This window comes from Pseudomonas sp. UBA1879, assembly GCF_002338065.1.
Lineage (GTDB): Bacteria > Pseudomonadota > Gammaproteobacteria > Pseudomonadales > Pseudomonadaceae > Aquipseudomonas.
This window is the reverse complement of the sequence record NZ_DDHJ01000017.1, coordinates 156,227-200,943: the sequence shown is the minus strand read 5'-3', so window position 1 is coordinate 200,943 and position 44,717 is coordinate 156,227. Positions and strand designations below refer to the sequence as shown.

Sequence of the window (44,717 nt, the reverse complement as noted above, 5' to 3'; positions counted from 1 at the left end):
CCTCACTTGAAGACACAAGCTGGCTCACGAAGGGCCAGTACACTCGTCCCTGTTTCAGGGTCTGGAAGTCAGCTTGTGTGAGCAAGCTCACTCCCACCGTTGAGTCGGCGGCAGGCCCATCGATTTGTGCCCCCCCGCCGAGATCGCAGGGAATCAATCGACCAGCGCTTCTTCCTTCACACGCTCAGCCTTGGCCGCAGGCTTGGCATCGACAGCCTTCAGATCCTTGCTGAACGTGCCGTCCACTTCGCCCTTGAAGAAGTTCTTGCCGTAGATCAGCAGGCACAGCACCACGCCGATCGCGAACGCCCAGCTCGCGCCTTTGATCGCCAGCACCGCGCCGATCACCCCGGCGATGCCCAGGTCACGCTGGCTGCGCGCTTCGAGGATGCCCAAGCGCACGCTCACGTAGCCCTGGATCAACAGCGTCAGCGATAGCGCCACGCCCAGAATCGGCTGAACCAGGGTCACCACCGGCAGCAGCAACAGGCCGCTGTTGGTGCCCCAACGGAACGAGCCCACGCCGCCGATGATCGACTGCATCGCTTTCGGGCCGCCCTTGAAGCGCTCGATCACCACCACCAGCATCGCTGCCCATTTCGGGCCGCACATAGCCACGTCCGGGCCGAAGATGCTCATGAACGCATTGCGTGCGCCGAAGATCAGGTGAGCGCGATCGGGGTTGTAGTCGACGACTTCATCGCTGCGCACGGTTTGCGCCTCATCGAGCAGCGATTTCGCACTCAATACGTCGCCAAAGACGATGATGTACACCGCCAGCATGGTCGGCAGGGCCGAGATGAACATCGACAGCGGCGGCATGCCCAGCCCGAATACGGTGTAGTGTTCCCAAAGCCCGGCGAAGTCCGGTTTGCTGATACCCCACTGAATGGTCGGCCATGGTGCTTCACCGAACAGCGGCGCGATCACCACCGCCAGCAGAATGATCGGCAGGATTCCCAATTTCGCGAAGTTCCACCAGAAACGGTTGCGCTGTTTCAGTTCATTGAAGTGCTGCGAGAAGATCAGGTAGAACGCGATCCCGACCGCGATGGAAATCGTCCACGGCAACACGTTGAATTTGCCGCCCACCTGGAACACTGCGATTACCGCACTCAAGCCGGCGCCGACGATGATCCCCGACTTGATGGCCGAGGGCACGTATTCGACCACCTTCTTCGCCATCCCGGTTGCCCCGAGGGCTATCGAGAACACCCCGAGCATCAACTGGAAGGCAATCAAGGCATGGACTCGCTCCGGGCCCATGGGGAATTGCGCGCAGTAGGCCATCAGCAGTGGAACCGCCGGGGTAATCCAGCCGGGAACGGTCGGGTCGCCGAGCAGATGGTGCGTCAGATACAGCAGGCCGTTGAGCATCACCACCGCCAGCGCGACCTCGAACGGCATGCCGAGCAATTCGGTCATCAGCGGAATGGCGGCCAGATCGACAGCGCACATCAGCAGACCTTGCAGGTAATCCGGCATCTCGAATTTGTAGTGAATGAACGGTAAGCGCACCTTGAAAGGGCCGAGCGGGATGTAGGGGCTTTCGCTCCGCGATGGAGGGGTGTTGGACATTGGGGGCACCTGTTTTATTGGTCTTATTTGTGGGTCTAGTGGCGTCAAGCGCCCGTACCGCCTGGCCGGGCGCTGCGGCTTTTCGGGATCAGTAAGCTGCGCGGTAGATTTTCTCGATATCGGCGGCGGTCAATTTGCGCGGGTTGTTGCGCATCAGGCGGTCGATCTTGCTGGCCTCTTCAGCCATGGCAGCAATGGCGTCTTCCGGCACGTTGAAGCTGCGCATGCCCGACGGGATGTCGACGGCGGCGCACAGCTCGGCCATGGCCTTGACGGCCTGATCGGCGGCGTCCTTGTCGCTCAGGTTGGCAACGCGCACCCCCATGGCTTCGGCGATGTCGCGCAAGCGCTCGACGCAGGCCATCTTGTTCCATTCCATCACGTACGGCAGCAACAAGGCATTGCTGACGCCGTGGGCGATGTTGAAACGCCCGCCCAATGGATAAGCCAGCGCATGCACCGCGCCCACACCGGCGTTGCCGAACGCCATGCCGGCCATCAGGCTGGCGGTGGCCATGTCTTCGCGGGCTTGCAGGTTGGCCGGGTTGGCGTAGGCCTTGGGCAGCGCCTTGGCGATCAGTTTGATCGCACCCAGGGCAATGGCGTCGGTAATCGGCGAGGCGTTGACCGACAGGTACGACTCCACCGCATGCACCAGCGCGTCGACGCCACTGGCGGCAGTCACGCTGCGCGGGCAGGTCAGGGTCATCGCCGGGCTGACCAGCGCGACGTCCGGCAGCAGGTAATCGCTGACAATGCCTTTTTTCAGCTGGGCCTCTTTATCGGAGAAGATGGCGACGTTAGTCACTTCCGAACCGGTGCCTGCGGTGGTTGGAATCGCGATCAGCGGAGGGCCTTTGCGTTTCACCAGGTCCACCCCGAACAGCTCGGCCAGCGGCCCATCGTGACCGGCGAATGCTGCGACGCCCTTGGCAATGTCGATGGCGCTGCCGCCACCCAGACCGATCAGGCCGTCGTGCTCACCTTCGCGGTAGGCGCGGGTGCAGTCTTCGACGATGGCGATTTCCGGCTCGGGTTTGACCTGATCGAAAATCCCGTAACGACGACCACCCAAATGCGCCAGCGCGAGGTCGACAGTGCCGGACTTGACCAGAATGGCGTCGGTGACGATCAGAGGATTGTTGACGTTGAGGCGAGTCAATTCAGCGGCAAGCTGTTCAATGGCCGCAAGGCCGGTGATCAGTTTGTTGGCGATCTTGAAGGCACTGATGTTGGAAGTGGAAAGGCTCATCGGGCTCGTCCTGTGTACATTGTTTTATTGGAAGACGTGACAGACGAGGTAGCGAAAGCTGTGCCAATCCGCACAAAGCCCCGCCCCAGAGGGCTTTGCGCGAATAGCGCGAGGTTTGCAGGGGGTGTGACCGGCCAGTTCCGATCAGTTTTTTGATCGCTTTAGTGGGTGTTGATTGAAATGCTAATCAGAGCGCTGCTAACTCGTACGTTCCCAGCGTTTCATCTTCTGCACCACCGTGGCCTGGCTCACACCCAGGGCCTTGGCAGCGAGCCGCGTAGTCTTGTGCACCTGCAACGCCGCGCGAATCGCCGAGCGTTCGGCGTTCTCCAGCACCTTGCGCAGCGGCAGGCGGCTGTCGTCGGTGTTCTGCGGATTGAGGTTGAGGATTTCCTCGGGCAGGTCCAGCGTCTCAATGGTGCCGCTCTGGTTGGTCACCACCAGCCGCTCAACGATATTGATAAGCTCGCGGATATTGCCGGGCCAGGCGTATTCGCACATCAGGTCGAGCGCTTCGAGGCTCCATTGCAGCTGCTTGTCGTAACGGGCGTTGAAGCTATCGAGGTAGTAATGCAGCAGCGGCGGGATTTCTTCGCTACGCTCGCGCAAGGCCGGAATGCTGATGGGCACCACATTGAGCCGGTAGAACAAGTCGGCGCGGAATTTTCCTTCCGCCACCCTGTGTTTGAGGTCGTGATGGGTGGCGCTGATGATGCGCACGTCGACCTCTTTCAACTCCAGACCGCCCACGGGAATGAAGCGGTTTTCTTCGATGACCTTGAGCAGCTTCACTTGAACCGGCAACGGCAGGTCGCCGATTTCATCGAGAAACAGGGTGCCGTGGTGAGCCAGTTCCAGCAGCCCGCGCTTGCCTTTCGGGCCCGCGCCAGTGAACGCGCCGGGGGCATAACCGAACAGCTCGGCCTCGATCAGATTCTCGGGCAGCGCGCCGCAGTTGAGTGCCAGAAACGGCTCACCCGCCCGAGGGCTAGCGTTGTGAATGAACTGCGCGACGAGGGTTTTGCCCACACCGGTTTCCCCTTGCAGCAGGACTTTCACCGAGCTACCGGCAACCTGCCGCGCCAATGCAAAGACCCGACCGGACACCTCCTGATCGGCCATCAGTGGCGAATGCAGCAGATTATCGCGCTGCCCGGCGTGAAGCTTGGCAGTGCTGTTGCGCAGTTGCTTGAGCTGCTGAAGCTCGTCGCGCTCGTGCTTCATGCGCAGCAGTTCAGTCATGTCGCGCACAGTGCTGACGACGTAGGAAATCCGGTGCTCCGCATCGAGAATCGGCGTCGCGCTGACGAGGAGCTTTTTCCCCTGACTCAGGCTCTGCATCACAGAAACCGGACGGCCTTCCTGTAACACACGCAGCGAGGCTGATTGGGAGATGACGCCCTCCTTGACCAGCTCCTGCATCGAACGGCCCACCAACTCGGTGCCGCTCAGGCCGGTCAGTCGCTCATAGGCGTGATTGACCTTGAGGGTCTTGCCGTTGCCGTCGGTGATGTAGACGCCGTCGTGCAGAGCGTTGAGCAGTTCTTCGAAACTGGCATCGTTGACGTTCACCGAGGAGCTCCGTAGCGGGGTAAGGAGCGGTGAAGTTTAAACGCTGCGCCGATGATAAGTGAGGCGACGTTGGTCTTGAGAACGCTTACCTGTGGGAGCCGGCTTGCTGGCTCTCACAGGGGAAGCACTTCAACTCAAACTGATCACTCCACCGCCGTACGCAATTTCTCACTGCGCCCACGCAGCCATTCCAGCACCAGCAGCAGGATCACCGAGAAGCCGATCAGCAAGGTCGCAGCCGCCGCAATCGTCGGGCTGAGGTTTTCGCGGATGCCGCTGAACATCTGACGGGGCAATGTCGCTTGTTCAGGGCCGGCAAGGAACAGCGTGACCACCACTTCATCGAACGAGGTGGCAAAGGCGAACAACGCCCCCGAGATCACCCCCGGCGCAATCAATGGCAACGTGACGCGACGGAATGCAGTGACGGGCGATGCGCCCAGGCTTGCTGCCGCCCGCACCAAGTTGTAGTTGAAGCCTTGCAAGGTGGCGGACACGGTAATGATCACGAACGGCACGCCCAGCACAGCGTGTACCAGGATCAGCGAGGTGTAGGTGTTGCCCAGACCCAGCGGCGCGAAGAACAGGTAGCTCGCAACGCCGACGATCACCACCGGCACCACCATCGGCGAGATGACGAGCGCCATCACCAGCGACTTGCCGGGGAAATTGCTGCGGGTCAGACCGATCGCTGCCAAGGTGCCAAAGCCCATGGCCAGCAACGTAGCCGCCGGAGCGACAATCAGGCTGTTCTTCAGCGCCCGCATCCACTCGGCCGAATTGAAGAAGTCCTGATACCAATGCAGTGAGAAACCTTGCAGCGGGTACACCAGGAAACTCCCGGCGTTGAACGACAGAGGCACGATGACCAGGACCGGCAGCACCAGAAACAGCAGAATCAATCCGCACAGGATGCGCAGCGTGTAAAACCAGACCCGTTCTGCGGGCGAGGAATAAGGGCTCAACATGGTCATTCTCCTCAGCTCAGGCGCAGACGGCTGGCGCCGACCAGCCAGCTATAAATCAGGTAAAGCACCACCGTCGCCAACAACAGCAGACCACCCAGCGCTGTCGCCATGCCCCAGTTGATGCTGGTGTTTGTGTAGAACGCCACGAAGTAGCTGACCATCTGATCGTTCGGGCTACCGAGCAGCGCCGGGGTGATGTAGTAGCCGATGGACAGGATGAACACCAGCAGACAGCCCGCGCCGATACCGGCGTAGGTCTGCGGGAAATACACCCGCCAGAAGCTGGCGAACGGGTTGCAGCCCAGCGAAATGGCCGCGCGCATGTAGGTCGGCGAGATGCCTTTCATCACGCTGTAGATCGGCAGAATCATGAACGGCAGCATGATGTGAACCATCGAGATGTACACGCCGACCCGGTTGAATACCAGCTCCAGCGGCTTGTCGATGATGCCCAGCGCCATCAGCGCGCCGTTGATCAGGCCGCTCGATTGCAGCAGCACGATCCATGCGGCCACACGCACCAGAATCGAGGTCCAGAACGGCAGCAGCACCAGAATCATCAGCAGGTTGCTTTGGCGGGCGGGCAAGTTGGCCAGCAGGTATGCCAAGGGGTACGCGAGCGCCAGGCAGATCAGGGTGATCACCAGACCCATCCAGAACGTACGGGCAAAGATGTCGAGGTAGATCGCTTGATCGGGGGTCGCGGGCGCCACTTCACCGAGGTCGTCGATGCGGTGGTCGAGCGCGGCCAACAGGTAATAAGGGGTGAAGTTCGACGTGTTGCGGCGGATGGCCTGCCAATACGCAGGATCGCCCCAACGCTCGTCGACAGCTTCCAGTGCCTCTTTATAGGAGGCAGGCTCTTCCTTGAACGGGACAGCGCGAGCGGTTTTCGCGAGCAGGCTGCGGTAACCGGCGAGTTCCTGGTTCAAACGCTTGGACAGGTCGCCCAGGGTCTGATTCTTGCGCGCGTCGGCCAAATCCAGGCTTAGCGCTTTGTACACCAACTCTGCGGGCAGGCCCTTACCGTCCCACTTGGCAACTTCGCTGACCGTGAGCGGCATGCCGCCGACCACCTCAGGGTTGTTCACGCTCTTGTAGAGCAGCGCCGCAATCGGCACGAGAAACACGAGCAGCAGGAAAATCGCCAATGGCGCGATCAGCGCCTGAGCCTTCCAGCGATTGACGCGCTCGGCACGGGCCAGGCGTTGCTTCAAGGTCGGGCTGGCGCCTTCAGTCAGGGGCACGGCGGTGGCCATAGCGAACTCCGAAATCTTTCAACAGAGGGTGCGGCTGTTCATTCGACGAGAATGAGCAGACGCATCCGGGTGTGACGCAAAAATGGCATGGACGTGAATTGGTCTGTGGGAGCCGGCTTGCTGGCGAAAGCGTCAGGCCAGACACCGCGAGGTTGAATGATCCCCCGCATTCGCCAGCAAGCCAGCTCCCATACGCTCTGTCCAAGCGGTTTACGACAGATAACTTACTTGGCGGCCCAGGAGTTGAAACGCTGCTCCAGGTTTTCGCCATAGTCCGCCCAGAATTTCACGTCGATCTGCACCTGATCCTTGATGTTCTCAGGGGTGGTCGGCATGTTTTTCAGGGTGTCGGCGCTCAGCAACGAAACCGCTTGGGTGTTGGCCGGGCCGTAGGCGATGTTTTCGGAGTAGGTCTTCTGTTGCTCAGGCTTGAGGGTGTACGCGAGGAATTTCTTCGCTTCCTCGGCATTCTTCGCGCCCTTCGGAATGGCCCATGCGTCGAAGTCATACACGCCGCCGGTCCAGACCACTTTCAGGTTGCTCTCTTTCTGCACGGCAGCGATGCGGCCGTTGTAGGCCGAGCTCATCACGACGTCGCCAGACTGAAGGTACTGCGGCGGTTGTGCGCCTGCTTCCCACCACTGGATGCTGGGCTTGAGCTTGTCGAGCATCTTGAAGGCGCGGTCCTGACCGTCTTTGGTGGCCAGCACTTTGTAGACGTCTTTCGGCGCGACACCGTCGGCCATCAGCGCGAATTCCAGGGTGTATTTGGCGCCTTTGCGCAGGCCGCGTTTGCCCGGGAATTTCTCGGTGTTCCAGAAATCGGCCCAGCCGGTCGGTGCGGTTTTCAGCTTGTCGGCGTTGTAGGCCAGCACGGTCGACCACACGAAAAAGCCTACGCCGCAGGTCTGGATTGCGCCCGGCACGTAGTCTTCTTTCTTGCCCAGGATGGCCGGGTCGATTTCTTCGAACATGTCTTCATCACAGCCACGAGACAGTTCCGGGGATTCAACCTCCACCAAGTCCCAGGTCACGCTCTTGGTGTCGACCATGGCTTTGACCTTCGCCATCTCACCGTTGTATTCGCCGGCAATGATCTTGCCGCTGCCGGTTTTTTCCCACGGCGCGTAGAAGGCTTTTTCCTGAGCCGCCTTGTTCGCGCCACCGAAGGAAATGACCGTCAGGTCGGCTGCCATGGCGTGCGCCGCGCACATCATGCCGACCGATAAGGCGGTGAGCTTCAATGTTTTGAGCCTGGATATCTTGCGCATCAGCTTTTTCTCTCCACGAACACATGTTGGTTAAGCAGTGGGGGCGATTGATTCGCCTCTGGGTGCCTCGGGTGACGCGTACTTCGGGTGAATCAATGGGCTTCGTGCAAGGGGTCCAGCGCACGGGCATGCTCGACCTGCCATCCAATCGGCACAACGTCGCCAACGCGCATGGCCGGGTCCAGCTCGGCAATGGGCTGTTTAACGAAGAAATCGGTTTTGCCTGCCACTTCCAGACGCACACGCACGTGGTCGCCCAAGTAAATGAATTCTGCGACGCGGCCCGAGAAACGGTTCACGCAACTTTCGCTGCGCCCGTTGAGGTTCACGCGTTCGGGACGAATCGACAACGTGACCGGGCTGCCCGGCGCGCCAACGTTGACCGCCAGTGCCTCGACTTTTTCACCACGGGTCAGCGCGACCAGGCAACGGTCGCCGGTCTGGCTGAGCAAGGTGCCGTTGATGCGGTTGTTCTCACCGATGAAGTTGGCGACGAAGGTGTTCTTCGGCTCTTCATACAGCGAACGCGGCGGGGCGATCTGCTGGATTTCGCCTTGATGGAACACGGCCACGCGGTCCGACATGGTCAGCGCTTCGCCCTGGTCGTGGGTCACATACACCACGGTCACACCGAGACGCTGGTGAATGTGCTTGATCTCCATTTGCATGTGTTCGCGCAGCTGTTTGTCGAGCGCGCCGAGGGGCTCGTCCATCAGCACCAGTTGCGGCTCGAACACCAGTGCGCGCGCCAACGCCACACGCTGTTGCTGGCCACCGGACATCTGCGCCGGATAACGGTGGGACAGCGAACCGAGCTGAACCATGTCCAGCGCCTTCTTCACTTTCTCGGCAACGTCGGTCTTGCTCATGCCGCGCACTGACAGCGGGAACGCGAGGTTCTCGGCGACCGTCATGTGCGGGAACAGCGCGTAGTTCTGAAACACCATGCCAATGTCGCGCTTGTGCGGCGGCACGTTATTGATCGAGCGACCCGCCAGCAGGATCTCGCCTGCGGTCGGTGTTTCGAAACCGGCGAGCATCATCAGGCTGGTGGTCTTGCCGGACCCCGAAGGCCCGAGCAGGGTGAGGAACTCGCCTTTGCGAATGTCCAGGTTGAGGTCTTTGACGATCAGGGCTTCGCCGTCGTAGCTCTTTTGCACACCACGAAAGCTGACCAGAACATCACTCGCCCCAGCGCTTGAATCGACGTTGCTCATTACCCACACCTTTGTTTAATCAAACGTGGCACCAGCCTAGATGAGCCTGGAGGCCGCGCAAATCGGGGCGTAGGAGAGATTGGCCTAAGCGGCTTGGAAGGTTCGGTGTAGGGAATGCCCTACACGGATGGCGGAAACAGATATGTGTTCGACGAAGTCCCTTTTGCCCTCACCGCTGCCATCGCGAGCAAACTCACTCCCACAAGGGATCGCGGTCGTTTGCAGGAGTGAGCTTGCCCGCGATGAGGCCATGACGGGCAATAAACAAGGTCGTTTTCAGACACGTGATCACACCAGCTTATGCTCCATCGCATACTTCACCAGTTCCGCCAGCGAGGTGATGTTGAGCTTCTGCATCAGTCGGGCCTTGTGGGTGCTGATGGTCTTGCTGCTCAAGGCCAATTGCTGGGCGATGTCGTTGACGTTGGCACCTTGGGCGAGGCGCTCGAAAACCGAAAATTCTCGCTCCGACAGCAGCGAGTGCAGCGGGCGGCTGTCAGTCAAGCCCACCTCGAACACCATGCGGTCGGCCAGGTCCGGGTCGATGTAGCGCCCGCCCGCCGCCACCCGTCGGATCGCCGTCAGCAGTAACGCCGGGTCGCTGTCCTTGGTCGCGTATCCCGCCGCGCCAATCTTCAACGCGCGAGCCGCCATTTGCGCTTCGTCATGCATCGACAGCACGAGGATCGCCGGGGGGTTGTTCAACGCGCGAATCCGGGGGATCGCTTCCAGACCGTTCACCCCCGGCATTGAAATGTCGAGCAACACGACTTCGCACTCAATATGGCGCAATGCCTCCAACAGCTGCTCGCCATTGCTGGCCTCCCCCGCCACTTGCAGGTCCTTGGCCAACCCGATCAGCTGCTTGATGCCTTCACGAACGATGGTGTGATCTTCGGCGACCAATATACGAATCACTGCACTTGCTCCTGCGCAACCTGTTCCAGCGGAATGTCGATGCGCAAGGTTGTGCCTTCTCCCAGCGTGCTGTCCAGATGCAATCGTCCGCCCATGATCAGCACCCGCTCGCGCATGCCCACCAGGCCGAACGATGCCGGGCGTTCCTGACGCTGGTCGAAGCCCTTGCCGTCGTCGGCGACCGTCATGCACAACACACCTGCGTCAAGGCTCAAGGTGAGTTCAACGGTGTGCGCTTCGGCGTGACGCATCACGTTGGTCAGCGACTCCTGGAGAATCCGGAACAGGCCAATGGCCGTGGCGTCCGGCAGCGTCGGCAGGTTGTCTGGCACCTGCACCAGACACGGAATCTGTGTGCGCGCCTCAAACCTTTGCGCTTGCCATTCAATGGCCGAGGCAATGCCAGCATCGAGAATCGGTGGCCGCAGTGCGGTGGCCACGTCGCGCACCAGCTGGAACAGTTGAGCGATCAGGCGCTTCATGCTGTTCAGGCGTTCGCGCAAACCAGGGTCGAGCTCGGCGTAGGCCAGTTCGCACATCGACGTTTCCAGCTTTAAAACGGTCAGCATCTGACCCAGTTCATCGTGAACTTCCCGGGCAATGCGCGCCTTTTCCTCTTCCCTCACCGTTTCCAGATGCGCTGACAACTCGCGCAACTGCTCGGCGAGCACCTGCAAGCGGGACTCGCTTTCCTGCAAGGCCGCGAGTGAGCGGCGACGCTCGGTGACGTCGGTGATGAACACCACCAAATACTCGGCTTCGCGAAACCGCAGAAAACTCAGCGACACGTCGGCGGGCAAAATGCTGCCATCGGCACGCACGCAGTTGCTTTCGAAATTCTGCGGGCCTTCGTCGCTGGAGCGGGCGTTTTTCCACAAGCTCAGCCAGCGGTCCATGTTCAGCCCCGGTTCGAAGTCAATCAGCGGGCGGTCGACCACCCCGCCTCGCTCATAACCGAGCATGGCTTCGGCAGCTTGATTGGCGTAGCGCACGTGACTGTCCCAGTTGACCCAAAGAATGCCCACGGTGCTTTGATCGATGGAAAATTGCGCCAGACGCAAGGCCTCCTCGCTGGCGAGCCGTTTGGTCAAGTCTTCCCGGGCGGCCAGCAAGTCCCGCTCCAGCACCTGTTGTTGCTTGCGCTGCCACAAGACGATAGCGGCACTGGCCAGCAACAGAACGAGCAACAGCAATGCGATGTTTTTCCACAAGCCGGGTGACTGGCTGACTTGCGGGTACTTGGGTTGCAGCCATTGCGCGTGCAGCTGTTCCAGATCCTTGGGCGCAATTGCGGTCAGCGCTTTGCCGATGATGTCTGCCAGCTCTGGTGCATCACGCCGTGACGCCACGCGCAGCAATTGGGGGTAACCAATGTCGCCGACCACGGCCAACCCGCTGAACTCGCTTTCCCGCGACAGACGACTGAGTTGCGCTTCGTCGATCACCGCATAGCGCGCCTGTTGGCTGAGCAGCAATTGCAGCGCCTGCCGCTCCAGCGGCACGCCTTGCACATTGAGATGGGAATAATTGGCGCGTAGATAATCCGCCGTGGCGCTGGGCATGCGCACGGCGACGCGAACCGTGCTGTCGAGCTTTTCCAGATCCACCGCGCCGGCGCCATCGCGTTCGCCCACCACCAATTGCGGCACACGCATGTACGGGTCCGAGTACAGCCACATTCGCAGCCCGGCGGGGGTTTGCGTGAGGCCCGGCGCGAAGTCGATCTCGCCCTTGCCCAGAGCCTTCTCAAGCTCGGCCTGATCGGAAAAGTTGCGCCACAGCAGCTCGACTTGCAGGGTTCTGGCCAGCAGATTGACCAGATCGACGTTGGCCCCGGACAGCACCTGAGCGCGCCGATCGAACTGCGCGTAGGGCGCTTGCAAGACGAGGCCGACCCGCAATTGCCCGCGCTGATTGAGCCAGTCGCGTTGATCCCGGGTCAGCGTGTCCGGCAGTGCGGGGGACACGTCCGCGTATACGCTGGACGAGAGCACGCCCAGCCACAGACTCATCAAGAGCGCCTTTGGCCAGCCGATAACCCAAAGGCACCGCATGGGGATTCTCAACCTGTCATCTCCACTTCCTTGAAACCTCGATCAACCGTGTGCCGTGTGCCGTGTGCCGTGTGCTGAGATCAGGCGCGATACCTGGCCTGACAAACCTTCATCAACCCATTAGGCTGCTGGAATTGTTTCCGGCCTTTGGAATATCCGATGCCCTACACCCTTCGCGCAATGTTTCCCGCGATTTGCCTGACGCTGATATTACCTTGCTATCCGATGGCCATGGCGGCGGACTCAGCTCCTGCCAAAGACGCCAAAGCTGCTGACGCCCCGGTGGAGCGCGCGCCGCTCCTTTCCCGCAGCCAGGAAGACACGTTGGCGTTGGAACGCCAAGTGCCCAAGGCCGAGCAACAGCAGCTACAGGCAGGTGATGAAAGCTTTCTGGCGCTGTGGAAACCTGCCAATGCCGACGAAGCCAAAGGCGCCGTGGTGATCGTGCCGGGTGCCGGTGAGTCGGCTGACTGGCCCAATGCTGTAGGCCCGCTACGGCGCAAACTGCCGGACGTGGGCTGGTCCAGTTTGAGTCTGAGCCTGCCGGATGCGTACAACGACGGCGTTTTCGCACGCGCCGCGGATGCCCCGGCTACAGGCGATAAGGCGGCGACTGACAAAGACAAAGCCAAGGACGCGCAAGCCAAAGCGACCGATCCTGCAGCAAGCGCCGAAGCCGAGGCTGCCGCGGCCGCCGAACAAGCCGCAGCACAGGCGGAAATGGCCAAGGCCAATGCCGATAAAATCTTCGCCCGTATCGACAGCGCCGTGGCCTTCGCCCAACAGAACAAGGCGCGCAGCATTGTCCTGTTGGGGCACGGCACCGGGGCGTATTGGGCCGCGCGTTACATGAGCGAACGTCCTTCGCCTGCGATTCAGAAATTGGTGATGATCACTGCCCTCGACACCGGAACAGACTCGCCGACACTGCTTGAGGTGCTGCCAACGCTGAAAGTCGCGACCGCCGATTTCGTCAACAAGGATCGTCCCGTACCTCGCCAACAGGCCCAGGACCGACTCGACGCGAGCAAACGTGTAAAAAACGCGCGCTTTACGCAGGTGACGCTCAACGCCATTCCGGGCAATGCCGCCATGGAACAGGATCAGCTATTCCGCCGGGTGCGCGGGTGGTTGGAGGGGCAATAGCGCGATCGCGACGCGCTTTTGATTCTCGTCGTCAGGTCGCAGGCATTGGTTTGCCTGCGTCTTCGAGGGAATCGGAAGCAGATCGGCGTATGTTCGTCAGCCCATCGGCTTATCAAAACCCGCGCTTCTCCCGCACGACGGCATAGGCCTGATGCAATTCACGGGTTTTTTCGGTGGCGTCGCGCACTTGCATTTGGCTGGCACCTGACCCTGCCACTTTGTCCGGATGATGGCGACTCAGCAGTCGGCGATACGCGCGTTTGATCTGCGCAGGCTCAGAATCGGACCGGACGCCGAGCAACCGCAGGGCCTCCTGATACTCGCCGCCGCTGCTGGCCGGTGAGCGAATGCGCTGGTCGTCTTCGGTGGCCGATAACGCTTCGACTTTCTCCGCTGTCCACCCGAGCCACTTGCCCCACGTCACGATCAACGCCCGCTCGGCCCTGGACGCCCTGCCATCCGCCCAGGCCATGCGCCAACATGCGCGCAAGAGGCCTTCCGCCGCATGGGGCTGGCTTTTCAGACGCGTCAGGTGCACACGAAAATTGTCGCGACCATCCTTACCCCGATTGAACGCCGCAATCGCGCGACGGGTCGCAGGCTCGCTCAAGTTCAGACGTCGCATCTCGACTCGGGCTTGTTGAATATGGCCATCGACCACCCGGCCATCCGTCTTGGCCACGCGACCGAGCAGCATGAAAATCAATTCGTCATCGCGCGGCACCTTGCGCCCACTGAGACGCTCCCGCAGCTCCGCGAGACTGCCGATGTGCAGGCGTCGATCCAGCGCCTGGCCTAACAAAGCGCCCAGCATCGCGCCGGGTATGCTGGCGATGGCGTACCCGGCACCGCCGCCGATCAATGTAAATGGCCAGAGCATCTAGGGCTTCACCGCAAGGATCTGCTCTACTTCGGCCAGTCGCTCATGGGTGCCAACGTCCACCCAGCGACCGGTGAAATGCTCACCGGTCACAAGCCCTTTGGCCATCGCATCGCGCAACAGCGGCGCCAGCTTGAACGCGCCGTCGTTGCACCCGGCGAACAGCTTGGGATGCAGAACCGCGATTCCGCTGTAGGTCAGTCGCGGCAGGCTGGCGTCATCCCGCACCTCACCACCGACCAGCGCAAAATCCCCGGCGGGGTGATGCAGCGGGTTATCGACCAGCACCAGGTGCGCCAATCCGTCGATCGCCCCCCTCAGCGCCGTGAAGTCGCAGTCGGTCCAGATATCGCCATTCACCACCAGAAACGGCTCGTCACCCAGCAACGGCAGCGCACGAAAAATCCCGCCGCCCGTTTCCAGTGGTTCGCCTTCAGGGGAATAACGAATGCTCAGCCCCAATTGGCGACCATCGCCCAAATAATCCTCAATCTGCTGCCCCAACCAGGCGTGATTGATCACCACATCGGTGAACCCGGCAGCCTTCAGGGCACGCAGGTGATATTCGATCAGCGGGACGCCACCGGCACGCACGAGTGGTTTGGGCGTGTGCAGGGTCAGCGGGCGCAAGCGTTCGCCTTTGCCTGCCGCCAGAATCATCGCTTTCATGCGTCCCTCTTCAAGACAGTCTTCACATACATTCCTTTACGCGACGGTTTCAGGTTTCGGCTGGCGCAGGGTAGTCAGCAGATTGCTCAATTCCACGAGTTCAGGCCGGCGCGCCAGCACCGCTTCTATATAAGAGAAGAAACGCGGCACGTCAGCGACATAACGCGGTTTGCCATCGCGGTGACAGATTCTCGAGAAAATACCGATCACCTTCAGATGACGCTGTACACCCATTAGATCACTGGCGCGACGAAACTCATCGAAATCGTCCTGCACCGGAATGCCCAACGCTGCGGCTTTCTCCCAATAGACCTTCAGCCAATTCGCGACGCGCTCTTCAGGCCAACTCAAAAACGCGTCCTTGAACAGGCAAGTGATGTCGTACGTCATCGGACCATAGACCGCGTCCTGAAAATCCAACACGCCGGGATTCGGCTCGCTGAGCATCAGGTTGCGCGGCATGTAGTCGCGATGCACCAGCACTTTGGGCTGCGCCAACGCGCTGTCGATCAGCAAATCACTGACCCGCTGCCAACTGGCTTGCTGAGCATCGTCGAACGTCATGCCAAGATGGCGCTTCACATACCACTCAGGAAACAGTTCAAGCTCGCGACGCAACAGCGCCACGTCATAGCTGGGCAAAGGAGCGTCCATCGGCAACTGCTGATACGCCAGCAGCGCTTCGATGGCATCGGCAAACAGTTGATCGGCGTTTTGCTCATCGATCACGTCAAGATAGGTTTTTTGACCCAGATCGTTGAGCAGCAGAAAGCCTTGAGTCAGGTCTTCGGCATAAATTTTCGGAACATTAATGCCTGATTCGCTCAGCAAATGAGCGATGTCGACGAAGGGTTTGCAGTTTTCTTGGGGGGGTGGCGCGTCCATGACAATAAAAGTGCGCCCCTCGCCTTCCCAGCGGAAATAGCGTCGGAAACTCGCGTCGCTACTGGCCGCAGTCAACGTGGCCGGGGGTATCGCGCCCCAGCCCTGGGCCGCGAACAACGTAGGCAGTTGCTCATCGAGCCAAACTTTCAGGTGTTGCAGGCGTACATCTTGATCTGGCATTGCAAGGGTCTCCGACGGCGCTAGCCGTCAAGCGGGTCATGCTTTATTATCCGTCATCTTTTTCAGCCCATCGAGAGGCGTGCGGCCCCCCCGCGGGCAGATGGCGCGCAGGAAGCCCGGACTAATAAGATGGCATTGAAATCCCCCGCGTTTCGTAAAAAATTTCCGTTGCTCGTAACCGGCAGTTTGCTGGCGATGCAACCTCTGGCCACCCAGTACGTGGTGGCGGCCGAGCAGTATGACTGCTCCGTGTCGGCAACAGGTGCCTGGGATTGCTCCCCGAAAACCAACGCAGCCCAGTTGCCTCCGCGCCCTGTGCACGACGCCAACAGCGTGTCGTCCAACAGCAGCACGGTCACGGATTCCACGATCACCACTGAAAGCGGTGAAGTCGTGCCCAAGACAATGCTGGTCACCGAGGCCAAAGGCCGTGGCCTGCAATCTCGCAGCGCAGACTACAGCCATTTGGACTGGGTGCCACGCGAGAAACTGACCGCTGCCCAGCTGGCAGAAACCGGTCCGTATTGCTCCGGCGCCTATATCGAGCCTATTCGTCCAGGCATGGACGACAAGACCGCGAAAAGCGACGCGCCGACCTTCATCGGTGCCAAGGCTTCGCGCTATCAGCAGGAAGAACAGATCGCGAGCCTGGCCGGTGACGTTGTCATGCGCCAGGGTTCCATGCAGGTCGAATCCGACGAGGCGGCTTTGCATCAGGCCGAAAACCGTGGCGAGCTGAACGGCAATGTCCGTCTGCGCGACAACGGCGCCCTGATCGTCGGCGACCACGCTGAGGTACAGCTGGACACCGGTGAAGCGAAAGTCGACAACGCCGAATACGTGCTGCACAAATCCAACGTGCGGGGTAACGCGCTGTACGCCCGTCGTGCAGAAAACGCGATCATCCGCCTGAAAGACGGTACGTACACCACGTGCGAACCGAACAGCAACGCCTGGACCGTGAAGGGCAACAACATCACCCTGAACCCGGCCACCGGTTTCGGTACGGCGACCAACGCCACCTTGCGTGTGAAGGACATTCCCATCCTTTACACCCCGTACATCTATTTCCCGATCGACGACCGTCGCCAGTCCGGCTTCCTGCCACCGACCATCGGTGCCAGCAGCGACACCGGCTTCTCGTTGCTCACCCCGTACTACTTCAACCTGGCGCCGAACTACGACGCCACGTTGTACCCGACGTACATGGCCAAACGCGGCCTGTTGCTCGAAGGCGAGTTCCGTTACCTGACCAAAAGCAGCGAAGGTCAGTTTGGCGCCGCTTACCTGAACGATGACAACGACGATCGCAAAGACCAATCGGACTACAAAGACACCCGGTGGTTGATCAACTGGCAGAACCGCAGCGGCCTGGACGAACGTCTGACCGCGCATGTCGACTACACCAAAGTCAGCGATCCTTACTACTTCAAGGACCTGAAAAGCGGCCAGGAAGGCGTTAGCACGCATAACTTCCTGAACCAGCAGGGCGATCTGACCTACCGCGGCGACAGTTACCAGGCACGCCTGAACCTTCAGCAATATCAGCTGACCACGATCACTCAGATCACGCCGTACGGCCGTCTGCCTCAATTGACCCTGAACGGCACCTTGCCTTACAGCCCGGGCGGTTTGAAGTTCGATTACGAGTCCGAGGCAGTGCGGTTCGATCGTGACTTGCGTGACGGCCTCTATTTCGATGAAGACGGTATTCCTCAGGGTCGTCTGGACAGAAACGTGCAGGGCCTGGCTCGCGCCAACGGCGACCGCCTGAATCTGGCTCCGTCGGTCAGCCTGCCATTGACCGCGTCGTATGGTTTCGTAACGCCGAAATTGAAGTACGTGTACACCAAATACGATCTGGATCTGGATGCGGAAGGCAAGCGCACGCTGCTGGCGGACGAATCCTACAATTCGTCGCAAGACCGTGCCGTTCCGGTGTTCAGCGTCGACAGCGGCCTGTACTTCGATCGCAATACCAACTGGTTCGGCAAAGACTATCGCCAGACCCTGGAACCGCGTCTGTACTACCTCTATGTGCCTGACAAAGACCAGACCGATATTCCGATCTTCGACTCGGGTGAAACGACGTTCAACTATGCCTCGCTGTTCCGCGACAACCGCTTCGTCGGCTCCGACCGTATCGGTGACGAGAACAAGCTGTCGCTGGGCGTGACCAACCGCTGGATCGAAGACAACGGCTTCGAACGTCAGCGTTTCAGCATCGGTCAGGCGCTCTACTTCGCCGATCGCAAGGTGCAGCTGCCTGGCATCAGCTACGAGGAACGCAAGGACGCGCAGTCTGATGTGTCGCCTTATGCGCTGGAATACGAATACCGCTTCAACCGCGACTGGCGTGCCACGTCGGACTTCAACTGGGACCCGGACAGCCGCAGCACCCGCTCCGGCAGCGCGATGGTTCACTACCAGCCTGAAGACAACCCCGGCAAGATCATCAACGCCGGCTACCGCTACCGCAACGACCAGGTCCGTTACGACCAGGCGACCGGTCGCTGGTCGGTGGGCGGCGGTGATGCTGTGCTGCCAGATGGCTCGATCATCAAGGACTACTACAAGATCCAGCAGCACGACTTCTCGGTCATCTGGCCCGTCGCGCCGCAGTGGAGCGCCATCGGTCGCTGGCAATATGACTACAACCGCGATCGCACCCTCGAAGCCTTTGGTGGTTTTGAATATGACAACTGCTGCTGGAAGCTGCGCCTGATCAACCGCTACTGGGTCGACTATGACGAGTCCACTCAAGAGGTTGCGCAGAACGAGAAAGGCGACCGCGGCGTATTCCTACAAATTGTGTTGAAGGGACTTGGTGGCGTAGTCGGCCAGAAAGTTGAAAGCTTCCTCGACAAAGGCATCCAAGGTTATCGTGAACGTGAAGACCAAGCTTTCTGATTCTCTGCGCCCGCTCGTACTGGGCGCGCTGCTGATGGGTTCGGTGGCGCACGCTGAAGTGCGCACCATCGACAAGGTTGTCGCCATCGTCGATAACGACGTGGTCATGCAGAGCCAGCTCGATCAGCGGACCCGTGAAGTTCAGCAAACCATCGCCAAGCGCGGTCAGGGTGTACCCCCGGCCAGCGCGCTGGAATCTCAGGTTCTGGATCGTCTGATTCTGGAAAACCTGCAATTGCAGATCGGCGAACGCTCGGGCATCCGTGTAACCGATGAAGAGCTGAACCAGGCTGTCGGCACCATCGCACAGCGCAACAACATGAGCATCGATCAATTCAAGGCAGCGCTGGCGCACGACGGTCTGTCGTTCAACAGTGCCCGTGAGCAGATCCGCCGGGAAATCATCATCAGCCGCGTACGTCAGCGGCGCGTGGCCGAGCGCATTCAGGTGTCGGAACAGGAAGTGAAGAACTTCCTCGCTTCGGAAATGGGCAAAGCTCAATTTTCGGAAGAGTTTCACCTGGCCAACATCCTGATTCCAACCCCTGACAGCGCGACCTCGGACCAGATCCAGGCAGCCGCCGCCAAGGCCAAGGACATCTACGGCAAGCTCCAGCAAGGGGCGAATTTCGAGCAGCTGGCGATTTCTTCCTCGGCAAGCGAAAGCGCACTGGACGGTGGCGACATGGGCTGGCGTAAATCCGCTCAGCTGCCGCCGCCCTTCGGTGACATGCTGAGTTCGATGAGTCCGGGCCAGGTCACCCCTCCGGCCCGCACACCGGGCGGCTTCATCATCTTGAAGTTGCTGGAAAAACGCGGTGGTGAAAATCAGACCCAGATGCGCGACGAAGTCCACGTTCGTCACATCCTGATCAAGCCAAGCGAGATTCGCAGCGAAGCCGCAACCAAAACGCTGATTCAGAGCGTCTACGACCGTATTCAGAATGGCGAAGATTTCGGCACGCTGGCGAAGAGTTTCTCCGAAGACCCTGGCTCGGCGCTCAACGGCGGCGATATGAACTGGGTAGACCCGCGTTCGCTGGTACCCGAATTCCGCGACGTGATGAACGAAACGCCGCAGGGTGTTGTGTCCAAGCCGTTCCAGACTCAATTTGGCTGGCATGTACTGGAAGTTCTGGGTCGTCGCGCAACCGACGGCACCAATCAGGCACGCGAGCAACAAGCCATGACCGTGTTGCGTAACCGTAAATACGACGAAGAGCTGCAAACCTGGCTGCGCCAGATTCGCGACGAAGCCTATGTCGAAATCAAGCTGCCTGGCGCTGACCAGGCTGCCAAGTGAAACCCCAGCGTTTCGCGCTGACACCCGGCGAGCCCGCTGGCATTGGTCCTGACCTCTGCCTGCTGCTCGCCGCGAAGTCCCAGCCTCACCCCCTGATTGCCATCACCAGTTGCGACCTGCTCAATGAGCGGGCCGCGCAACTGGGTGTGGCCGTCAGCCTGATTCCGGTCAGCCCCGCCGCATGGCCTGACGAACCTGCCGCTGCTGGCAGTCTGTATGTCTGGGACACACCGTTGCACGCCCCGGTGAAGGCCGGACAGCTGAACAACGCCAACGGTGCCTTCGTTCTCGAGACCCTGACCCGCGCCGGACAAGGCTGCCTCGACGGCGAGTTCGCCGGCATGATCACGGCCCCCGTGCACAAGGGTGTGATCAACGAAAGCGGCATTGCCTTCTCTGGGCACACCGAGTTTCTGGCTGAACTGACCCACACCGAGCAAGTGGTGATGATGCTCGCCACCGGTGATTTGCGCGTGGCACTGGTCACCACGCACCTGCCGCTGCGCGACATCGCGGACGCCATCACGCCCGAGAAGCTGGAGCGTGTGACGCGCATTCTTCATGCTGATCTGGTGAACAAATTCGGCATCCCTCACCCGCGCATCCTGGTCTGCGGACTGAATCCCCATGCGGGAGAAGGTGGCCATCTGGGCCGCGAAGAAATCGACATCATCGAACCGACCCTTGAACGTCTGCGCAGCGATGGCCTGGATCTACGCGGCCCGCTGCCTGCCGATACGCTTTTCACCCCCAAATATCTGGAGCACTGCGACGCGGTGCTGGCGATGTACCACGACCAAGGGCTGCCCGTGCTGAAGTACAAAGGCTTCGGCGCCGCCGTCAACGTCACGCTGGGCCTGCCCATCATTCGCACGTCCGTGGATCACGGCACGGCGCTGGACCTGGCAGGCAGCGGCAAAATCGACACCGGCAGCCTCAAGGTCGCTCTGGAAACCGCCTATCAGATGGCCGAGACCCGTACATGACTGAGCAATACCAACACAAGGCGCGCAAGCGCTTCGGCCAGAATTTCCTGCACGATGCCGGCGTGATCGACAAGATCCTGCGCTCGATTCGCGCCAAGGCCGAAGACCGCATGCTGGAAATCGGCCCGGGCCAGGGCGCGCTGACCGAAGGCCTGCTGAGCAGTGGCGCACAACTGGACGTCGTCGAACTGGACAAGGATCTGGTGCCGATTCTGATGCAGCGGTTCAGCGGCCTGCCGAACTTCAACCTGCATCAGGGCGACGCATTGAAGTTCGACTTCACGAGCCTGAACGCGGCCCCTAATAGCCTGCGCGTGGTTGGCAACCTGCCATACAACATCTCCACGCCGCTGATCTTTCATCTATTGCAGAACGCCCACCTGATCCGCGACATGCATTTCATGTTGCAAAAAGAAGTGGTCGAGCGTCTGGCGGCAGGACCGGGCGGCGGCGACTGGGGCCGTCTGTCGATCATGGTTCAGTACCACTGCCGCGTAGAACACCTGTTCAATGTTGGCCCGGGTGCATTCAATCCGCCGCCAAAAGTCGATTCGGCCATCGTTCGACTCGTGCCCCACGAGACGCTGCCTCACCCGGCCAAGGATCATCGCACGCTGGAACGCATCGTTCGCGAAGCCTTCAACCAGCGCCGTAAGACCTTGCGCAATACGCTGAAAGCCTTGCTCACCAGCGAGGAAATCACTGAAGCGGGCGTCGATGGCAGCTTACGTCCAGAACAGCTGGATCTGGCAGCGTTTGTCCGTCTGGCCGATAAATTGACCGACAAGCCCGTCATCGCTTAAACCCTTCGGGACATGTCCGGTCAAAGCCTGTGTTGGTTTTTTCTCCAGGACATGTCCTAGACTCAAATTTCTCCGGGCTTTTCCGGCTTTTTCCGCTCCCGCTTTTAAGGCCTTTTGCATGTCCGATCCTCGTTATCAGATCGACGTCAGCGTCGTCACCCGCTTTCTTGCAGAACAATCGCAGCCAGAGCAGAACCGCTTTGCCTTCGCCTACACCGTCACGGTTCACAACAATGGCGAGTTGCCGGCCAAGTTGCTGTCGCGGCACTGGGTGATTACCGACGGTGACGGGCAAGTCGAAGAAGTGCGCGGTGAAGGCGTCGTGGGCCAGCAACCGCTGATCCAGGCGGGGCAAAGTCACACCTACAGCAGCGGCACGGTTATGACCACCAAGGTCGGTAACATGCAAGGCACCTATCAAATGCTCGCGGATGACGGCAAGCGTTTCGACGCTGTCATCGCGCCGTTCCGGTTGGCGGTGCCGGGGGCGCTTCACTGATGACGGTGTACGCAGTCGGCGACCTGCAAGGTTGCCTCGAACCATTGAAGTGCTTGCTGCAACGCGTATCGTTCGACCCGGCCAAGGACACGCTGTGGCTGGTGGGCGATCTGGTGAACCGGGGGCCGCAATCGCTGGAAACCCTGCGTTTTCTGTACGGCATGCGTGAATCCGTCGTCAGTGTGCTCGGCAACCATGACCTGCATCTGCTGGCGGCGGGCCGTAATATCGAGCGCCTGAAGAAAGGCGACACGCTGCGGGAAATCCTTGAAGCTCCCGACGCCAAGGTTCTTCTCGACTGGCTCCGGCAACTGAAACTGATGCACTACGACGCCGAGCGAGACATCGCGTTGGTGCACGCTGGCATTCCGCCGCAGTGGACGCTTAAAAAAGCGCTGCGCTGCGCAGAAGAAGTTGAAAAAGCCCTGCGCGATGACAACCTGTTCGAGCCCTTCCTTGATGGCATGTATGGCAACGAACCCGCCAAGTGGGACAAGGATCTGCACGGGGTCACCCGGCTGCGCGTGATCACCAACTACTTCACACGCATGCGGTTCTGCACGGCCGATGGCAAGCTCGACCTTAAAAGCAAGGAAGGCCTGGACAGCGCGCCTGCCGGGTACGCGCCGTGGTTCAGTCACAAGGATCGCAAAACCAAAGGCCTGAACATCATCTTCGGCCACTGGGCAGCCCTTGAAGGCCGCTGCGAAGAGCCCGGCGTTTACGCTCTCGACACCGGTTGCGTGTGGGGCGGCGCGATGACAATGCTTAACGTCGATACCCGCGAACTGATTCGCTGCGAATGTGATGACCGGGGCGGGGTCGTGCCTTCGACATCTGCCAGCACACCGGCTGGCGACCAAACTGCCGCGCGGCGTTAGAATCCCCTTTTCTGTTTCGACCCTTCCAGAACCCACGGCCCAGGAGCTCATGCCATGACCGACTTCAAACGCATCCCGCCGGAGCAGGCCCAGGCCCTGCGTGAAAACGGCGCGGTGCTGGTCGATGTCCGCGACGCACAGACGTTCGCCAGCAACCACATTCCAGATTCTCACCACCTGGACAACCATTCCATTGCGGACTTCATCCGCAATGCCGACCTAGACAAACCGCTCGTCGTCGTCTGCTATCACGGCAATTCAAGTCAGAGCGCAGCGGCCTATCTTGTAGGACAGGGCTTCTCTGAGGTCTACAGCATGGACGGCGGTTTCGAGCTGTGGAAAAACACATTTCCCACCGAAACGGCGCAGGGCTGATCAAAAATATTTTTTCAGGACGCGAGGCCGCGTGCTACGCGGCTTCGCGCGTCTAACTGACGAACGGCCGCCCTACATTCATACGCCTTCCTTCTTTCTGTGTGCGAATCCGAACTATCCTTGTGCTCAGGCCATCCGAATCAGGGGAGAGCCGGTACACCGGCGCGTGGGTCATCGGTAGCTACTTTTATGGTGTTTGGGGGGTAAATGGCGTCTGACTGATCAGCCGTCATCCAACATCGACTGACGATCCGCCGCCGGCTCCACGTATCGAGCGAGGTGACGTCATGAGTATTTTTAGCCACTTCCAACAACGCTTTGAATCGACACGCCAGGAAGAGCTCTCGCTACAGGAGTACTTGGAGCTCTGCAAACAAGACCGCAGTGCATATGCCTCAGCCGCAGAACGTCTTCTGATGGCCATCGGCGAGCCTGAGTTGTTCGATACGTCGACCAATTCCCGGCTGTCCAGGATCTTCTCCAACAAAGTCATCCGGCGCTATCCAGCGTTCGAAGACTTTCATGGCATGGAGGACTGCATCGAGCAAATCGTCTCGTACTTCCGCCACGCCGCTCAGGGTCTGGAAGAAAAGAAACAGATCCTTTACCTGCTCGGCCCGGTCGGCGGCGGTAAGTCGTCTCTGGCTGAAAAGCTGAAACAGCTGGTTGAAAAGATCCCTTTCTACGCCATCAAGGGCTCGCCGGTTTTCGAATCGCCCTTGGGCCTGTTCAAACCCACCGAAGACGGGACGATCCTCGAAGAGGACTACGGCATCCCGCGCCGGTACCTGAACACCATCATGTCGCCTTGGGCGACCAAACGTCTGGCCGAGTTCGGGGGCGACATCAGCCAGTTCAAGGTGGTGAAGCTATATCCGTCGATCCTCAATCAGATCGCTGTTGCGAAAACCGAGCCGGGCGATGAGAACAACCAGGATATTTCGGCGCTGGTCGGTAAAGTCGATATCCGCAAGCTCGAAGAATATCCACAGAACGACGCCGATGCGTACAGCTACTCTGGCGCGTTGTGCCGGGCCAACCAGGGCCTGATGGAATTCGTGGAGATGTTCAAGGCGCCGATCAAGGTCCTGCACCCACTGCTCACCGCCACTCAGGAAGGTAACTACAACAGTACCGAAGGCCTGGGCGCGATCCCCTTCACCGGTATTCTGCTGGCCCACTCGAACGAATCGGAATGGCACAGCTTCCGCAACAACAAGAACAACGAAGCCTTCATCGACCGTATCTACATCGTGAAGGTGCCGTACTGCCTGCGGGTCAGCGACGAGATCAAGATTTACGACAAGCTCTTGTTCAACAGCTCGCTGGCCAAGGCCCATTGCGCGCCAGACACCCTGAAAATGCTCGCGCAGTTCACTGTTCTTTCGCGCCTCAAGGAGCCAGAAAACTCCAACATCTATTCCAAGATGCGGGTGTATGACGGCGAGAACCTGAAGGACACCGACCCGAAAGCCAAGTCGATTCAGGAATACCGCGACAGCGCGGGCGTCGACGAAGGCATGAACGGCCTGTCGACCCGCTTTGCGTTCAAGATTCTGTCGAAGGTATTCAACTTCGATCCACACGAAGTGGCCGCCAACCCGGTCCACCTGCTGTACGTGCTGGAGCAGCAGATCGAGCAAGAGCAGTTCCAGGCCGAAACCCGTGAGCGTTACCTACGGTTCATCAAGGAATACCTGGCGCCGCGCTACATCGAGTTCATCGGCAAGGAAATCCAGACGGCTTATCTGGAGTCCTACAGCGAATACGGTCAAAACATTTTCGATCGCTACGTGTTGTACGCGGACTTCTGGATTCAGGATCAGGAATACCGGGACCCTGAAACCGGCGAGATCCTCAACCGCGTGGCGCTCAATGAGGAACTGGAGAAGATCGAGAAACCGGCCGGCATCAGCAATCCCAAGGATTTCCGTAACGAGATCGTCAACTTTGTGCTGCGCGCCCGGGCCAATAACAACGGCAAAAATCCAACGTGGCTCAGCTACGAAAAGCTGCGTGTCGTGATCGAGAAGAAAATGTTCTCGAATACCGAGGATCTGCTGCCGGTGATCAGTTTCAACGCCAAGGCCAGCAAAGAGGATCAGCAAAAACACAACGACTTCGTCACCCGAATGGTCGAGCGGGGCTACACCGACAAACAGGTACGGCTGCTGTCCGAGTGGTACCTGCGTGTCCGCAAATCACAATAAAGCAGCGACACATTGTGAGCTTCAAGCGGCGAGCTAAAAGCGATTCGGTGTGTTCGATGGACCACTGCAACGTTTAAGGCTCGTCGCTTGAAGTGCGGTATTTGCGGTCAAAACTTGCAGCTTGCAGCTTCATGCTTGCAGCTCCCCGAAGGGGCCTTCTATGAGTTATGTGATCGACCGACGTCTCAATGGCAAGAACAAGAGCACGGTAAATCGGCAGCGCTTCCTGCGTCGCTACCGTGACCACATCAAGAAAGCGGTGGAAGAAGCGGTGAGCCGCCGCTCCATCACCGACATGGAACATGGCGAACAGATCAGCATCCCGGGTCGCGACATTGACGAGCCGGTACTGCATCATGGACGCGGCGGCAAACAGACCGTCGTCCACCCCGGCAACAAAGAATTCACCACCGGCGAGCACATCGCCCGTCCCCAAGGTGGCGGCGGTGGCAAAGGGCCTGGCAAGGCGAGCAACTCCGGCGAAGGCATGGACGAGTTCGTGTTTCAGATCACCCAGGAAGAATTCCTCGAATTCATGTTCGAAGACCTCGAACTGCCCAATCTCGTCAAACGCAACCTGAGCGGCACCGATACCTTCAAAACCGTGCGCGCGGGTATCAGCAACGAAGGTAACCCCTCGCGCATCAACATCATTCGCACGTTACGTTCAGCCCATGCGCGACGCATCGCGCTGTCCGGCAGCAGCCGCGCCAAGCTGAAGGAAGTGCTGGCCGAACTGGAGCGCCTGAAGCGCGAAGAGCCTGACAATTTCGGCGACATCCAGGAACTGGAAGTCGAAGCCCAACGTTTGCAGGCGCGGATCAAACGCGTGCCGTATCTCGACACGTTCGACCTCAAATACAACCTGTTGGTGAAGCAGCCCAATCCGAGTTCAAAGGCAGTGATGTTCTGCCTGATGGACGTTTCCGGCTCGATGACGCAAGCGACCAAGGACATCGCCAAGCGGTTTTTCATCCTGCTGTACCTGTTCCTGAAGCGCAATTACGACAAAATCGAGGTCGTGTTCATCCGTCACCACACCAGCGCCCGGGAGGTCGACGAGGAAGAGTTTTTCTATTCACGGGAAACCGGCGGCACCATCGTCTCCAGTGCATTGAAACTGATGCAGGAGATCATGGCCGAGCGCTACCCCACCAACGAGTGGAACATCTACGCCGCGCAGGCTTCCGACGGCGACAACTGGAACGACGACTCGCCCATCTGCCGCGACATTCTGATCAAGCAGATCATGCCGTTCGTGCAGTACTACACTTACGTCGAAATCACGCCCCGCGAACATCAGGCACTGTGGTTCGAATACGAGCGCATCGGCGAAGCCTTCGCCGACACGTTCGCCCAGCAGCAGCTGGTCTCTGCCGGTGATATCTATCCGGTATTCCGTGAACTCTTCCAGCGCAGGTTAGTGACATGACCGCTAGAGAGCAGAAGCGCCAACCCCTTTCCACGGGTTCAGAGTGGACGTTCGAACTGATCCAGGCCTACGACCGGGAAATCAGCCGCATCGCCGAGCGTTATGCCCTGGACACCTACCCCAACCAGATCGAGGTGATCACCGCTGAGCAGATGATGGATGCTTATGCGTCGGTCGGCATGCCGCTGGGTTATCACCATTGGTCCTACGGCAAACACTTCCTCAGCACGGAAAAATCCTACTCACGTGGCCAGATGGGCCTGGCTTATGAAATCGTCATTAACTCCGATCCCTGCATTGCATATCTGATGGAGGAAAACACCATCTGCATGCAGGCGCTGGTCGTGGCCCATGCGTGCTATGGCCACAACAGCTTTTTCAAGGGCAATTACCTGTTCCGCACCTGGACCGACGCCAGTTCGATCATTGATTACCTGGTGTTCGCCAAGCAGTACATCATGCAATGCGAAGAGCGCCATGGCATCGACGCGGTCGAGGACTTGCTCGACTCCTGCCACGCTCTGATGAATTACGGCGTTGACCGCTACAAGCGTCCCTACCCGATTTCGGCGGAGGAAGAACGCCGCCGCATGAAGGACCGTGAAGAGCACTTGCAGAAGCAGATCAACGATCTTTGGCGCACGATCCCGAAAAATGCCAGCAAGAGCGACAAAGAAGACAATGCGCGCTTTCCCGCTGAGCCACAGGAAAACATCCTCTACTTCATTGAGAAGCACGCGCCTCTGCTGGAGCCTTGGCAGCGTGAAATCGTGCGCATCGTGCGCAAGATCGCCCAGTATTTCTACCCGCAGCGCCAGACTCAGGTCATGAACGAAGGCTGGGCGACCTTCTGGCACTACACGCTGATGAACGATCTGTACGACGAAGGTCTGGTCACTGACGGATTCATGCTCGAATTCCTGCAGTCTCACACCAGCGTGGTGTTCCAGCCGGGTTTTGATAGCCCCTATTACAGCGGCATCAACCCCTACACGCTGGGCTTCGCCATGTACCAGGACATTCGGCGGATGTGTGAACACCCCACCGAGGAAGACTATCGCTGGTTCCCGGAACTGGCCGGTTCGGACTGGCTGACGGCGGTGAAGTTTGCGATGAGCAGCTTCAAGGATGAGAGTTTCATCCTGCAATACCTGTCGCCCAAGGTCATTCGTGACCTCAAGCTGTTCAGCATTCTGGATGACGACCAAAAGGACGATCTGCTTGTACCTGCGATTCATGATGAAACAGGCTACAGAACGATCAGAGAAACCCTCGCTGCGCAGTACAACTTGGGCAATCGCGAGCCAAACGTGCAGATCTACAGCATCGATCGCCGCGGCGACCGTTCGCTGACCCTGCGCCATCAGCAGCATGACCGTAAACCGCTGGGCGACTCGACGGACGAAGTGCTCAAACACCTGCATCGCTTGTGGGGTTTCGACATTCATCTCGAAACGCTACAGGGCGACCAGGTCATGAAAACTCACCACGTCCCACCGAGAAGCGAACACGCTGACAGTGAATATCCCCGGCTCGACCTGGCGGTCGTTCACCTTTAGGGGATGAGTCTGATCTGAAAATGGCCCTCCGCTGGCGCGATGTAAGGTTTATCCTGTCGCGCTGACGGAGGCTTTTTTATGCAGATCTATAAAGTTGGCGGCGCTGTGCGTGATCGCCTGCTTGGCAAACCGGTTGCGGACACCGACTGGGTAGTCGTCGGCGCGACCACCGATGAAATGTTAATCAAGGGCTATCGCCCGGTCGGCACGGACTTTCCGGTCTTTTTGCACCCCCTCACCGGCGAGGAATACGCGCTGGCTCGGACCGAACGCAAGACTGGTCGCGGTTATGGCGGTTTTGTGTTTCACGCCGACCCGGACGTCACCCTTGAACAAGACCTTATCCGCCGCGACCTGACTATCAACGCCATTGCCGAAGACAAACAGGGGCATTTGATCGACCCCTATCACGGCCAACGCGATTTGCAGGATCGCGTATTGCGCCATGTTTCTCCGGCCTTCGCGGAAGATCCACTGCGTGTCCTACGGGTCGCGCGATTTGCCGCACGCTACGCACCTGATGGTTTCACCATTGCGCCAGAAACGATGGTTTTGATGCGCCAACTCAGCGCCTCTGGCGAGCTGGAAGCCCTCACGCCAGAGCGCAGCTGGAAGGAAATTTCCCGCGCGTTGATGGAGCGGGAGCCACAGGTATTCATCCAGGTTCTGAAAGAGTGCGGCGCGCTCGGGGTGCTGATGCCGGAAATCGACACGCTGTTCGGCATTCCGCAGCCTGAAGCGCATCATCCAGAAATCGATACAGGGCTGCATGTCCTGAGCGTTCTGCATCAATCAGCGGTGCACAAGCAACCGTTGAGCGTGCGTTGGGCATGCCTGCTGCACGACCTGGGCAAAGGGCTGACACCGGCAGAAGAGTGGCCGCGTCATATTGCCCACGAGCAGAAAGGCCTTAAAGCGATCAAAGCGGTAAGCGAACGTTTCAAGGTGCCGAAGGATTGTCAGGAACTGGCACTGCTGGTGGGCCAGTACCACACCCACGGCCATCGAGCACTGGAACTCAAGCCTTCGACGTTGCTGGACTTGCTCCAAACCTTCGACGTCTACCGCCGCCCGCAGCGCTTCGAGGAATTTATCGTCGCGTGTGAAATGGACGCGCGAGGTCGTAAGGGTTTCGAGGACCGGAGTTATCCACAGGCCGAATACCTGCGCGGCGCCGCAGAGGCGGCGAGGCATGTAGCCGTTCAGCCATTGTTGGATCAGGGGTATCAGGGGCAGGAATTGGGCCAAGCGCTGAAGCGTGAACGGCTGGATACGCTGACGTTTTACAAGGCGTCGTATCAGATGTGACGTGACACACACTCTGTAGGCGCACGGCTTGTCCCGCGACCGGCGGGGACCCCGTCGTAAACCAGCGAATGTGCTCTGCCTGTCACACCGCACCTGTCGAATTTACGACGACTACGTCGCCGCTCGCGGGACAAGCCACGCGCCTAGAGGGGAGGCAGCATCGTATCCGGGGTCAGTGGCTGACCCTGCCACTCGAACGCCACCGGCCACAGCTGCTGCTCGATTTGCGACGCTTCCCACAAAGTGGCGAACGTCATTCCCACTTCCGGATGGACTTTTTCTGGCGCAATCAGCGACAGCGGCCACAGCACGAACGCATTCTTGAGTATCTCGGCGCGGGGCAACACCAGCCCGTCGAAATTGCCCACCTGCTCGCCATACAACAGCACGTCGATATCCAGCGGCAGCCCTTTACGATCCGGTGCATAACGACCGTTATCGGCTTCGATGAGTTTCAGGCGACGGTCCAGCTCGAGCAGTGGCAAGTCCGTGAGCGCCGACACCACCAGATTGATAAACGGCCCGCTCTTGATCCCCACCGGGAGGCTCTCGAACACCGGCGAACAAGACATGTCCGTAAGAAAGCCAGCCAGCGTGTCGAGCCCTGAGCACAGGTGCCGATGGCGATCAATGTTGCTCCCCAGACCGAGGAAAATCCGTGTCAGCGGCATCCGCGCTCGATCTCCACGCCCACGCCTTTGGCCGCCGACACGGCTCCGGGTTTGGTGAGTTTCAGGTGCAGCCAAGGGATGTCGAATTCATTCATCAACACCTCCGCCAGGCGCTCGGCGAAGGTTTCGACCAGTTGAAACTGCGAAATCTCGGCAAATGCCTGAATGCGCGCAGAGACGCTGGCGTAGTCGAGTGCTTTGCTCAAGTCATCGCCTGCGGCAGCGGGTCGATTGTCCCAGGCAAAACTCAGGTCCAGTCGCAGGCACTGACGAATGCCGCGCTCCCAGTCGTAGGCACCGATGACCGTATCGACCTCCAGACCCTCAATGAAAACTCTGTCCAAGCCTTTCTCTCCGCTGCACGACAAGGGCGCGATGCGCCGTTAGAATCAGGGCATCCCCGCCCGGAATGGTTAGCATGTTTTGGTTACTGGCACTTTTCGCCTACCTGCTCGGCTCGCTGTCCTTCGCCATCCTGCTCAGCCGTCTGACCGGTAGCCCTGACCCACGCGCCAGTGGCTCGGGCAACGCGGGCGCCACCAACATGCTACGCCTGGCGGGCAAGAAGCTCGCTATCCTGACCCTGATCGGCGATGTCTGCAAAGGGATGATCCCCGTGCTGCTCGCCAGCTGGGCGGGATTGGACCCTCGCCAACAAGCCTGGATCGGGCTGTACGCCGTACTCGGCCATCTGTTTCCGCTGTACTTCCGTTTCAAGGGGGGCAAAGGCGTCGCAACAGCGGCCGGTATGCTGCTGGGTCTGTATCCACCTGCTGCGCTGCTGGCGATTGTTGCGTGGCTGCTGACGTTTTACCTTACCCGCACCAGTTCACTCGCTTCATTGATCGCTACGCCTCTGACCCTGCCGCTACTCGCCTGGCAAGAGCCCCACGCGCTGGTGCCCATGAGCGTGTTGACACTGCTGATCGTCTGGCGCCACCGCGGCAATCTACGCGACCTCCATGCCGGACGCGAACGGCATTTCTGAATGCAAAAGGTGAAAAAGGCTCAACCGAGCCTTCTTTTATCCACATCTGCAGCCTTTATAGACCCGGCAATTGCTCCATCGGCCAGCGCGCCTGAACGCTGATGCTCAGCCCCTCTTTCTGCCCCGCCTGCAATCGCTGACAGCCTGCGAACGCGATCATCGCGCCGTTATCCGTGCAAAACTCTGGACGCGCGTAATACACATTGCCGCCGATGCCGTTGAGCATCTGCTCCAAGGAGTGACGCAGTGCCTTATTTGCACTCACGCCACCGGCGATCACCAGGCGCTGCATGCCTGCCTGCTTCAAGGCGCGTTTGCATTTAATGGTCAAAGTCTCCACCACCGCCTCCTGGAAGGCCAGCGCAATGTCGCAACGGGTTTGCTCGCCGTCGTCCCCAGCACTCTGACAGTGCTGCCAGGTGTTCAAGGCAGATGTTTTCAAGCCGCTGAAGCTGAACGTCAGCCCCGGACGGTCCGTCATGGGGCGAGGAAACGTGAAGCGCCCCGGCACACCATTAAGCGCCAGGCGAGAAATCTCAGGCCCGCCGGGGTAATTCAAGCCCATCATCTTGGCGGTTTTGTCGAAGGCCTCCCCCGCAGCGTCATCCAGGGTTTCACCCAGCAGCTCATAGACGCCGATGCCGTCCACGCGAACGAGCTGGGTGTGACCGCCTGATACCAACAAAGCGACGAACGGAAACTCGGGCGGATGCTCCTCCAGCATAGGCGCGAGAAGATGGCCCTCCATGTGATGCACGCCCAGCGCGGGAATGTCCCACGCGAAGGCCAGCGCCTGGGCACAGGACGCACCCACCAGCAGTGCGCCGACCAAACCGGGGCCTGCGGTGTAGGCGATCGCGTCGATGTCGGTCGTGACACAATCGGCCTCGGCCAACACCTGACGAATCAGGGGCAACATGCGTTTCACGTGATCGCGGGACGCAAGCTCGGGGACTACACCGCCATAGACCCGATGCAGATCGATCTGGCTGAACAATGCATCGGCGAGCAGCCCGCGCTCGCTGTCATACAGCGCCACGCCGGTCTCATCGCAAGAAGTTTCCAATCCCAGTACTAACATGGGGCACGCCTTGGAGGCTGAATTCGAAGGCGCGCATAATAGTCGCCGCTCATGCCCACGACTAGCGGTTTTCGATCAGAGGCTTTGCATTCCTCGCGCCGAGGGGTTAACATCCGCAACCCTTAAAACCGGCGTACTCATACAAGTGTTGTACGAGCGCCGACCCCGGTAATGAATGAAGGTAGCTCTGGATGCCAGCCGTCAAAGTTAAAGAGAATGAACCCTTCGACGTAGCTCTGCGTCGTTTCAAGCGCTCCTGCGAGAAAGCCGGCACTCTGGCCGAAGTTCGTAGCCGCGAATTTTACGAGAAGCCAACTTCGAAGCGTAAGCGTATGGCAGCTGCTGCCGTTAAACGTCACGCCAAGAAAGTTCAGCGCGAACAGCGCCGCGCCGTTCGTCTGTATTAATACAGACGTTTGTCGCAAGCTTCTGCCTTGCCCGGCCCCAAAGCCGGGCTGTCGGCAGTTGCAGATTTCGCTTAAAGCAAGACAGGCGAAGGCTGTCGACGTCCTTTCGCGACCGAGACACCCCCGTCGAATTCTTCCAGCCTGATTTCAGGCAGCGTTGACCCGTCTACACTGACCCAGCAACCGTCGTTACGCTTTGGATTCGCCATGATTTTTCTGGCGGGGCGCCTGATGATGAGAACGCCATGGCCGGACTGATTCCCCAAGGGTTTATTGACGACCTGCTCAACCGCACCGACATCGTCGACGTTGTCAGCTCGCGCGTTCAATTAAAGAAAACCGGCAAGAATTTCAGCGCCTGCTGTCCTTTCCATAAAGAAAAGACACCGTCGTTCAGCGTCAGCCCCGACAAACAGTTTTATTACTGCTTTGGTTGCGGCGCAGGGGGCAACGCTCTCGGCTTCATCATGGACCACGACAACCTGGACTTCCCCCAGGCCGTCGAGGAACTCGCCAAAGCCGCCGGCATGGAAGTGCCCCGCGAACAGGGCGTCAGGGGGCAAAAGCCCAGACAACCCACTGATTCGCCGCTTTACCCGCTGCTGACCGCTGCCGCGGAGTTCTACCGGGCTGCGCTGAAAAGCCACCCGACTCGCAAATCAGCAGTGGACTACCTGAAAGGCCGTGGCCTCTCAGGTGAAATCGCCCGCGATTTCGGGTTGGGGTTTGCTCCGCCCGGCTGGGACAATCTTTATAAACATCTGAGCAGCGACACGCTTCAGCAGAAGGCCATGATCGATGCAGGTCTGCTGATTGAAAACGCGGAGACCGGCAAGCGCTATGACCGCTTTCGCGATCGGGTGATGTTCCCCATTCGCGACAGCCGAGGCCGCGTCATTGCCTTCGGTGGACGCGTGCTCGGCGATGACAAGCCGAAATATCTGAACTCGCCTGAAACACCCGTGTTTCACAAGGGTCAGGAGCTGTACGGGCTGTTCGAGGCCCGCAAATACAATCGCAACCTCGACGAGATCATCGTTGTCGAAGGTTACATGGACGTCATCGCACTGGCTCAACAGGGCCTGCGCAATGCCGTTGCGACACTGGGCACGGCCACCAGCGAAGAGCACTTGAAACGTCTATTCCGCGTCGTGCCCAACGTGCTGTTCTGTTTCGACGGAGACCAGGCAGGCCGGAACGCCGCCTGGCGCGCCCTGGAGGCGACCCTTTCCAGCCTGCAGGACGGCCGACGCGCCCGGTTTCTGTTTTTGCCAGAAGGTGAGGATCCGGACACGCTAGTACGCGCCGAAGGCACCGATGCGTTCAAGGCAAGAATCAACCAGCACGCGCAACCGTTGGCGGATTATTTTTTCGAGCAGTTGACCAAAGAAGCCGATCCGCGTTCGCTGGAAGGCAAAGCGCATATGGTCACCTTGGCTGCTCCGCTGATCGAAAAGGTGCCGGGCGCCAACCTTCGGGAGCTGATGCGTCGCCGCCTCAAGGAGATCACCGGGCTGGACACCGCCGCGGTCAATCAGCTGGTGCAGAGCGCTCCCGCCGAGGCACCGCCGGTTTACGACCCGGGGTTTGATTACGATTCAGTGCCTGATTACGGCGATTACCAGCCGCATGACGCCTACGAACCACAGCAAGAATGGACGCCCAACTCATCAGGCGGCCAGCAGAAGAAATGGGAAAAAAAGCCGTGGGACAAAGGCAAGAAGTGGGACAAGAACGGCAAGCGGCCGGACTTTGAACCTCGCGCCCCGCGCACCCCGGCGACGGTCGAACCACCGACACTGACAGCCCTCCGGACTTTGCTCCATCACCCGGACCTGTCGCAGAAGGTGGAGGACACCAGCCATTTCGCGGCCGAAGACAACGTTTACTCGCAGTTGCTGGTCGCACTACTCGAAGCGCTGCAAAAAAATCCGAAGCTGCGGTCCCTGCAACTGATCGCACGCTGGCACGGAACCGATCAAGGACGATTATTACGACAACTGGCGGAAAAGGAATGGCTGATCTCGGCCGATAACCTTGAACAACAGTTTTTCGACACTATAACTAGCTTGTCCGCCCGCCAACGCGAGCGAAGTCTCGATCAATTGATCAGGAAGGAACGGCAGACCGGTCTGAGTGCTGAGGAAAAAGTACAGCTACTCAACCTGTTAAATCGCAAAGTTCCTGCACAAACCCCGACCTCAACTGGCGCGTGAGGTCCTAGCTCGGGTATAATCCTCGGCTTGTTTTTTGCCCGCCAAGACCTTCAGTGGATAGGGTGTTATGTCCGGAAAAGCGCAACAGCAGTCTCGCCTCAAAGAGTTGATCAGCCGCGGTCGTGAGCAGGGTTACCTGACTTACGCGGAGGTCAACGACCACCTGCCGGAGGATATTTCAGATCCGGAACAGGTGGAAGACATCATCCGCATGATTAACGACATGGGGATCAACGTATTCGAGAGTGCTCCGGATGCGGACGCCCTTCTGTTGGCCGAAGCTGACACTGACGAGGCAGCCGCTGAAGAAGCAGCCGCCGCGTTGGCAGCAGTCGAAACCGACATCGGTCGCACAACCGACCCGGTGCGCATGTACATGCGCGAAATGGGTACGGTCGAGCTTCTGACACGCGAAGGCGAAATCGAAATCGCCAAGCGTATCGAAGAGGGCATCCGTGAAGTGATGGGCGCGATTGCGCACTTCCCCGGCACAGTCGAGCACATTCTCTCCGAATACACGCGTGTCACCACTGAAGGTGGCCGCCTGTCCGACGTGCTCAGCGGTTACATCGACCCCGACGACGGCATTGCGCCGCCTGCCGAGGTCCCGCCGCCAATCGATCAGAAGGCCGAAAAGACCGATGTAGCTGACGATGACGACGAAGAATCCGCCGATGGCGACGACGAGGAAGAGGCCGAAAGCGGCCCGGACCCAGTCGTGGCTGCTCAGCGTTTCGGTGCGGTTTCAGACCAGATGGCGGTCGCCCTCAAGGCCCTGAAAAAGCATGGTCGTGGCAGCAAGCAGGCCAATGAAGAGTTGCTGGTCCTGGCAGAGCTGTTCATGCCGATCAAGCTGGTTCCAAAGCAGTTTGAAGGTCTGGTCGAACGTGTTCGCAGTGCGCTGGAGCGTCTTCGTGCACAAGAACGCGCCATCATGCAGCTGTGCGTGCGCGACGCTCGCATGCCTCGTGCTGACTTCCTGCGCCAGTTCCCAGGCAACGAAGTCGATCAGAGCTGGACCGACGCACTGGCCAAAGGCAAGAGCAAATATGCCGAAGCCATCGGTCGCCTGCAGGCTGATATCCAGCGTTGCCAGCAAAAGCTGACCGCGCTGGAAGAAGAAACCGGCCTGACCGTGCTGGAAATCAAAGACATCAACCGTCGCATGTCGATCGGTGAGGCCAAGGCCCGCCGCGCGAAGAAAGAGATGGTTGAAGCGAACTTGCGTCTGGTGATCTCGATCGCCAAGAAGTACACCAACCGCGGCCTGCAATTCCTCGATTTGATCCAGGAAGGCAACATCGGTTTGATGAAAGCGGTGGACAAGTTCGAATACCGCCGCGGTTACAAGTTCTCGACTTATGCCACCTGGTGGATCCGTCAAGCGATCACTCGCTCGATCGCCGACCAGGCACGCACCATTCGTATTCCGGTGCACATGATCGAGACGATCAACAAGCTCAACCGCATTTCTCGTCAGATGCTGCAGGAAATGGGTCGTGAACCGACGCCGGAAGAGCTGGGCGAACGCATGGAAATGCCTGAGGACAAGATCCGTAAGGTATTGAAGATCGCCAAAGAGCCGATCTCCATGGAAACGCCAATCGGCGACGACGAAGATTCGCATCTGGGTGACTTCATCGAAGATTCGACCATGCAGTCGCCAATCGATGTTGCTACCGTCGAAAGCTTGAAAGAAGCAACGCGTGAAGTGCTGTCGGGCCTTACCGCTCGGGAAGCCAAGGTCCTGCGGATGCGCTTCGGCATCGACATGAATACCGACCACACTCTTGAGGAAGTCGGTAAGCAGTTCGATGTCACGCGTGAGCGTATTCGTCAGATTGAAGCCAAGGCGCTGCGCAAGCTGCGTCACCCGACCCGAAGCGAACACCTGCGTTCGTTCCTGGACGAATAAGCAACACGCGTTAAAAACAAAACCCCCGGCCATGCCGGGGGTTTTTGCGTTTCAGCGAACAAGAAATCGGCAGTGTGCCACCTCCTCTTAGCGCAGCTACACTCGAAACATTCTTAACGCTGCGACGGAATGAGGCTGCCATGTTTTGGATGCCGGCCATTGCTTTCATGTGCTTGATAGGGTCGACGAACGTCGATGCTCAGATTCTTTCCCAAACTGAGACAACCTGGCCGAGCTTGCATGAGGGATCAATGCAAAGTACGGACACTGCTTCGCCGGATATTGAGCGTTCTACCGGCATCGGTCTTGGAGACGATGTCTTTCAACGCTTTGACGTCCGTTCTGCTCAGGTTTTGGCCTATGCCGAGGTGCATGACGCAAGTGACGACCAGGCAACGTCGCCCCGCCCTGTCCCCGACCCTCCAAGATTCTGGCGGGATTTTGTGTTGTATGGGCTTCCGGGGCTGGTGTTGCTTTCCACGATTTTGCTCATCGTTGTGCGCATCAACCGCCGCCTCAGCTCGGAAATCGCTCGCCGTGTAGCGTTGGAGCAGGAACTGCGAAGCAGCGAATACCATTATCGAGGGATGATCGAGAGCCTGTCGGCCATCGCGTGGGAAGCCAACACCCAAGACTATTCGTACAACTATGTTTCCCCTCATGCAGAGAATTTGCTTGGCTACCCGCTCCATCAATGGCTGAGACCCGGATTCTGGCGCAGCATCGTTCACCCAGCCGATCTGGACGCTGCCGAGGCCTACTGTGACGTCCAGACCAAATTGGGTAACGACCACAGCCTCGATTACCGGGTAATCAGCGCCGACGGTAGAACCCTGTGGATTCGCGACATCGTGACGCTGATTGCTTACGGCCAGGATCCGGTCATGCGCGGTCTGATGATCGACATCACAGAGGCGAAACAAACAGAAGAAGCGCTGCGTCAATCCGAGGAAAAGTTCGCCTCGGTGTTCGCTCAATGCCCGGACATTCTGGTGATTGCGCGATTGTCTGACGGGTGTTTCCTGGAAGCGAACCAGGCGTTCGTCGAACAGATCGGTCTCACCGCTGACCAAATTGTGGGTCGGACACCGAGTGAACTCGACATTTGGGGCATCCCTGACATTGGCCCGAGCCTTTTGCAGCGCTTGCAAAAGGGCAGCATTCGCAATCTGGAAATGCCGTTCCGCCGAAGCAACGGCCACACGTTTACCGGTCTGCTGTCAGCTGAGCCCTTCGATCTGGACTCCACTCCCGCAGTGGTTGTGGTCGTGCGTGACATCACCCCGCTGAAAGAGGCCCAGCAACAGCTGCAACTGTCCGAGGAAAAATTCGCCAAAGCCTTCCACTCGTCCCCCGACGGCTTGCTGATCTCGCGGCAAAGCGATGGGCTGCTGGTGGAAATCAATGACGGTTTCAGCCGAATCACGGGTTACCACAGCTCGCTGTCTCTGGATCGGACCACGCTGGACCTCGGAATCTGGGTCGACCTCAATGAACGCCAGCAATTGCTTGAGCAGCTCGCGCGCGACGGCTTCGTCAAAGACTTCACCAGCCATATTCGCCGTAGGGACGGTCAAATACGGCTGTGCGAAATATCGTCGCGCCCTCTGCCCATTGGCGGCGAAGACTGCATGCTGACCATCGCCCGCGACATTACCGAGCGCCACCAGATGCAGGAAAAACTGCAACTGGCCGCGACCGTTTTCGAGAGCACGGCTGAGGGCGTATTGATCACTGACACCCGTCAGCGGATCAACGCCGTCAACCGCGCCTTCAGCGAAATCACCGGCTACAGCGAGGGCGAAGCACTCGGGGAAACGCCGCGCCTCCTGGCCTCGGGACTGCACGACAGCGCGTTTTACGCTGCCATGTGGTATCAGCTGACCGCAGAAGGTCATTGGCAGGGCGAGATCAGCAATCGTCGAAAGAATGGCGAGATCTACCCCAGCTGGCTGACGATCAGCGCCGTGCGGAATCGGGACAGATTCATTACCCACTTCGTGGCCGTTTTCGCCGACATTTCCAGCCTGAAACAGGCTCAAGCACGTCTGGACTATCAAGCGCATCACGATCCGCTAACGGGTCTGCCAAACCGCACGTTGTTCGAAAGTCGGCTACATACCGCGTTAACGCACAGCAAAGCCGCCAACAGTCTTGGCGCAGTGCTATTTCTCGACCTGGATCGTTTCAAGCACATCAACGACAGCCTGGGGCACCCGGTGGGCGACTTGCTGCTCAAAGGCATCGCCCAGCGGCTGAAAGATAACCTTCGCGACATCGACACTGTCGCGCGACTCGGGGGTGACGAATTCATTATTTTGCTCCCTGGCCTGCACACAGACAGCGATGCAGAAGCGATCGCCACCAAACTGCTCAACAGCTTCTCAGCACCCTTCCAGGCCGGCGAGCACGAGTTCTTTATCAGTACCAGTATTGGCACCGCATTGTTCCCATCAGACGGCGCCGATGTGGCGACTCTTATCAAAAACGCTGACGCAGCGATGTACCGCTCCAAGGCCAAAGGCCGCAACCGCGTCGAAAGCTACACCCGTGACCTTACAGCCCAAGCCAGCGAGCGCATCGCACTGGAACACGAATTGCGGCGGGCCATAGAGCGCAACGAGCTCACGCTTTCCTACCAGCCAAAAATCAGTTTGCTTACACAACGATTGGTCGGCGCCGAAGCGCTTATCCGCTGGACTCACCCTACTTTTGGAGAGGTTCCACCTGAGCGGTTCATTCCTCTGGCAGAAGAGAACGGCATGATCCTACAGATCGGAGAGTGGGTATTGGAGCAAGCGTGTGAGCAGCTTCACCAGTGGAACCAGGCCTACGACGTTTTCGGCCCCCTCTCGGTGAACCTTGCGGGTGCGCAACTGCGACAACCGAATCTGGTGACCCGCATCGAAAACCTGCTCCACCAATACGCCCTCCAACCCGGCTGCCTGCAACTGGAGATCACCGAAAACTTCATCATGTCCCAGACTGAAGAAGCGCTCTCCGTCCTGCATCGGCTGAAAAAACTCGGCGTGCAATTGGCCATCGACGATTTCGGCACAGGCTATTCGTCCCTCAGCTACCTCAAACGCCTGCCATTGGACATCCTCAAGATCGACCAGTCCTTCGTCCGCGGCCTGCCGGACGACCCACACGATGCCGCGATTGTTCGCGCCATCATCGCCCTGGGACGCAGCATGCAACTGACCGTCATCGCCGAAGGCGTCGAAAACCTCGAACAGCAGCAGTTCCTCACCGACGAAGGCTGCGAACAGATCCAGGGCTACATCGTCAGCCTGCCCTTACGCCCCGACGAATTTTGCGCGACGTTTCTTCGTATGACGCTTTCAGACTTTTCGGATAGCACTGCACAGAAACCGTCGTTATAATCCGCCGCCTGACTGAGGGCCTATAGCTCAGTTGGTTAGAGCAGAGGACTCATAATCCTTTGGTCCACGGTTCGAGTCCGTGTGGGCCCACCACATCCAAAGCCGCGCATTGCGCGGCTTTTCTATTGCCGAGGTCGTTACCAAACTGATCACTCGCAGGACGCGAAAACACTAAATATTTTGAGCACAAGGACATGAAGAAATGACAGTTTGGGAAGCAGTGAAGAAGTCACGCCGGATGAAGTGGCTGGGCTTGGCGGTGATGCTGATTGGATTTACTCAACTGCTAATGGTTGCGGTACTTTCTATTTACGATCTCGGGACGCAGATGAAAGCTTCGTTCCTCAGCGGTATAGGCGACGAGCTCCAGAATCTCAGCCTGAGCGTCTATCAAGCCACGAGCTTTCTGGAGATTCTATGGGAAGCCACGCCTCGCCTCGACATTCACAATCCACTGACATTAGACACGCTGATGCTTGCTGGCATCATGGCTGTAATCGGCGCTGGAGCCTATATCCGAGGATGCGGCATTCAGCTTTTCAATGACATCGAGTCGATCAAGAAAAAGGCGAGAGACGAGATCTGGTTACGCTCGATGCTCCCGCAGGATCAGGCAGCTACCGTCATCAACCAGCCCGCAAGCGTTACGGTACTCTCTCTGCAAATGCCACCCGGAGAGGTCAAGAACTGGTGGGAGCGCCCTGCAGGAATCGTTTTGATTGGCCTGACGAGCACTTACCTCGCAGCGTTTCTCACGCGCATTTCCGGCCTGACTTAAGGATCAATTGGCGGCCGGGAGGGTCTTTAGTCCATGAACATCACTATGCCCCTCTTCATCCGCCGCCTCTTGCGCCCACTCCTGGATCCCTATCGCCGTTATCGTCACGCGCGCTATATCCACGCGGGGCGGATCGTTGTCGGTTTGCTGGTTTCCATTCTGCTGACAACCGGCATTCATCTGCCTCACGGCGAGTGGGCGTCGGTGACGATGTTGATCGTGATCGGTGGCTTGCAGCATCACGGGAATATCGGCAAGAAGTCGGTGGAGCGGGCCTATGGGACGTTGATCGGGGCGGCGTTGGGGTTGGCGGTGGTGGCGCAGGAAAGTTATCTGGGCATGCCGTTGCTGACGTACGTGATCATGTCGTTGATCTGCGGATTTTTCGCGTATCACGCGATCGGCAAAGGTGGGTACACGGCGCTGTTGTCAGCAATCACGCTGTTTATCGTCGCAGGGCACGGTGACAATCCGATCACCGACGGGCTGTGGCGCACGGTGGATATTCTGATCGGGATTGTCCTGGCACTGGCCTTTTCTTTCGCGTTGCCGCTGTATGCGGTGTATTCGTGGCGCTACAACCTGGCCAGCGGTTTGCGGGATTGCGCGAAGGTGTATGAGCGCATCAGCAGTGGGCAGTCGATGGCGGCGGATGAGCACTTGAAGCTGACGGCCAAGCTCAACGCAACGATGCTGCAACTTCGCTCGCTGATGCCCTCGGTGTCGAAAGAGGTGAAGATTTCGCTGGTGGAACTGGATGCGATTCAGGGTCATTTCCGCATGTGCCTGAGCACATTGGAGATCCTTTCCAACCTGCGTCCGGCGGACCTTGGCAATGCGGATATGAACGCCGAGCAGCGTCGGATTCGGCGCATGCTGATCGGAATGGCGAGAGCGTTGCAAAGTGGCGCGACTGAGCGTCTGGCGCGGCCGAGCGAGTCGTTGGCGGTCGGCCCGGAGGCGCCAGCGGTGTCAGCCGAAGTATTGGGGTATCAGCTGATGACCCGGCAACTGGCGCTGAACATTGAAGCCTTGCAGCAACGGCTGGCGCAGACGGCGAAGAAGTGGAAAATCTGAGCCCCTTCGCTGCCTGATCGATTCGTCAGTCGCTCAATACACCGAAGGCACCACCATTTCCCGAGGCACCGGCGCACGCAGGTAGTTGGCGTTGTACTCACGCTCTGGCAGCACCACGTGTGGCGATTCCACCTCGCCACGCGGGATTTGTTGCAGCAGGTGGTGGATGCAGTTCAATCGTGCGCGCTTTTTGTCATCGGCTTCGACGATCCACCAAGGCGCCACGTCGGTGTGGGAGCGGGTCAGCATTTCTTCTTTGGCGCGGGTGTAGTCTTCCCAACGACGACGGGATTCCAGGTCCATCGGCGACAGTTTCCACTGCTTCAGAGGGTCGTGGATGCGCATCAGAAAGCGGCGGTATTGCTCGTCGTCAGTGATGGAGAACCAATACTTGATGAGGATGATGCCCGAGCGTACCAGCATCTTTTCAAACTCTGGGACGGTACGGAAAAACTCCTCGTATTCATCGTTGTTGCAGAAGCCCATGACCCGCTCGACGCCGGCGCGGTTGTACCAGCTGCGGTCAAACAGGACCATTTCGCCTGCGGCGGGAAGGTGCGAAACGTAGCGCTGGAAATACCACTGCGTGCGCTCGCGCTCGCTGGGTGCTGTCAACGCAGCCACGCGGCAGACTCGAGGGTTGAGGCGCTGAGTGATGCGTTTGATCGCGCCGCCCTTCCCTGCCGCGTCGCGTCCCTCAAACAGCACGACGACTTTGAGCTTTTGGCTGACGACCCAATCCTGAAGTTTCACCAACTCACCTTGCAGACGCAGGAGTTCGCGGAAATACACGCGTCGGTCGATGCCTGTCGGGACTTCCTCGCCCAAATCTGACAGCAGGCCATCCAGGCGCGCATCGTCGTATTCCATCTCTAGCTCTTCGTCAAAGCTGTCGAGGATATCGGCGTGCATGTAGCGGGCGGTTTCGGATAAATCCAGACTCATGACAGAGCTCCCGGCGTGGATTTGAGGGTCAGGGAGCAAATTTAGACATGCCGGGAGTGACAGCTGAATGACAGAAAGGTGGCAACAGGGAAAAGTCCTATAGCCAATAGGCTCGTGCCTTAGGCAAATCTAGAACCGTGGACGCGAACGCAGTCGCGAAAGGCATCGAAGCAAACGGTGCATCTCGGATCGATGAACAACGGCATCGCGAGTGGATGCGCTCTCACAGCGTTACCCCCGGTCAAGAACCGGCGATTTCCACCGTAATCTGCTGCATGGCCCTGAACGGCGCCAACAGCGCGTCATCGGCTTGGGCAGCCGTGATCAGCGTCCATTCCCGCTCGATGGGGGTCCAATGTTGCTGACGTGCGCGGCCCAGTTTGTCGGCATCCGCGAGAACGAACACCTGCGCGGCGCGTTTGATGATGCATTCCTTCAGGTAGGCCTGCTGGTCGCTGGCTTCGCACAGACCGAATTCCGCGACCACACCGTCAGCCCCCATAAACGCCTTGTCGACGCTCAAACGGCTGAGCGTCAGTTCCGCAAGCGGGCCAAGCGTGCTCATGCTCGACCCGCGAAGGTCTCCGCCGATCAGGGTCAAGCGAATGCCTGGCGCGTTGGCGAGGGTCATCACGGCCAACAAATTGTTGGTGACGACGTGCACGTTCTGCCGCGAACACAGGTGCAAGGCCAAGGCCGCGCAGGTGGTGCCGCCGTCGAGCAGTACGGTGTCGCCCTCTTGAACATGCGTCGCGGCCACTTTGGCGATGGCGTCTTTCTGATCACGCTGCGCTGACTTGCGCTCGTCCAGCGAAGCTTCCGGCTCATGCACACCAATCAGCGCGGTAGCGCCGCCATGGGTGCGCACCAGATGCCGTTGCTTGGCGAGCATGGTCAGGTCGCGCCGCACGGTGGCTTCGGACACCCCCAACGTCGCGCTCAGTTGCTCAACATTGGTGTCGCGGGCGCGCACCAGTTCGAGAATGGCGCGATGACGGTCAATGGCTTTCATGGGCGGCCTCGTTTCGCAAAGGCCGTGATCTTACACGAGCGCGCCGCCACGGCTCATCCCCGACGCGTAGCGAGTTCAGCGCCCTGACGCAGCGCCTCAAGCAGGCTGCGCTCATCGGCAATGCCC

Annotated in this window: 36 protein-coding genes, 1 tRNA gene and 1 pseudogene (1 of these 38 cut by a window edge); 20 read left to right on the top strand and 18 right to left on the bottom strand. The window is 59.1% G+C overall.

Going from position 1 to position 44,717, the window contains the following annotated elements:
- Nucleotides 1-153: 153 nt before the first annotated feature.
- The 9 genes from B3N48_RS20195 to B3N48_RS20155 all read right to left on the bottom strand — a co-directional run bounded on the left by B3N48_RS20195 (nucleotide 154) and on the right by B3N48_RS20155 (nucleotide 12,047).
- Nucleotides 154-1,578 carry a hypothetical protein gene (locus tag B3N48_RS20195; RefSeq protein WP_296186815.1) on the bottom strand — a complete coding sequence of 475 codons (1,425 nt, stop codon included), beginning with the start codon at nucleotides 1,576-1,578 and terminating at the stop codon, nucleotides 154-156.
- Nucleotides 1,579-1,666: 88 nt separating this feature from the next.
- Nucleotides 1,667-2,830: an iron-containing alcohol dehydrogenase gene (locus B3N48_RS20190; RefSeq protein ID WP_296186813.1), complete on the bottom strand. Its 1,164-nt coding sequence runs from the start codon at nucleotides 2,828-2,830 to the stop codon at nucleotides 1,667-1,669.
- Nucleotides 2,831-3,028: 198 nt separating this feature from the next.
- Nucleotides 3,029-4,402 carry a sigma-54 interaction domain-containing protein gene (locus B3N48_RS20185; RefSeq protein WP_296186811.1) on the bottom strand — a complete coding sequence of 458 codons (1,374 nt, stop codon included), beginning with the start codon at nucleotides 4,400-4,402 and terminating at the stop codon, nucleotides 3,029-3,031.
- A gap of 143 nt (nucleotides 4,403-4,545) precedes the next feature.
- Nucleotides 4,546-5,370 (bottom strand): ABC transporter permease, encoded by an 825-nt coding sequence (locus tag B3N48_RS20180; RefSeq protein WP_296186807.1) that lies wholly within the window; start codon nucleotides 5,368-5,370, stop codon nucleotides 4,546-4,548.
- 11 nt (nucleotides 5,371-5,381) lie between these two features.
- Nucleotides 5,382-6,629, bottom strand: a complete 1,248-nt coding sequence (locus B3N48_RS20175) for an ABC transporter permease (protein WP_296186805.1) — start codon at nucleotides 6,627-6,629, stop codon at nucleotides 5,382-5,384.
- Between the two features lie 224 nt (nucleotides 6,630-6,853).
- Entirely contained in the window at nucleotides 6,854-7,900 is a 1,047-nt protein-coding gene (locus B3N48_RS20170) for a polyamine ABC transporter substrate-binding protein (protein WP_296186804.1), read from the bottom strand.
- A 92-nt stretch (nucleotides 7,901-7,992) separates the two neighbouring features.
- Nucleotides 7,993-9,117 carry an ABC transporter ATP-binding protein gene (locus B3N48_RS20165; protein ID WP_296186802.1) on the bottom strand — a complete coding sequence of 375 codons (1,125 nt, stop codon included), beginning with the start codon at nucleotides 9,115-9,117 and terminating at the stop codon, nucleotides 7,993-7,995.
- A gap of 288 nt (nucleotides 9,118-9,405) precedes the next feature.
- Nucleotides 9,406-10,035 (bottom strand): response regulator, encoded by a 630-nt coding sequence (locus B3N48_RS20160; protein ID WP_296186801.1) that lies wholly within the window; start codon nucleotides 10,033-10,035, stop codon nucleotides 9,406-9,408.
- Nucleotides 10,032-12,047 carry a PAS domain-containing sensor histidine kinase gene (locus B3N48_RS20155; protein ID WP_296186800.1) on the bottom strand — a complete coding sequence of 672 codons (2,016 nt, stop codon included), beginning with the start codon at nucleotides 12,045-12,047 and terminating at the stop codon, nucleotides 10,032-10,034. The genes B3N48_RS20160 and B3N48_RS20155 overlap by 4 nt, the downstream gene beginning before the upstream one ends.
- Nucleotides 12,048-12,248: 201 nt before the next feature.
- Between B3N48_RS20155 and B3N48_RS20150 the strand changes: the two genes are divergently transcribed.
- Nucleotides 12,249-13,235: an alpha/beta hydrolase family protein gene (locus B3N48_RS20150; RefSeq protein WP_296186798.1), complete on the top strand. Its 987-nt coding sequence runs from the start codon at nucleotides 12,249-12,251 to the stop codon at nucleotides 13,233-13,235.
- 112 nt (nucleotides 13,236-13,347) lie between these two features.
- Here the strand turns inward: B3N48_RS20150 and B3N48_RS20145 are convergent, their stop codons facing one another.
- Genes B3N48_RS20145 through B3N48_RS20135 form a run of 3 tightly spaced genes read right to left on the bottom strand, consistent with a single transcriptional unit; the run spans nucleotide 13,348 to nucleotide 15,849 of the window.
- On the bottom strand, nucleotides 13,348-14,115 hold the full coding sequence (locus B3N48_RS20145; protein WP_296186796.1) for a TerB family tellurite resistance protein: 768 nt from the start codon (nucleotides 14,113-14,115) through the stop codon (nucleotides 13,348-13,350).
- Entirely contained in the window at nucleotides 14,116-14,784 is a 669-nt protein-coding gene (gene murU, locus B3N48_RS20140; RefSeq protein WP_296186794.1) for an N-acetylmuramate alpha-1-phosphate uridylyltransferase MurU, read from the bottom strand.
- 36 nt (nucleotides 14,785-14,820) lie between these two features.
- Nucleotides 14,821-15,849: an aminoglycoside phosphotransferase family protein gene (locus B3N48_RS20135; protein WP_296186792.1), complete on the bottom strand. Its 1,029-nt coding sequence runs from the start codon at nucleotides 15,847-15,849 to the stop codon at nucleotides 14,821-14,823.
- A 129-nt stretch (nucleotides 15,850-15,978) separates the two neighbouring features.
- Here B3N48_RS20135 and B3N48_RS20130 point away from each other — a divergent pair, with 129 nt between their 5' ends.
- From B3N48_RS20130 to B3N48_RS20080, 11 genes are all read left to right on the top strand, one after another.
- Complete coding sequence (locus B3N48_RS20130) at nucleotides 15,979-18,759, top strand: LPS-assembly protein LptD (protein WP_296186791.1); 2,781 nt, start codon at nucleotides 15,979-15,981, stop codon at nucleotides 18,757-18,759.
- The gene (locus tag B3N48_RS20125; protein WP_296186790.1) at nucleotides 18,740-20,062 is read left to right on the top strand and encodes a peptidylprolyl isomerase; all 1,323 of its coding nucleotides are present in this window, start codon (nucleotides 18,740-18,742) and stop codon (nucleotides 20,060-20,062) included. The genes B3N48_RS20130 and B3N48_RS20125 overlap by 20 nt, the downstream gene beginning before the upstream one ends.
- Nucleotides 20,059-21,048, top strand: coding sequence for a 4-hydroxythreonine-4-phosphate dehydrogenase PdxA (pdxA, locus tag B3N48_RS20120; protein ID WP_296186789.1), 990 nt, complete (start codon nucleotides 20,059-20,061; stop codon nucleotides 21,046-21,048). The genes B3N48_RS20125 and pdxA (B3N48_RS20120) overlap by 4 nt, the downstream gene beginning before the upstream one ends.
- Nucleotides 21,045-21,851 carry a 16S rRNA (adenine(1518)-N(6)/adenine(1519)-N(6))-dimethyltransferase RsmA gene (gene rsmA / locus B3N48_RS20115; RefSeq protein WP_296186788.1) on the top strand — a complete coding sequence of 269 codons (807 nt, stop codon included), beginning with the start codon at nucleotides 21,045-21,047 and terminating at the stop codon, nucleotides 21,849-21,851. Before pdxA (B3N48_RS20120) ends, rsmA begins: the two co-directional genes overlap by 4 nt.
- A gap of 118 nt (nucleotides 21,852-21,969) precedes the next feature.
- The gene (apaG, locus tag B3N48_RS20110) at nucleotides 21,970-22,350 is read left to right on the top strand and encodes a Co2+/Mg2+ efflux protein ApaG (protein ID WP_296186785.1); all 381 of its coding nucleotides are present in this window, start codon (nucleotides 21,970-21,972) and stop codon (nucleotides 22,348-22,350) included.
- A complete protein-coding gene (locus B3N48_RS20105; protein ID WP_296186784.1) occupies nucleotides 22,350-23,231 on the top strand; it encodes a symmetrical bis(5'-nucleosyl)-tetraphosphatase in 882 nt (293 codons plus the stop codon). The genes apaG and B3N48_RS20105 overlap by 1 nt, the downstream gene beginning before the upstream one ends.
- A gap of 54 nt (nucleotides 23,232-23,285) precedes the next feature.
- Nucleotides 23,286-23,606 (top strand): thiosulfate sulfurtransferase GlpE, encoded by a 321-nt coding sequence (gene glpE / locus B3N48_RS20100; RefSeq protein WP_296186782.1) that lies wholly within the window; start codon nucleotides 23,286-23,288, stop codon nucleotides 23,604-23,606.
- A 287-nt stretch (nucleotides 23,607-23,893) separates the two neighbouring features.
- The gene (locus B3N48_RS20095; protein ID WP_296186780.1) at nucleotides 23,894-25,816 is read left to right on the top strand and encodes a PrkA family serine protein kinase; all 1,923 of its coding nucleotides are present in this window, start codon (nucleotides 23,894-23,896) and stop codon (nucleotides 25,814-25,816) included.
- 160 nt (nucleotides 25,817-25,976) lie between these two features.
- Entirely contained in the window at nucleotides 25,977-27,248 is a 1,272-nt protein-coding gene (locus B3N48_RS20090; RefSeq protein WP_296186779.1) for a YeaH/YhbH family protein, read from the top strand.
- Nucleotides 27,245-28,807 carry a SpoVR family protein gene (locus B3N48_RS20085; RefSeq protein ID WP_296186776.1) on the top strand — a complete coding sequence of 521 codons (1,563 nt, stop codon included), beginning with the start codon at nucleotides 27,245-27,247 and terminating at the stop codon, nucleotides 28,805-28,807. Before B3N48_RS20090 ends, B3N48_RS20085 begins: the two co-directional genes overlap by 4 nt.
- Before the next feature lie 78 nt (nucleotides 28,808-28,885).
- The gene (locus B3N48_RS20080) at nucleotides 28,886-30,115 is read left to right on the top strand and encodes a multifunctional CCA addition/repair protein (RefSeq protein WP_296186774.1); all 1,230 of its coding nucleotides are present in this window, start codon (nucleotides 28,886-28,888) and stop codon (nucleotides 30,113-30,115) included.
- A gap of 143 nt (nucleotides 30,116-30,258) precedes the next feature.
- Here the strand turns inward: B3N48_RS20080 and folK are convergent, their stop codons facing one another.
- Nucleotides 30,259-30,786, bottom strand: coding sequence for a 2-amino-4-hydroxy-6-hydroxymethyldihydropteridine diphosphokinase (gene folK / locus B3N48_RS20075; RefSeq protein WP_296186771.1), 528 nt, complete (start codon nucleotides 30,784-30,786; stop codon nucleotides 30,259-30,261).
- Nucleotides 30,777-31,130, bottom strand: a complete 354-nt coding sequence (gene folB, locus B3N48_RS20070; protein WP_296186769.1) for a dihydroneopterin aldolase — start codon at nucleotides 31,128-31,130, stop codon at nucleotides 30,777-30,779. Before folB ends, folK begins: the two co-directional genes overlap by 10 nt.
- Nucleotides 31,131-31,204: 74 nt before the next feature.
- Between folB and plsY the strand changes: the two genes are divergently transcribed.
- Nucleotides 31,205-31,774 carry a glycerol-3-phosphate 1-O-acyltransferase PlsY gene (gene plsY, locus B3N48_RS20065; protein ID WP_296186767.1) on the top strand — a complete coding sequence of 190 codons (570 nt, stop codon included), beginning with the start codon at nucleotides 31,205-31,207 and terminating at the stop codon, nucleotides 31,772-31,774.
- 55 nt (nucleotides 31,775-31,829) lie between these two features.
- Here the strand turns inward: plsY and tsaD are convergent, their stop codons facing one another.
- On the bottom strand, nucleotides 31,830-32,855 hold the full coding sequence (tsaD, locus tag B3N48_RS20060) for a tRNA (adenosine(37)-N6)-threonylcarbamoyltransferase complex transferase subunit TsaD (protein ID WP_296186765.1): 1,026 nt from the start codon (nucleotides 32,853-32,855) through the stop codon (nucleotides 31,830-31,832).
- Between the two features lie 191 nt (nucleotides 32,856-33,046).
- On the opposite strand from tsaD, the gene rpsU reads away from it, so the two are divergent.
- From rpsU to B3N48_RS20025, 7 genes and pseudogenes are all read left to right on the top strand, one after another.
- Nucleotides 33,047-33,262, top strand: coding sequence for a 30S ribosomal protein S21 (rpsU, locus tag B3N48_RS20055; protein WP_110951580.1), 216 nt, complete (start codon nucleotides 33,047-33,049; stop codon nucleotides 33,260-33,262).
- Nucleotides 33,263-33,507: 245 nt separating this feature from the next.
- Complete coding sequence (gene dnaG / locus B3N48_RS20050; RefSeq protein ID WP_296186761.1) at nucleotides 33,508-35,478, top strand: DNA primase; 1,971 nt, start codon at nucleotides 33,508-33,510, stop codon at nucleotides 35,476-35,478.
- Between the two features lie 67 nt (nucleotides 35,479-35,545).
- Nucleotides 35,546-37,393: an RNA polymerase sigma factor RpoD gene (gene rpoD, locus B3N48_RS20045; protein WP_296186758.1), complete on the top strand. Its 1,848-nt coding sequence runs from the start codon at nucleotides 35,546-35,548 to the stop codon at nucleotides 37,391-37,393.
- 410 nt (nucleotides 37,394-37,803) lie between these two features.
- A pseudogene (locus B3N48_RS20040) lies at nucleotides 37,804-40,779 on the top strand (sensor domain-containing protein); the annotation flags it as partial.
- Between the two features lie 16 nt (nucleotides 40,780-40,795).
- A tRNA-Ile gene (locus B3N48_RS20035) sits at nucleotides 40,796-40,872 on the top strand.
- Nucleotides 40,873-40,981: 109 nt separating this feature from the next.
- On the top strand, nucleotides 40,982-41,557 hold the full coding sequence (locus tag B3N48_RS20030) for a hypothetical protein (protein ID WP_296186756.1): 576 nt from the start codon (nucleotides 40,982-40,984) through the stop codon (nucleotides 41,555-41,557).
- A gap of 33 nt (nucleotides 41,558-41,590) precedes the next feature.
- Nucleotides 41,591-42,634, top strand: a complete 1,044-nt coding sequence (locus B3N48_RS20025) for an FUSC family protein (RefSeq protein WP_296186755.1) — start codon at nucleotides 41,591-41,593, stop codon at nucleotides 42,632-42,634.
- A 33-nt stretch (nucleotides 42,635-42,667) separates the two neighbouring features.
- On the opposite strand, the gene ppk2 is transcribed toward B3N48_RS20025, so the two are convergent.
- From ppk2 to pdxA (B3N48_RS20010), 3 genes are all read right to left on the bottom strand, one after another.
- Nucleotides 42,668-43,579 (bottom strand): polyphosphate kinase 2, encoded by a 912-nt coding sequence (ppk2, locus tag B3N48_RS20020; RefSeq protein WP_296186753.1) that lies wholly within the window; start codon nucleotides 43,577-43,579, stop codon nucleotides 42,668-42,670.
- A gap of 241 nt (nucleotides 43,580-43,820) precedes the next feature.
- Nucleotides 43,821-44,591 (bottom strand): DeoR/GlpR family DNA-binding transcription regulator, encoded by a 771-nt coding sequence (locus B3N48_RS20015; RefSeq protein ID WP_296186750.1) that lies wholly within the window; start codon nucleotides 44,589-44,591, stop codon nucleotides 43,821-43,823.
- Between the two features lie 53 nt (nucleotides 44,592-44,644).
- Nucleotides 44,645-44,717, bottom strand: the 3' portion of a protein-coding gene (pdxA, locus tag B3N48_RS20010) for a 4-hydroxythreonine-4-phosphate dehydrogenase PdxA (RefSeq protein WP_296186748.1). Its footprint extends 929 nt past the window's final position; the window shows 73 of its 1,002 coding nt (coding positions 930-1,002); the start codon falls outside the window, past its right edge — the gene reads right to left on this strand; it ends in the stop codon at nucleotides 44,645-44,647.

Excerpts from the sequence above, each read along its gene's own strand:
- B3N48_RS20165 (WP_296186802.1), bottom strand. The coding sequence starts at position 9,117 with ATGAGCAACGTCGATTCAAGCGCTGGGGCGAGTGATGTTCTGGTCAGC.
- B3N48_RS20190 (WP_296186813.1), bottom strand. The coding sequence starts at position 2,830 with ATGAGCCTTTCCACTTCCAACATCAGTGCCTTCAAGATCGCCAACAAA.
- ppk2 (WP_296186753.1), bottom strand. The coding sequence starts at position 43,579 with ATGAGTCTGGATTTATCCGAAACCGCCCGCTACATGCACGCCGATATC.
- rsmA (WP_296186788.1), top strand. The coding sequence starts at position 21,045 with ATGACTGAGCAATACCAACACAAGGCGCGCAAGCGCTTCGGCCAGAAT.
- dnaG (WP_296186761.1), top strand. The coding sequence starts at position 33,508 with ATGGCCGGACTGATTCCCCAAGGGTTTATTGACGACCTGCTCAACCGC.
- B3N48_RS20090 (WP_296186779.1), top strand. The coding sequence starts at position 25,977 with ATGAGTTATGTGATCGACCGACGTCTCAATGGCAAGAACAAGAGCACG.
- B3N48_RS20175 (WP_296186805.1), bottom strand. The coding sequence starts at position 6,629 with ATGGCCACCGCCGTGCCCCTGACTGAAGGCGCCAGCCCGACCTTGAAG.
- murU (WP_296186794.1), bottom strand. The coding sequence starts at position 14,784 with ATGAAAGCGATGATTCTGGCGGCAGGCAAAGGCGAACGCTTGCGCCCG.
- rpsU (WP_110951580.1), top strand. The coding sequence starts at position 33,047 with ATGCCAGCCGTCAAAGTTAAAGAGAATGAACCCTTCGACGTAGCTCTG.
- B3N48_RS20030 (WP_296186756.1), top strand. The coding sequence starts at position 40,982 with ATGACAGTTTGGGAAGCAGTGAAGAAGTCACGCCGGATGAAGTGGCTG.
- tsaD (WP_296186765.1), bottom strand. The coding sequence starts at position 32,855 with ATGTTAGTACTGGGATTGGAAACTTCTTGCGATGAGACCGGCGTGGCG.
- B3N48_RS20145 (WP_296186796.1), bottom strand. The coding sequence starts at position 14,115 with ATGCTCTGGCCATTTACATTGATCGGCGGCGGTGCCGGGTACGCCATC.
- B3N48_RS20085 (WP_296186776.1), top strand. The coding sequence starts at position 27,245 with ATGACCGCTAGAGAGCAGAAGCGCCAACCCCTTTCCACGGGTTCAGAG.
- B3N48_RS20095 (WP_296186780.1), top strand. The coding sequence starts at position 23,894 with ATGAGTATTTTTAGCCACTTCCAACAACGCTTTGAATCGACACGCCAG.
- B3N48_RS20080 (WP_296186774.1), top strand. The coding sequence starts at position 28,886 with ATGCAGATCTATAAAGTTGGCGGCGCTGTGCGTGATCGCCTGCTTGGC.
- B3N48_RS20155 (WP_296186800.1), bottom strand. The coding sequence starts at position 12,047 with ATGAGTCTGTGGCTGGGCGTGCTCTCGTCCAGCGTATACGCGGACGTG.
- B3N48_RS20130 (WP_296186791.1), top strand. The coding sequence starts at position 15,979 with ATGGCATTGAAATCCCCCGCGTTTCGTAAAAAATTTCCGTTGCTCGTA.
- B3N48_RS20150 (WP_296186798.1), top strand. The coding sequence starts at position 12,249 with ATGCCCTACACCCTTCGCGCAATGTTTCCCGCGATTTGCCTGACGCTG.
- B3N48_RS20135 (WP_296186792.1), bottom strand. The coding sequence starts at position 15,849 with ATGCCAGATCAAGATGTACGCCTGCAACACCTGAAAGTTTGGCTCGAT.
- glpE (WP_296186782.1), top strand. The coding sequence starts at position 23,286 with ATGACCGACTTCAAACGCATCCCGCCGGAGCAGGCCCAGGCCCTGCGT.
- apaG (WP_296186785.1), top strand. The coding sequence starts at position 21,970 with ATGTCCGATCCTCGTTATCAGATCGACGTCAGCGTCGTCACCCGCTTT.
- rpoD (WP_296186758.1), top strand. The coding sequence starts at position 35,546 with ATGTCCGGAAAAGCGCAACAGCAGTCTCGCCTCAAAGAGTTGATCAGC.
- B3N48_RS20105 (WP_296186784.1), top strand. The coding sequence starts at position 22,350 with ATGACGGTGTACGCAGTCGGCGACCTGCAAGGTTGCCTCGAACCATTG.
- B3N48_RS20025 (WP_296186755.1), top strand. The coding sequence starts at position 41,591 with ATGAACATCACTATGCCCCTCTTCATCCGCCGCCTCTTGCGCCCACTC.
- B3N48_RS20180 (WP_296186807.1), bottom strand. The coding sequence starts at position 5,370 with ATGTTGAGCCCTTATTCCTCGCCCGCAGAACGGGTCTGGTTTTACACG.
- B3N48_RS20015 (WP_296186750.1), bottom strand. The coding sequence starts at position 44,591 with ATGAAAGCCATTGACCGTCATCGCGCCATTCTCGAACTGGTGCGCGCC.
- B3N48_RS20170 (WP_296186804.1), bottom strand. The coding sequence starts at position 7,900 with ATGCGCAAGATATCCAGGCTCAAAACATTGAAGCTCACCGCCTTATCG.
- folK (WP_296186771.1), bottom strand. The coding sequence starts at position 30,786 with ATGCCGCTGACACGGATTTTCCTCGGTCTGGGGAGCAACATTGATCGC.
- B3N48_RS20195 (WP_296186815.1), bottom strand. The coding sequence starts at position 1,578 with ATGTCCAACACCCCTCCATCGCGGAGCGAAAGCCCCTACATCCCGCTC.
- plsY (WP_296186767.1), top strand. The coding sequence starts at position 31,205 with ATGTTTTGGTTACTGGCACTTTTCGCCTACCTGCTCGGCTCGCTGTCC.